Origin of the sequence: Pseudomonas sp. M2(2023) (assembly GCF_030263955.1) — a bacterium.
In the GTDB taxonomy this organism is placed as follows: domain Bacteria; phylum Pseudomonadota; class Gammaproteobacteria; order Pseudomonadales; family Pseudomonadaceae; genus Aquipseudomonas; species Aquipseudomonas asiatica.
The window spans coordinates 1041317-1096576 of sequence record NZ_CP127114.1; the positions used below are offsets into that span (position 1 = coordinate 1041317).

The window sequence follows — 55260 nt, forward strand, 5'->3', positions numbered from 1 at the left end:
GGCAACAACCTGGCGGATGTGCTCAAGGCCTGGGGCTTTGCGCCGACCGTGACCAGCCGCGACTTCCGCCTGGATGTAGATGGCCGCTGGCCGGGTTCGCCGGCCTCGGTGAGCCTCAAGCGCTTCTCCGGCAGCATGGACGCAGCCCTGCGCACCGGCCAGTTCGTGGAGGTCGAGGGCAGTGCCCAGGCGCTGCGGGTGTTCGGCCTGCTGAACTTCAACTCCATCGGCCGGCGCTTGCGCCTGGACTTCTCCGACCTGTTCGACAAGGGCCTGGCCTACGACCGCGTCAAAGGCTTGCTGGTAGCCAGTGACGGTGTCTATGTGACCCGCGAGCCAATCGCCGTGACTGGCCCGTCGAGCAACTTCGAGCTGGACGGCACCTTGGACCTGGTGCGCGACCGGGTCGATGCCAACCTGCAGGTAAGTCTGCCAGTGACCAATAACCTGCCGCTGGCAGCCCTGATTGTCGGCGCGCCAGCCGTGGGCGGGGCGCTATTCCTGGTGGACCGGCTGATCGGTGACCGGGTGTCACGCTTCGCCAGCGTGCACTACCGTGTCGAAGGTCCGGTGAAAGAGCCTAGAATCACATTTGTGAAACCTTTCGAGAAATCCCGTTAGGAGTGCCCATGAAGGCAGCGGTAATCCAGATGGTCAGCCAGGACGATGTGCTGGCCAACCTGCAGCGCGCCGGTGCCCTGTTGGAGCAGGCCGCCTTTGGCGGCGCACGGCTGGCGGTGCTGCCGGAAAACTTCGCTGCCATGGGCCGCAAGGACGCCGCTGCCATCGGCCGCGCCGAAGCGTTGGGCAAAGGGCCGATCCTGCCATGGTTGAAACGCACCGCCCGCGACCTCAAGTTATGGATTGTCGCCGGTACCTTGCCATTGCCACCGGTCGGCCAACCTGAAGCCAAGGCCCATGCCTGCTCGCTGCTGATCGACGAACACGGTGAGGTAGCGGCACGCTATGACAAGCTGCACCTGTTCGATGTGGACGTTGCCGACAATCGTGGCCGTTACCGCGAGTCCGACGACTATGCCCACGGCGCCCAAGTGGTAGTGGCCGATACGCCAGTAGGGCGGCTGGGGCTGAGCGTGTGCTACGACCTGCGCTTCCCCGAACTGTACAGCGCACTGCGCGCCGCCGGCGCGGAACTGATCACTGCGCCAGCCGCCTTCACTGCGGTAACGGGCGCGGCACATTGGGAAGTGCTTGTGCGCGCCCGTGCCATCGAGACCCAGTGCTACCTGCTGGCTGCGGCACAGGGCGGCACCCACCCGGGGCCACGGGAAACCCATGGCCATGCGGCGATCGTCGACCCCTGGGGGCGCATCGTCGCTGAACAGGCGCAAGGTGAAGCAGTATTGCTCGCCGAACGCGACATTGACGAACAAGCGTCCATCCGGGCGCGCATGCCGGTGGTATCGCACCGGCGCTTTTTCTCGCAGGGCGCGTTGCGGCCTGCGCACACCTCGGAGTGACTATGAGCCAGATGTTATCCACCGTCAGCGAGCAGCTCCTGGCCCCAGGCGGCTTGACCCTGGACAGCCTGCAGAGCGTGCTGGGTGAGTTGGCCGGCCCCGGCATCGACGCCGCCGACCTGTATTTCCAGGGGCAGATCTCGGAAACCTGGGCGCTGGAAGACGGCATCGTCAAAGAGGGCAGTTTCAACCTCGACCAGGGCGTGGGCGTGCGTGCCCAATCCGGTGAAAAGACCGGCTTTGCCTACAGCAACGCAATCAACCTCGAAGCGCTGACCTCGGCCGCCCGTGCCGCCCGTTCGATCTCGCGTGCCGGGCAGAACGGCAAGGTGCAGGCCTTCCGCAGCCAGGACGTGACCGCGCTTTACCCGGCGGACAACCCGCTGGATGTGCTCAGCCGTGCCGAAAAGGTCGAACTGCTCAAGCGTGTCGACGCCGCCACCCGCGCCCTTGACCCGCGTATCCAGCAGGTCAGTGTGAGCATGGCCGGGGTCTGGGAGCGCATCCTGATCGCTGCGGCCGATGGCAGCCTGGCCGCCGACGTGCGCCCGCTGGTGCGCTTCAACGTCAGCGTCATCGTCGAGCAGAATGGCCGCCGCGAGCGTGGCGGGCAGGGCGGTGGCGGGCGTACCGACTACCGCTTCTTCACCGAAGAGCGGGTCATGGGCTATGCCCGCGAAGCGCTGCGCCAGGCCCTGGTGAACCTGGAGGCGATCCCGGCACCGGCTGGTACCCTGCCGGTGGTGCTGGGTTCGGGCTGGTCGGGCGTGCTGCTGCACGAGGCTGTCGGCCATGGCCTGGAAGGTGACTTCAACCGCAAGGGCAGTTCGGCGTTCAGCGGCCGCATTGGCGAGAAAGTGGCGTCGAGCCTGTGCACCATTGTCGACGACGGCACCCTCGAAGGCCGCCGTGGCTCGCTGAGCGTGGATGACGAAGGCACCCCGACCGAGTGCACCACATTGATCGAGAACGGTGTGCTCAAGGGCTACATGCAGGACAAGCTGAATGCGCGCCTGATGGGCATGGCGGTGACCGGCAACGGCCGCCGCGAATCCTACGCGCACCTGCCGATGCCGCGCATGACCAACACCTACATGCGTGCGGGCGAAAGCGACCCGCAGGAAATCATCGCTTCGGTGAAGAAGGGTATCTACTGCGCCAACCTCGGCGGTGGCCAGGTGGACATTACCAGCGGCAAGTTCGTGTTCTCGACCAGTGAGGCCTACCTGATCGAAGACGGCAAGATTACCGCGCCGGTGAAGGGGGCGACCCTGATCGGCAATGGCCCGGAAGCGATGAGCCGGGTGTCGATGGTCGGTAACGACCTGGCGCTGGACAGCGGGGTAGGGACTTGCGGCAAGGACGGGCAGTCGGTGCCGGTGGGGGTCGGGCAGCCAACCTTGAAGCTGGATGCGATCACCGTGGGCGGTACAGGGGCGTGATGGCTTCGGGTGTGGGAGCGGGCTTGCCCGCTCCCACAGGGCCCCAGCCTGTCAGCGCAACCCGCGCTGCAGCTCGTCGAGATCGCGGATGTACTTGAACACCTTGCGCGCGGCGGCAGGCGGCTTGTTCCGCGCCTTCTCGTGCTGGGCATGGCGTACCAGCGAGCGCAGCTGCTGGCGGTCGGTGTCGGGGTATTCGTTGACGAAGCGTTCGAGGTCTTCGTCATTACCGTCGATCAACCGGTCGCGCCAGCGCTCCAGGCTGTGGAAGCGCTCGTTGTACTGGCGGGTCGAGCTGTCCATCTGTTCGAGCAGGGCGTGGATGGCATCCAGATCCTGCACGCGCATCAGCTTGCCGACAAACGACATGTGGCGTTTGCGGGCACCGTGAGCGGTGTGCTTGCTGGCTTCGGCCAGGGCCTTGCGCAGCTCGTCGGTCAACGGCAGGCGAGCCAGGGTATCGGCCTTGAGCGTGGTAAGGCGCTCGCCGAGTTCGACCAGCGCATGCAGCTCGCGCTTGATCTGGGTTTTGCTTTTTTCGCCGTCGAAGGCGTCGTCGTTTGAATCAACCATGGTGGCAGTCCGCTAGAAATCGCCGCCATGATAACCAGTCGGGGGCCGCTTGTCCGGCCCGGTCGTAGAATGACCCTCGCCGAACGCAGAATTTGAGTGGAGAGAACCATGAGTGCAGTCCAGAGCGTAGGTCCGAAGGACCTGCCAGCATTGCAGGAGCAGGTCGAGGCGATCATTGCCGAGGCGCGCCGCCAGGGGGCCAGTGCCTGCGAAGTGGCGGTGTCGCTGGAGCAGGGCCTGTCCACCACGGTACGTCAGCGAGAGGTCGAGACGGTCGAATTCAATCGCGACCAGGGCTTTGGCATCACCCTCTATGTGGGCCAGCGCAAAGGCTCGGCAAGCACCTCGGCCAGTGGTCCGGAAGCGATCCGCGAAACCGTCGCCGCGGCCTTGGCGATTGCCAGGCATACCTCCGAGGACGAATGTTCCGGCTTGGCCGACGCAGCGTTGATGGCCCGCGAGATCCCTGACCTGGACCTGTATCACGACTGGAACCTCGAGCCAGAGAAGGCCATCGAGATGGCCCTGGCCTGCGAGGCGGCGGCGTTCGACGCCGACCCGCGCATCCTCAATGCCGACGGCACCACCCTCAATACCCACCAGGGTTGCCGCGTGTATGGCAACAGCCATGGTTTCATCGGTGGCTACGCCTCGACCCGGCACAGCCTGAGCTGCGTGATGATCGCCGAAGGCGACGGCCAGATGCAGCGTGACTACTGGTACGACGTGAACCGCCAGGGCAACCTGCTGGCAGACCCGCGTAGCATCGGCGTGCGCGCTGCCCAGCGTGCCGCCAGCCGCCTGGGTGCGTGTCCGGTGCCGACCTGCGAGGTGCCGGTGCTGTTCTCGGCCGAGCTGGCAGGTGGCTTGTTCGGCAGCTTCCTGTCGGCCATCTCCGGCGGCAACCTGTACCGCAAGTCGTCGTTCCTGGAGGGGACCATCGGCCAGCGCCTGTTCCCCACCTGGCTGACCCTCGACGAGCGTCCGCACATTCCGCGGGCACTGGGCAGTGCCGCATTCGACGGTGACGGCCTTGCTACCTATGCCAAGCCGTTCGTCGACAAGGGTGAGCTGGTGTCGTACCTGCTGGGTACCTATTCCGGGCGCAAGCTGGGTTTGCCAAGCACTGCCAACGCTGGTGGTGTGCACAATCTGTTCGTCAGCCATGGTGTCGAAGACCAGGCGGCGCTGATCCGGCGTATGGGCCGTGGGCTGCTGGTGACCGAGTTGATGGGGCATGGCCTGAACATGGTGACGGGGGATTATTCCCGTGGCGCGGCAGGCTTCTGGGTCGAGAATGGCGAGATTCAGCACGCAGTGCAGGAAGTGACCATTGCCGGGAACATGAAAGACATGTTCCAGCAGATTGTCGCGATCGGCAGCGATCTTGAGACCCGAAGCAACATTCACACCGGGTCGGTGCTGATCGAGCGGATGACTGTGGCGGGTAGCTGATTCATAGCCTGTAGCGGCCTCTTCGCGGGTAAACCCGCTCCTACAGGAATCGCATAAGGCTCCAGTCTAATGCGATTCCTGTAGGAGCGGGTTTACCCGCGAAGAGGCCGTTGCAGGCACTACAGAATTTTCAATGAAACCGAAGACCCGGCCCCCATGCCGGGTTTTTTGTTTCATCATCTATCTTGAAGTGATTCTATTTATCACTTAATAATGAATATCATTAACCAGTAGCTCGGCGATGATGTTCATGAAACCCGTCCTCCGCGAACTGCCCTACCTGGAAAACTGGCGCTGGCTCAGCCGACGCATCCGCTGTGCGCTCGAGCCCGACGAACCGCGCCTGATCGAGCACTACTTGGCTGAAGGCCGCTACCTGGTGTGCTGTACCGAGACCTCTTCATGGACGGTGGCGCTGACTTCCTTCCGCCTGCTGCTGGATACCGCCTGCGACCGCATGCTGCCCTGGCATTGGCGCTGCTTGTGCCTGGACCAGGCCTGGCGCCCTCTGCTGGACCTGCGCAACCTCGACCGCGAGGCACAGAACCAGCGCTGGCAGCCCTACGCCATGCAGTTGGCCAATTGCCGCCTGCTGCCGTCGATTTCTCCCGATGAACTGATGCAAGGATTTGATGATGAGTGATACCCGTATCGAGCGTGACAGCATGGGCGAACTCCAGGTGCCGGCCCAGGCCCTGTACGGCGCCCAGACCCAACGCGCGGTCGACAATTTCCCGATCAGCGGCCAGCGCATGCCGGCCCAGTTCATTCGTGCACTACTGCTGGCCAAGGCTGCCGCGGCCAAGGCCAACGTCGAACTGGAACAGTTGTCGACCGCGCAAGGCCAGGCCATCGTAACGGCAGTCGAGCAACTCCTGGCGAGTGACTTCATCCAGCATTTCCCGGTGGATGTGTTCCAGACAGGCTCCGGAACCAGCTCGAATATGAACGCCAACGAGGTGATCGCCACACTGGCCAGTCGCGTGCTGGGTGAGGTCGTCAACGCCAACGACCACATCAACTGCGGCCAGAGCAGCAACGACATCATCCCCACCACGATTCACGTCAGCGCCGCCCTGGCCTTGCATGAGCAGCTACTGCCCGCCCTGGCGCATCTGGTGCAGGTGATCGAGGCCAAGTCGGCACAGGTGCATCAGTACGTGAAGACCGGCCGCACCCACCTGATGGACGCCATGCCGGTGCGCATGAGCCAGGTGCTGGATGGCTGGGCGGCGCAGATCGATGGCGCCAAGGCACACATCGAAGCTACCCTGCCGAGCCTGCAGGCCCTGGCCCAGGGCGGCACGGCCGTGGGTACCGGCATCAACGCCCACCCGCAATTCGCTGCTGTTTTCGCCCGCCAGCTCAGCGGCCTGACCCAGGTCGAGTTCACCCCCGGGCAGAACCTGTTCGCCCTGATCGGCTCGCAGGACACCGCAGTGGCCCTGTCCGGCCAGCTCAAGACTACCGCCGTGGCGCTCATGAAGATTGCCAACGACCTGCGCTGGATGAACTCTGGCCCGCTGGCCGGGCTGGGCGAAATCGAGCTGCAAGGCCTGCAGCCGGGCTCTTCGATCATGCCGGGCAAGGTCAACCCGGTGATTCCAGAGGCCACCGCCATGGTCGCCGCCCAAGTGATCGGCAATGACGCCACCATCGCCATCGCTGGCCAGTCCGGCAACTTCGAGCTGAACGTGATGCTGCCGGTGATCACCCGCAACCTGCTGGAGAGCATCGAGCTGATGGCCAACGTTAGCCGCCTGCTGGCCGACAAGGCCATCGCCAGCTTCAAGGTCAACGAAAGCAAGCTCAAGGAAGCCCTGGCACGCAACCCGATTCTGGTCACGGCGCTGAACCCGATCATCGGCTACCTCAAGGCCGCCGAAATCGCCAAGACCGCTTACAAGCAAGGCCGTCCGATCATCGACGTGGCGCTGGAGCACACCGACCTGTCGCGTGACCAGCTGGAAACGCTACTGGACCCGGAAAAACTCACCGCCGGTGGTATCTGACACTGAGTCACGGCCCAAGCGCCAGCGGTGGCCGCATTGGTCATCGCCCAACCCATGCCTACGGAATTCACTGATATGCCCCATAAGTTGCCTGCACTGCCTTACGCTTACGCTGCGCTGGAACCGCACATCGACGCGCAGACCATGGAAATCCACCACACCAAGCACCACCAGACCTACGTCACTGGCCTCAACGCCGCCATCGAAGGCACCGAGTGGGCTGAGTGGCCGGTGGAAAAACTGCTCGGCGCGGTCGGGCAACTGCCGGAAAACCTGCGTGGTGCGGTGACCAACCATGGCGGCGGGCACGCCAACCACAGCCTGTTCTGGACCGTGATGTCGCCGCAGGGTGGGGGAGAGCCGCAGGGCGCTCTGGCGCAGGCCATAGATGCCCAACTGGGCGGCTTCGATGCCTTCAAGGAGGCTTTCACCAAGGCTGCGCTGACCCGCTTCGGCAGTGGCTGGGCCTGGCTCAGCGTGACCCCGCAGAAAACCCTGGTAGTGGAAAGCAGCGGCAACCAGGACAGCCCGCTGATGCACGGCAACACGCCAATCCTCGGCCTGGACGTGTGGGAGCATGCCTATTACCTGAAGTACCAGAACCGTCGTCCGGAATACATCGGTGCCTTTTACAACGTCATTGACTGGGCGGAAGTGGAGCGCCGCTACCTCGAAACCCTGAGGTGAGTCTCCCCGGTATGCGCTACCAGATGATGTCCGTCAGCCGTGTGCGCCTGTTTCGCCTGTTTCGCATGACGCTTGGGACTTTGCTGTTGCTCGCAGGCACTGCATTGCTATTGGCGCGCGGCTTCGCCTGGTTGGACCTGGCCTGGCCCGCTTGGGGCTGTGCATCGGTTTGCGCCGGATGATGGGGTGTTCACCGGTTTCGCTGTGGGGGCGGCACATAACTCATTGAATTAGCGGGGGCTCTGTGGGAGCGGCTTTAGCCGCGAACACCGGCGCAGCCGGTGCCATGTACCGCGTTGGATTCTTCGCGGCTAAAGCCGCTCCCACAGGGTACGCGTACCGCTTGCGAATGGGCCAGCGAATTTCATTCGCCTTCGTCGAAGAAGTTGTTGATCAGCTCGACCAGCGCATCCATGGCATCAACGTCCTGCTCGCCTTCGGTATGCAGGTGCACCTGGGTGCCTTTGCCGGCCGCCAGCATCATCACCGCCATGATGCTCTTGCCATCCACCAGCTTGTCCGGCGCACGGCCAACCCTCACCTGGCAGGGGAAGCGGCCGGCAACGCCGACGAACTTGGCTGCCGCCCGGGCATGCAGACCCAGCTTGTTGATGATGGTGATTTCACGGGCGGGCATCGTGGGGCGGATCCTTGGGCTAGAGGTCGCGGTGGCGGACCTGGACGTTTTTCAGGGATTGCTGCAACAACTGGCCAAGGCGTTCGGTGATGTACACCGAGCGGTGGTGGCCGCCGGTGCAGCCAATGGCAATGGTGACGTAGGCACGGTTGCTGGCGGCGAAGCGGGGCAGCCACTTGAGCAGGTAGCTGGAAATGTCGTTGAACATCTCTTCGACATCCGGCTGTGCGGCCAGGTAGTCGATCACCGGTTGGTCGAGGCCGGAGTGCTCACGCAGCTCGGGCTTCCAGTAGGGGTTGGGCAGGCAGCGCACATCGAACACCAGGTCGGCATCGACCGGCATTCCGCGCTTGAAACCGAACGACTCGACCAGGAACGCGGTGCCAGGCTCTGGCTGGTTGAGCAGGCGCAGCTTGATCGAATCACGCAGCTGGTACAGGTTCAGGCTGGTGGTGTCGATCTTCAGGTCGGCCAGGTCTGCAATCGGCCCCAACAATTCGCTTTCCACCCGGATCGCTTCCGCGAGCGAGCGGTTGGCGTTGGTCAGCGGGTGGCGTCGGCGGGTTTCCGAGAAGCGCTTGAGCAGTACGTCTTCGTCGGCATCCAGGTACAGCACGTCGCACTGGATATGCCGGGCGCGGGCTTCTTCGAGCAACTCGGGAAAACGCGTCAGGTGGCTGGGCAAGTTGCGCGCGTCGATCGACACGGCGACCTTGGGTTGCTGCAACTCGGTGTTGATCAGCGCATTTTCCGCCAGTTGCGGCAGCAGCCCGGCGGGCAGGTTGTCAATGCAGTAGAAACCGTTGTCTTCCAGGACATCGAGGGCGGTGCTCTTGCCGGAGCCGGACCGGCCGCTGACGATGATCAGGCGCATGTTCAGTGCTCGTTCTGTACGTCCAGGACAACCTGGAACAGGGCCTCGCTGCTGGTGGCCGCACGCAGGCGATCACGGACCTCCTTGCGATCGAGCATGCTGGCAATCTGGCGCAGCAATTCCAGATGGGCATCGGTGGCGGCTTCTGGCACCAACAGGACGAACAGCAGGTCCACCGGCGCGCCATCGATGGCGTCGTAGTCGATAGGCGCTTCCAGGTGCAGCAGGGCGCTGACCGGAGCGGAACATCCTTCAAGCCGGCAGTGCGGGATGGCGATGCCGTTGCCGAAACCGGTCGAACCGAGTTTTTCCCGGGCGACCAGTTTTTCGAAGACGTCCTGCATCTCCAGTTCGGGCACTTGTTCGGCGATGACGGTGGCGACCTTTTCCAGGGCGCGCTTCTTGCTGCCGCCCGGCACGTTCACGAGGGAACGGCCGGGGGTCAGGATGGTTTCAAGTCGGATCATGGATGAGGGGGATCAGCGGGCAGCTGCACCTTGCAGCAGGCTTTGCTGTTTTTCCTTGTGTTTTTTCAGTTGGCGGTCGAGCTTGTCGGCCAAGGCGTCGATCGCTGCATACATGTCTTCGTGTTCGGCGTTGGCAACCACTTCGCCGCCGGGAATCTGCAAGGTCGCCTCGACCTTCTGCTGCAGCTTCTCGACTTTCATGATGACCTGCACGTTGGTGATCTTGTCGAAGTGACTTTCCACGCGAGCGAGCTTTTCAAGCACATAATCGCGCAGTGGCTGGGTGACTTCTACATGCTGTCCACTGATATTGACTTGCATACAGCTTCTCCTTTGTTGCCCGTGCATAAAGAGGCAGGTCTTGCACCTGCCCCACAAACGCTGTGGCACATCTCAGGGGCTACATCAGTCGCTTGCGCTCGCTCGACGGTGCGATGCCGAGAGACTCGCGGTACTTGGCGACGGTGCGACGGGCTACCTGGATGCCTTGTGCCTCCAGTAAACCAGCGATCTTGCTGTCACTCAATGGCTTTTTCTGATTTTCCGCCGCAACCAGTTTCTTGATGATCGCGCGGATAGCCGTAGACGAGCATTCTCCGCCCTCGGAGGTGCTGACGTGGCTGGAGAAAAAGTATTTCAGTTCGTAGATGCCACGCGGGGTGTGCATGTATTTCTGCGTGGTTACCCGCGAAATGGTCGACTCGTGCATGCCCACCGCTTCGGCGATGTCATGCAGCACCAAGGGCTTCATCGCTTCGTCGCCGTGGTCGAGGAAGCCGCGTTGATGCTCGACGATCTGCGTGGCCACTTTCATCAGGGTTTCGTTGCGGCTTTGCAGGCTCTTGATGAACCAGCGCGCTTCCTGCAGCTGGTTGCGCATGAAGGTGTTGTCGGCACTGGTGTCGGCTCGGCGCACAAAGCCAGCGTACTGCGGGTTTACGCGCAGCCGCGGAATGGCCTCCTGGTTCAGCTCCACCAGCCAGCGGTCGCTGTCCTTGCGTACGATGACGTCGGGCACCACGTACTCAGGCTCGCTGGACTCGATCTGCGAGCCGGGGCGCGGGTTGAGGCTTTGTACCAGCTCGATGACCTGGCGCAGCTCGTCTTCCTTGATTTTCATGCGACGCATCAGCTGGCTGTAGTCACGGCTGCCGAGCAGGTCGATGAAGTCGGTGACCAGGCGCTTGGCTTCTGTCATCCACGGGGTGCTGGCAGGCAGCTGGCGCAATTGCAGCAACAGGCATTCGCCAAGGGTGCGTGCGGCAACGCCGGCTGGCTCGAATTGCTGGATGCGGTGCAGTACCGCTTCGACCTCGTCCAGCTCGATATCCAGCTCCGGGTCGAAACCTGCGCAGATCTCTTCGAGGGTATCTTCCAGGTAGCCCTGGCCGTTGATGCTGTCGATCAGTGTAACGGCGATCAGGCGGTCGGTGTCGGACATCGGAGCCAGGTTCAGCTGCCACAACAGGTGGCTTTGCAGGCTCTCACCGGCCGATGTGCGGGTGGTGAAGTCCCACTCGTCGTCGTCGTTGCTTGGCAGGCTGCTGGCACTGGTCTGGTAGATGTCTTCCCAGGCGGTGTCGACCGGCAGCTCGTTGGGGATGCGCTCGCTCCATTCACCGTCTTCCAGAGTGTCGGCACTGGTGGTGCTTTCCTGGAAGCTGTTGTCCTGGACTTCGGCGACCGGCTTGTTTTCGGCGTTGTCCGCCATCGGATCGCTGTTGTCGAAGTCGTCGCCGTCTTCCTGACGTTCGAGCATCGGGTTCGACTCCAGCGCTTCCTGGATTTCCTGTTGGAGGTCCAGGGTGGAGAGCTGGAGCAGGCGGATGGCCTGTTGCAACTGAGGTGTCATCGTCAGTTGCTGGCCCATTTTAAGGACGAGCGATGGTTTCATGGCTGGGGCTTAATACCTTGTTCGCCGGCGCGCATGCGCCATCCACTACACGAGGGCGCCGGGGCGCCAGATCAAGCAAGTTTTATGCCTTAAATTGTAGCGTTTGCCTAGAGTACCGTAACACTTTACCCCGGGTTTCAGGGCGATTTGCCAGTACTCCAGGCGCGTGCCAGGCTCAGAGTCGGAACTCGTGGCCCAGGTAAACTTCTTTGACCAGGTCGTTGGCCAGGATGGTTTCAGCGTCGCCTTCGGCGATCAGTCGGCCATCATTGACGATATAGGCGGTTTCGCAGATATCCAGGGTCTCACGCACATTGTGGTCGGTGATCAGTACACCGATGCCCTTGGCCTTGAGGTGGTGGATGATCTGCTTGATGTCACCGACCGAAATCGGGTCGACACCGGCAAACGGTTCGTCCAGCAGGATGAACTTGGGTGCGGTCGCCAGCGCGCGGGCAATTTCCACGCGGCGGCGCTCACCACCGGACAGGCTCATGCCGAGGTTGTCGCGAATGTGGCTGATGTGGAACTCCTGCAGCAGGCTTTCCAGCTCTTTGCGCCGGCCGTCGCGGTCGAGGTCCTTGCGGGTCTCGAGGATGGCCATGATGTTGTCGGCCACCGACAGCTTGCGGAAGATCGAGGCTTCTTGCGGAAGATAGCCGATGCCGGCGCGGGCGCGACCGTGCATGGGCTGGTGGCTGACATCGAGGTTGTCGATCAGCACGCGCCCCTGATCGGCCTGGACCAGGCCGACAATCATGTAGAAGCAGGTGGTCTTGCCGGCGCCGTTGGGGCCGAGCAGGCCGACGATCTGGCCGCTGTCGATCGACAGGCTGACGTCGCGTACGACTTGCCGCCCCTTGTAGCTCTTGGCCAGGTGCTGGGCTTTGAGGGTTGCCATTTACTCGGCCTTCTTCTTGGGCTGGATCACCATGTCGATACGCTGACGCGGCGAGGTCACGTTGCCACCACGACCGGCGGTCGCCACCTGGGTCTGGGTGTTGTAGACGATCTTCTCGCCTTCGGTGGTGTTGCCTTCGCTCTCGACCTTGGCGCGGTCGGTGAGGATGACCATGTCCTTCTGCGACTGGTACTGGATGGTCACCGCCCAGCCTTTCATCTTGTCTGGCTTGGCTGCGCTCTGCTGTTGCTCGAAGTAGGCCAGGTTGCCCACCGAGGTCACCACGTCGATGTCGCCGGAGGCGGAACGGGTGATGGTCACGGTGTTGCCTTTGATCATCATCGAACCCTGGGTGATGATCACGTCGCCGGTGTAGGTGGCCACGCCCTGCTTGTCGTCCAGGTGGGCGTTGTCGGCCTGGATGCGGATAGGCTGGTCACGGTCATTCGGCAGGGCGAGGGCGCTCGCGCTTCCCAGTGCTGCGCTCAGGCTGAGCAAAAGGGGGAGGGTTTTAACGAGCCTCATACTGTCCTCTTACGTTAGAGAGCAAGTCCATCTTGCCTTCTTTCAAATACGCTTTCATACCTTTGCCCGTAGTTGTGCCACCGGCGCCGTCGATTCTAACGGCTTGCTCGGTCTGCGCATATTGCTTCTGCGGGAACACGGTCATGCGTGTGCTGGTAATGATCATTTCACGCTGCTTTTCGTCGGTGCGGGCGACCCGTACGTTGTCGATCAGTTCGACTTCGCTGCCGTCCGGGTTGACCTCGGCGCGGGTGCTCTGTACGTGCCACGGGTATTCGGTACCGCGGTACAGGTGCAGGTCCGGCGTGGTCAGCAGGGTGATTTCGCTGGCTTTCAGGTGTTCGACCTTGTCAGCGGTCATTTCGTACTGCAGCTTGCCGTCGGGCAGGAACTGCACGCTGTGGGCGTTGACCGCGTAGTAGTCGATGGCGCTTTCGTCGACCTGGGCCACAGGTTTGTCGAGGAAGCTTTCCGGGCTGACATTCCAGTAGCCGATCGCCACCAGCAGGGCGGCGATCACTGCGAGCAGCGTAATGTTGCGGGCTTTCTTGCTGAACATGGGCAGCCTTACAGGTAGTTGGCGTTGGCAGCGTCCAGGGTGCCCTGGGCCTGCATGATCAGTTCGCAGAATTCACGGGCCGCGCCTTCGCCGCCACGTGCCTGGGTCACGCCATGTGCGTGCTGGCGAACGAACGGCGCGGCGTTGGCCACCGCCATGCCCAGGGCGACCCGGCGGATCACCGGCAGGTCGGGCAGGTCGTCGCCAAGGTAGGCCACTTCATCATAGCTCAGGCCCAGTTCGGCGAGCAGGCCGTCCAGCACCACCAGTTTGTCTTCGCGGCCCTGATACAGGTGCGGGATGCCGAGGTTCTTCGCCCGGCGCTCGACCACCGGGGTCTTGCGCCCGCTGATGATAGCGGTGGTCACGCCCGAGGCCATGAGCATCTTGATGCCCTGGCCGTCGAGGGTGTTGAAGGTCTTGAACTCGCTGCCGTCCTCGAGGAAGTACAGGCGCCCGTCGGTGAGCACGCCGTCCACGTCGAACACTGCCAGCTTGATGTGCTTGCCGCGTTGCATGAGGTTCTGGTTCATTCCATCGCTCTCTTACATCACGCCGGCGCGCAGCAGGTCGTGCATGTTCAGGGCGCCGGTGGGGCGGTCCTCGCGGTCCACCACCACCAGGGCGTTGATCTTGTGGTCTTCCATGATCTTCAGTGCCTCGGCCGCGAGCATTTCGGCGCGGGCCGTCTTGCCGTGCACGGTCATGACCTGGTCGATCAGGGTGGTGTGGATGTCGATGTTGCGGTCCAGGCTGCGGCGCAGGTCGCCGTCGGTGAAGATCCCGGCCAGCTTGCCGTCGGCTTCGACGATCACGGTCATGCCCAGGCTTTTTCGGGACATTTCAAGGAGCGCGTCCTTGAGCAGGGTACCGCGGGGCACCTGGGGCAGTTCGTCGCCAGCGTGCATCACGTTCTCCACCTTGAGTAGCAAGCGGCGGCCCAGTGCACCACCCGGGTGCGAGAAGGCAAAGTCCTCGGCGGTGAAACCGCGGGCTTCGAGCAGGGCAATGGCCAGCGCGTCGCCCAGCACCAGCGATGCGGTGGTGGAGGAGGTGGGGGCCAGGTTCAGCGGGCAGGCCTCTTGCTCGACGCGGGCGTCGAGGTTGACCTCGGCAGCCTGGGCCAGGGGCGAGTCCGGGTTGCCGGTCAGGCTGATCAGCTTGATGCCCAGGCGCTTGATCAGCGGCAGCAGGGTGACGATTTCGGCAGTGCTGCCGGAATTCGACAGGGCAAGGATGACATCATCGCGGGTGATCATGCCCATGTCGCCATGGCTGGCTTCGGCCGGGTGCACGAAAAACGCCGGTGTACCAGTGCTTGCCAGGGTGGCGGCGATCTTGTTGCCGATGTGCCCGGACTTGCCCATGCCGACCACGACGACCCGGCCCTTGCTGGCCAGGATCAGTTCGCAGGCCTTGACGAAATTTTCGTCGATGCGCGCCAGCAGGCCCTCTACGGCCTCGAGTTCCAGGCGCAGGGTGCGTTGTGCGGATTGGATCAGCTCGCTGGATTGGCTCATGTCGAAAAAGCAATGCCTGATGAAAAGGCGGCGATTATAGCTGCAATGAAAGAAACCCTCACGCTTTCGATTGCCGGGGTGAATGTCTCGCCAGCCTGTCGCAGGGCTGAACGACTCGCTAGCCGACCTTGGGGCGGCGCTGTCAGCGGTGCTATAGTTCGCCGCTATTCGGCCTGCCAGGGGCGCTTGTGCCTTCCAGATGGAGGCCGACGTCCATTAGGACGAGGCTGCACTAGCAAGGAGTCTAGATGAGTGTGGATAGCGCCTACGCGGTCGAGTTGAAGGGGGTTACCTTCAAACGTGGTTCGCGCAGCATTTTCAGCAACGTCGACATTCGCATCCCGCGCGGCAAGGTCACCGGCATCATGGGGCCATCGGGTTGCGGCAAGACCACGTTGCTCCGCCTGATGGGCGCGCAGTTGCGCCCCTCCAGCGGTGAGGTCTGGGTTGCCGGGCAGAACCTGCCGACGTTGTCGCGCAGCGACCTGTTCGACGCCCGCAAGCAAATGGGGGTGCTGTTCCAGAGCGGCGCGCTGTTCACCGATCTCGATGTGTTCGAGAACGTCGCGTTCCCGCTGCGCGTGCATACCCAGCTGTCGGATGAGATGATCCGCGATATCGTTCTGATGAAGCTGCAGGCCGTGGGGCTGCGCGGTGCCATCGACCTGATGCCCGACGAGCTGTCCGGTGGCATGAAGCGCCGTGTGGCCTTGGCCCGGGCGATTGCCCTCGACCCGCAGATCCTCATGTACGACGAGCCGTTCGTCGGCCAGGACCCGATCGCCATGGGTGTATTGGTGCGTCTGATCCGCCTGCTCAACGACGCCTTGGGTATCACCAGCATCGTCGTTTCCCACGACCTGGCGGAAACCGCCAGCATCGCCGACTACATCTATGTCGTAGGTGATGGCCAGGTGCTGGGCCAGGGGACGCCTGACGAGCTGATGGGCTCGGACAACCCGCGGATTCGCCAGTTCATGAAGGGCGACCCGGACGGCCCGGTGCCTTTCCATTTCCCTGCGCCTGACTACCGCGCCGACCTGCTGGGAGCGCGTTGATGCGCAGAAAATCCTTACTCGAACGTGTCCGCCTGCTGGGACGCTCGGCCATCGACGTGCTGGCGGTGCTGGGGCGCTCCTGCCTGTTCCTGTTCCATGCGCTGATCGGCCGTGGCGGCATCGGCGGCGGCTTCCAGCTGCTGACCAAGCAGCTGTATTCGGTGGGCGTGCTGTCGCTGGCGATCATCGTCGTGTCCGGGGTGTTCATCGGCATGGTGCTGGCGCTACAGGGCTTCAGCATCCTGACCAAGTACGGCTCGGAGCAGGCGGTGGGGCAGATGGTCGCCCTGACCCTGCTGCGTGAGCTCGGCCCGGTGGTGACGGCGTTGCTGTTCGCCGGCCGTGCCGGTTCGGCGCTGACCGCAGAAATCGGCAACATGAAGTCCACCGAGCAGTTGTCGAGCCTTGAAATGATCGGCGTCGACCCGCTCAAGTACATCGTCGCGCCGCGCCTGTGGGCCGGTTTCATCTCGCTGCCGTTGCTGGCGCTGATTTTCAGCGTGGTCGGCATCTGGGGTGGCTCGTGGGTGGCGGTGGACTGGCTGGGCGTCTACGAGGGCTCGTTCTGGGCCAACATGCAGAACAGTGTTTCGTTCACGGACGATGTGCTCAACGGGCTGATCAAGAGCCTGGTATTTGCCTTCGTCACGACCTGGATCGCCGTATTCCAGGGGTACGACTGTGAGCCCACCTCAGAAGGGATCAGCCGTGCCACCACCAAGACCGTGGTCTATGCCTCGTTGGCAGTGCTGGGTCTGGACTTTATTCTGACCGCCTTGATGTTTGGAGATTTCTGATGCAAAACCGCACCCTGGAAATCGGTGTCGGCCTGTTCCTTCTGGCCGGGATCCTGGCGCTGCTGCTGCTGGCCCTGCGTGTCAGCGGGCTGTCGGCCAGCCCGAGCAGCGATACCTATAAAGTTTATGCCTACTTCGACAATATCGCCGGTTTGACGGTCAGAGCTAAAGTGACCATGGCCGGTGTGACCATCGGCAAGGTTACCGCCATCGATCTGGACCGCGATTCCTACACCGGTCGGGTGACGCTGCAGCTGGACAAGTCGGTGGACAACCTGCCGACCGACTCCACTGCCTCGATCCTGACCGCCGGGTTGCTTGGCGAGAAGTACATCGGCATCAGCGTGGGCGGTGAGGACCAGGTGCTCAAGGACGGCGGGACCATCCACGACACCCAGTCGGCACTGGTGCTGGAAGATCTGATTGGCAAGTTCCTGCTCAACTCCGTTGGCAAGGAACCGAAAGAAGCGCAACCGGCTAATTAAGGAGTTTCCATGATTTCCATCCTGCGACGTGGCCTGCTGGTCCTGCTGGCGGCCTTCCCCCTGCTGACCGTGGCTGCGCAGACGCCACACGATGTGGTTCAGGGCACCACCACTGAACTGCTGGGCGACCTCAAGGCCAACAAGGAACAGTACAAGTCCAACCCCAATGCCTTCTATGATGCGCTGAACCGCATCCTCGGCCCGGTGGTGGACGCTGACGGTATTTCCAAGAGCATCATGACCGTCAAGTACTCGCGCAAGGCCACCCCCGAGCAGATGCAGCGCTTCCAGGAAAACTTCAAGCGCAGCCTGATGCAGTTCTATGGCAATGCCCTGCTCGAGTACAACAACCAGGGCATCACCGTCGACCCGGCCAAGGCTGATGACGGCAAGCGCGCCAGCGTTGGCATGAAGGTCACCGGCAACAACGGTGCCGTGTATCCAGTGCAGTACACCCTGGAGAACATCGGTGGCGAGTGGAAGGTGCGCAACGTGATCGTCAACGGCATCAACATCGGCAAGCTGTTCCGCGACCAGTTCGCCGACGCCATGCAGCGCAATGGCAACGACCTGGACAAGACCATCGACGGCTGGGCCGGCGAAGTGGCCAAGGCCAAGCAGGCCGCCGACAACTCGCCGGAGAAGACCGTCAAATGAGTGAGGCCGGTGTAAGCATGGCCGAGCCGGGCGTGTTGCGCCTGGCCGGCGTGCTGGACTACCGCAGCGGGCCGGTCCTGCGCAAGCAGGGCAAGGCGCTGATCGCGGCCTGCCGCGAGGCGCAGCTGGTGCTCGATTGTTCGGCAGTGCAGCGTTCCACCAGTGTCGGCCTGTCGTTGCTGCTGGCCTTCATGCGCGATGCCCAGGCCGCAGGCAAGGGTTGCCAGGTGCGCAGCATGCCGGACGACATGCGGGAAATTGCCGAGGTCTATGATCTCGATGAAGTGCTGGCAACCTGATGGCCCGGCACGGATGATGGCCCCTCGGTCAGTGAAGCCCTCGTTGGGCTTCGCAGGCGAGGGGCTTTTTTGTATGATGGCCGACCCGTGCGCATCGGGCGCCGATTGAGGTTGAGCATGCAGGCCGTAGAAGTTAAAAGCTTCCTTGAAGAGAAATTGCCGGGTTCCCGGGTCGAAGTTGAAGGCGAAGGCTGCAACTTCCAGTTGAACGTGATCAGCGACGAGTTGGCTGGCCTGAGCCCGGTCAAACGCCAGCAGGCGATCTATGCTCACCTGAATCCGTGGATCGCCAATGGCAGCATCCATGCGGTAACCATGAAATTTTTCAGCAGCGCAGCCTGGGCTGAGCGCACCTGAGCCAACGTGGCGGCGAGATTCCAATGGACAAACTGATTATTACTGGCGGCGCTTGCCTTGATGGCGAGATCCGCATTTCGGGCGCGAAGAACGCAGCCCTGCCGATTCTGGCGGCGACCCTGCTGGCCGACGGCCCGGTCACCGTGGGCAACCTGCCGCACCTGCACGACATCACCACCATGATCGAGCTCTTCGGCCGCATGGGCATCGAGCCGGTGATCGACGAAAAGCTGGCTGTCGAGATCGACCCTCGCACCATCAAGACACTGGTTGCACCTTACGAGCTGGTCAAGACCATGCGCGCCTCGATTCTGGTGCTGGGCCCGATGGTTGCCCGTTTCGGCGAGGCCGAAGTGGCCCTGCCTGGCGGTTGCGCCATTGGTTCGCGCCCGGTCGACCTGCACATCCGTGGCCTCGAGGCCATGGGCGCGAAGATCGAAGTCGAAGGCGGCTACATCAAGGCCAAGGCACCTGAGGGTGGCCTGCGCGGTGCGCACTTCTTCTTCGACACCGTCAGCGTGACCGGTACCGAGAACATCATGATGGCCGCTGCCCTGGCCAAGGGCCGCAGCGTGCTGCAGAACGCCGCGCGCGAGCCGGAAGTGGTCGACCTGGCCAACTTCATCAACGCCATGGGCGGCAAGGTCCAGGGCGCTGGTACCGACACCATCGTCATCGATGGCGTCGAGCGCCTGCACTCGGCCAACTACCGCGTGATGCCGGACCGTATCGAGACCGGTACCTACCTGGTTGCCGCTGCCGTGACCGGCGGCCGCGTCAAGGTCAAGGACACCGACCCGACCATCCTTGAAGCCGTACTGGAAAAACTCAAGGAAGCCGGCGCCGACATCAACACTGGCGAAGACTGGATCGAGCTGGACATGCACGGCAAGCGGCCGAAAGCCGTCAACCTGCGTACCGCCCCTTACCCGGCGTTCCCGACCGACATGCAGGCGCAGTTCATCTCGCTCAACGCCATTGCCGAAGGCACCGGTGCAGTGATCGAGACGATCTTCGAAAACCGCTTCATGCACGTCTACGAAATGCACCGCATGGGCGCGCAGATTCAGGTCGAAGGCAACACTGCCATCGTCACTGGCGTCAAGGCGCTGAAGGGTGCCCCGGTAATGGCCACCGACCTGCGTGCTTCCGCCAGCCTGGTGCTGTCGGCGCTGGTAGCCGAAGGCGATACCCTGATCGATCGCATCTACCACATCGACCGTGGTTACGAGTGCATCGAAGAAAAACTGCAGATGCTGGGCGCGAAGATCCGTCGCGTACCGGGCTAGTCGTCTGCCTGGTGCATCCTGTGGGGGGGGGATTTGCCCGCTTTCGCAGGATGTGCCTAACGAATTGAATGCGGTCGGGCTCGACGCCCGGCCGGCAGTAGCCGCTTAAGGACCGACGTTCCAATGTTGACCATCGCGCTTTCCAAAGGCCGTATTCTCGACGATACCCTGCCGTTGCTGGCCGAGGCCGGTATCGTGCCGACCGAGAACCCGGACAAGAGCCGCAAACTGATCATCCCCACCACGCAGGACGATGTGCGCCTGCTGATCGTGCGTGCGACCGACGTGCCGACCTATGTCGAGCATGGTGCCGCCGACCTGGGTGTGGCCGGCAAGGATGTGCTGATGGAGTACGGCGGCCAGGGCCTTTACGAGCCCCTGGACCTGCAGATTGCCCGTTGCAAGCTGATGACCGCTGGCGTGGTCGGCGCACCCGAGCCCAAGGGCCGTCTGCGCGTGGCTACCAAGTTCGTCAACGTAGCCAAGCGCTACTACGCCGAACAGGGCCGCCAGGTCGACATCATCAAGCTGTACGGCTCGATGGAACTGGCACCGCTGATCAACCTCGCCGACAAGATCATCGACGTGGTCGATACCGGCAACACCCTGCGTGCCAACGGCCTGGAGCCCCAGGAACTGATCGCCACGATCAGCTCGCGCCTGGTGGTCAACAAGGCCTCCATGAAAATGCAGCACGCCCGTATCCAGAGCCTGATCGACACGCTGCGCGGAGCGGTCGAATCGCGACACCGCGGCTGACTCTCTACCGACTGCGCGCGGCCTTCGCTGCCGCGCCCGTCTATCCGCGTCATAGCCATTTTTCTCGGGTGCCCGCGCGGATGGACTGGTAGCCTAGGGCGCCTGAGCATTCGCCAATAATCGAGGCCCTCGCCATGACCGTGTCCACTGCAATTGCCCGTCTCAACGCTGCTGATCCGGATTTCGCCCGACATCTGGATCATCTGCTGAGCTGGGAAAGTGTGTCCGATGACGCGGTCAACCAGCGCGTGCTCGACATCATCAAGGCCGTGCGCGAGCGCGGCGATGCGGCACTGGTGGAATTCACCCAGCGTTTCGATGGTGTCGATGCCAAGTCCATCGATGACCTGATCCTCGGTCGCGAGCGCCTGGAACTGGCGCTGACCCGCATTACCCCGGCCCAGCGCGAAGCCCTGGAAAAGGCTGCCAACCGTGTGCGCATGTACCACGAGCGGCAGAAGCAGGACTCCTGGCAGTACACTGAGGCCGACGGCACCGTGCTCGGCCAGAAGGTCACCCCGCTGGACCGCGCCGGCCTGTACGTGCCGGGTGGCAAGGCGTCGTACCCATCGTCGGTGCTGATGAACGCCATCCCGGCCAAGGTCGCCGGCGTGGCCGAAGTGGTGATGGTGGTGCCGACCCCGCGTGGCGAGGTCAACGAACTGGTGCTGGCGGCTGCCTGCATCGCCGGTGTCGACCGTGTGTTCACCGTCGGCGGCGCCCAGGCTGTCGCCGCGCTGGCCTACGGTACCGAAAGCGTGCCGCAGGTGGACAAGATCGTCGGCCCGGGCAACATCTACGTCGCCACCGCCAAGCGCCATGTGTTCGGCCAGGTGGGTATCGACATGATCGCCGGTCCGTCGGAAATCCTCGTGGTATGCGACGGCCAGACCGACCCGGACTGGATCGCCATGGACCTGTTCTCCCAGGCCGAGCACGATGAAGATGCCCAGGCCATCCTGGTCAGCCCGGACGCCGCCTTCCTCGACCGCGTTGCCGCCAGCATCGACAAGCTGCTGCCAACCATGGAACGTGCCGAGATCATCGAGAAGTCGATCAATGGCCGTGGCGCGCTGATTCAGGTGCGTGACATGCAGCAGGCCATGGAAGTGGCCAACCGCATTGCCCCGGAGCACCTGGAACTGTCGGTCGCCGACCCGCAGGCCTGGCTGCCGCACATCCGCCACGCTGGCGCGATCTTCATGGGCCGCCACACCAGCGAAGCGCTGGGCGACTACTGCGCAGGGCCCAACCACGTGCTGCCGACCTCCGGTACCGCGCGTTTCTCGTCGCCGCTGGGGGTGTATGACTTCCAGAAGCGTTCGTCGATCATTTTCTGCTCCGAGCAGGGCGCGTCCGAGCTGGGCCACACCGCCTCGGTCCTGGCCCGTGGCGAGTCGCTGACCGCCCACGCCCGCAGCGCCGAATACCGCATTCTGACCCAAGAGAAGGGGAACTGAGCATGAGTCGATTCTGGAGCCCCTTCGTCAAGGACTTGGTGCCTTACGTGCCGGGCGAGCAGCCCAAGCTGGCCCGCCTGGTCAAGCTGAACACCAACGAAAACCCCTACGGCCCGTCGCCCAAGGCGCTGGAGGCCATGCGCGGCGAGCTGAACGACAACCTGCGCCTGTACCCGGACCCGAACGGTGACCGGCTGAAGCAGGCGGTGGCCGAGTACTACGGCGTCACGCCGGCACAAGTGTTCGTCGGCAACGGCTCGGACGAGGTGCTGGCGCACATCTTCCACGGCCTGTTCCAGCACGACGCACCGCTGCTGTTCCCGGACATCAGCTACAGCTTCTACCCGGTCTACTGCGGTCTTTACGGTATTGCCTTCGAGCAGGTGGCGTTGGACGAGCAGTTCCAGATCCGCATCGAGGACTACAACAAGCCCAACGCCGGCATCATCTTCCCCAACCCCAACGCGCCGACCGGCTGCCTGATGCCGCTGCAGGCGGTGGAGCAGTTGCTGCAGGCCAACCGTGATTCGGTGGTGGTGGTCGATGAAGCCTACATCGACTTCGGTGGCGAAACGGCAATCAGCCTGGTGGACCGCTACGACAACTTGCTGGTCACCCAGACCCTGTCGAAGTCGCGCTCGCTGGCCGGGCTGCGGGTTGGCCTGGCGGTTGGCCACCCGGACCTGATCGAAGCGCTGGAGCGGATCAAGAACAGCTTCAACTCCTACCCGCTGGACCGTGCCGCGATCGTCGGCGCAGCGGTGGCGTTCGAGGACCGCGAGTACTTCGAAGAAACCTGCCGCAAGGTGATCGACAGCCGCGAGGTATTGGTCGGGCAACTGCGGGCCAAGGGCTTCGAAGTGCTGCCGTCGGCGGCCAACTTCATCTTCGCCCGCCATCCGCAGCACGATGCCGGTGAGCTGGCTGCACGCCTGCGCGAGCAGGGCGTGATCGTGCGCCACTTCAAGCAGCCGCGCATTGCCCAGTTCCTGCGCATCACCATCGGTACGCCAGAGATGAACCAGGCGCTGCTCGATGCGTTGAACTGACGGTATTGCAAGCTGCCGTGACGCGGCCCTTGTGGGAGCGGGCGTGCCCGCTCCCACAGGGACTTCCAATATCGCCAGAAACCATCGGTATTTGCTGTATTGCCGGTATACATTATGCTGACCAAATTCATCGGATGATTGGTTGAGTTTCATGAGTACCGAATTGACCAAGCGCTCCCTGGTCGAACTGGCCGTCGAGCGCATGCGAGAACGCATCCTGCTGGGCGACTGGCAGGTTGGCCAGCGTTTGCCGACCGAGCCGGAACTGGCCCTGCAGTTGGGCATAAGCCGCAACACCGTACGCGAGGCCATGCGTGTGCTGGCGTTCAGTGGCCTGGTGGAGATTCGCCAGGGGGATGGCAGCTACCTGCGCACGGCCCAGGACCCGCTACAGGCGGTGCAGGCGATGTCGCGCTGCACGCCCGAGCAGGCCCGTGAAACCCGGCACATCCTAGAAGCCGAGGCCATCGGCCTGGCCGCGCTGCGCCGAACCGACGCCGATCTTCAGGCGCTTCGTGATGCCCTGGCCAACAGTGCCGGGCATTTTCACGGTGATATCGATGCTTATGTGGCCTGCGACCTGGTGTTTCACCAGCGGCTGGTCGATGCCGCCCACAACCCGGCCTTGAGTGAGTTGTACCGATACTTTTCCGGGGTGGTTGCTGCCGCGCTGCAGCACAACATGGCAACCGTGCCGCGCTGCCAGGCCACGTTCGACCTGCATGGGCAGATCCTCGCCGCAATCGAGCAACGCGATGCGGAGCAGGCCAAGCGCCTGAGCCGTACCCTTATCGAATCCTGACTCCGAGAAGGCCATGGCTGATTCCATCACCCGTAACACCCCACCGAGCGAGCGGGACCTCGATGAGTTGCTGATCGACGCCGAGGCTGACGACGAGCAGGTCCAACAGCAGCCGGTACAAATACAGCGGCCTTGGCTGTTGTTGCTCGGCCTGGTGCTGGTGGCATTGAACCTGCGCCCGGCATTGTCGAGCATGGCGCCGGTGCTGGGCCAGGTGTCCGAAGGCTTGGGGCTGAATGCCTCACAGGCCGGTTTGCTGACTACCTTGCCAGTGCTGTGCCTGGGCCTGTTCGCCCCTTTGGCGCCGGTGCTGGCGCGGCGCTTTGGCAGCGAGCGGGTGATCCTCGGCATCCTCGCCACCCTGGCGCTTGGCATCGTCGTGCGCAGTAGTCTGGGGGCCACCGGGGTGTTCCTCGGCAGCCTGATGGCCGGGGCCAGTATCGGTATCATTGGCGTGCTGTTGCCGGGCATCGTCAAGCGCGATTTCCCGCAACACGCTGGCACCTTGACCGGCGTATACACCATGGCGCTGTGCCTGGGCGCCGCCATGGCTGCAGGCGCCACGGTGCCCCTGGCCCAGCACTTCAACGACAGCTGGGCGCTGGGGCTTGGCTTCTGGATGCTGCCGGCCCTGCTGGCCATGCTGGTATGGCTGCCGCAGGCCCGCCAGGGTCATGGCCTGCACAAGGTGGCTTATCGCGTGCGTGGGCTATGGCGGGACCCGCTGGCCTGGCAGGTGACCCTGTACATGGGCCTGCAGTCGTCACTGGCCTATATCGTCTTTGGCTGGTTGCCATCGATCCTGATCGGCCGCGGCCTGAGCCCGACCGAGGCAGGGCTGGTGCTGTCGGGGTCGGTGATCGTGCAACTGGTCAGTTCGCTCAGTGCGCCCTGGCTGGCCACTCGCGGCAAGGACCAGCGCCTGGCCATCCTGCTGGTCATGCTGATTACCCTGACCGGCCTGTTCGGTTGCCTGTATGCGCCGCTTTCCGGGCTGTGGGGCTGGGCGGTTGTGCTGGGCCTGGGGCAGGGCGGTACCTTTGCCCTGGCGCTGACCTTGATCGTGCTGCGCTCGAAGGATGCCCATGTCGCGGCGAACCTGTCGAGCATGGCGCAGGGGGTGGGTTATACCCTGGCGTCGATGGGGCCGTTTGCGGTGGGGCTGGTACATGATCTGACCGGGGGGTGGGCGGCAGTGGGGTGGATTTTTGCCGTGCTGGGGGTGGGTGCCATCGTGTTCGGCCTGGGGGCCGGGCGGGCTTTGCATGTGCAGGTGAGCAGCGAGAAAGTCTGAAGGGGCATATGGCATTGCCGGCCTCTTCGCGGGTAAACCCGCTCCCACAGGGATTGCACACATCTTGAAGTCATGTTGTACCTGTGGGAGCGGGTTTACCCGCGAAAGGGCCGGTACTGGCATAACCAACCGGGGAAGATTATCGTGCTGCTTTCGACTCCCAGGACGGATCAGCCCACATGAGCGACGCCAACCGCGACCTGATCACCCGCTTCTACCAGGCCTTCCAGCGCCTGGACGCCGAGGCCATGGTCGCCTGCTACAGCGACGATATCGTCTTCAGCGACCCGGTCTTCGGCACCTTGCGTGGCAAGGATGCAGGCGACATGTGGCGAATGCTCACCAGCCGGGCCAAGGACTTTACCCTGACCTTCGACAACGTCCGCGCCGATGAGCGCACGGGCGCCGCACATTGGGTGGCCACCTACCTGTTCAGCCAGACCGGCCGCATCGTGGTCAATGATATCCAGGCGCGTTTCGTGATCCGTGACGGTTTGATCTGCCAGCACGATGACCACTTCGACTTGTGGCATTGGTCGCGGCAGGCGCTGGGTGTACCTGGCATGCTGCTGGGCTGGTCGCCGCTGGTGCAGAACAAGGTACGCCAGCAGGCGTTCAAAGGATTGCGAGCATTCCAGCAGGCCCAGGGTGAGTGAGCCCGTCGAAATTGCCGCCAGCAAACCCTGGTATGTCTACTTGGTAAGGGCTGCCAATGGATCGCTGTATTGCGGTATCAGCGATGACCCGCAGCGGCGCTTTCTGGCGCACCAGAAAGGGCAGGGCGCGCGTTACTTCAAGACCAGCCCGGCCCAGGCGCTGGTGTATGTGGAGCAATGGCCGGACAAGGGCGAGGCGTTACGCCAGGAGCGGCTGGTGAAGCGGCTGCGCAAGTCGGCGAAGGAGGCGTTGGTGGCCTCCTATGGCGCAGTAGTGGCTGCTAATTAGGGCTGCGCAGCAGCCCTGGGGTCATCAGTCCTTGCGCCGCTTCAACTGATCCACCAAGGTGGTCGGAAGGCCCTTGATGATCAAGGTCCCTGCCGCTTCGTCATACTCGACCTTGTCCCCCAGCAGGTGCGCTTCGAAGCTGATCGACAACCCCTCGGCACGGCCGGTGAAGCGGCGGAACTGGTTGAGGGTGCGCTTGTCCGCAGGGATTTCCGGCGACAGACCGTAGTCCTTGTTGCGGATGTGGTCGTAGAACGCCTTGGGCCGATCCTCGTCGATCAGGCTGGACAGCTCCTCCAGCGTGACCGGTTCGCCCAGCTTGGTCTGGGTAGTGGCGTACTCGACCAGGGTCTGGGTTTTTTCGCGGGCGGACTCTTCCGGCAGGTCTTCGCTCTCGACGAAGTCGCTGAAGGCCTTGAGCAGGGTGCGGGTTTCGCCCGGGCCGTCGACGCCCTCCTGGCAGCCGATGAAGTCACGGAAGTAGTCCGAGACCTTCTTGCCGTTCTTGCCCTTGATGAACGAAATGTACTGTTTGGAGTTCTGGTTGTTCTTCCACTCCGACAGGTTGATGCGCGCCGCCAGGTGCAGTTGGCCAAGGTCGAGGTGCCGCGAAGGCGTCACATCAAGCTCGGCGTTCACTGCCACACCTTCGCTGTGGTGCAGAAGGGCGATCGCCAGGTATTCGGTCATGCCTTGCTGGTAGTGGGCAAAAAGGATGTGGCCGCCGGTGGACAGGTTGGACTCTTCCATCAGCTTTTGCAGGTGCTCCACGGCCACACGGCTGAAGGAGGTAAAGTCCTTTTCTTCGTCCAGGTACTGCTTCAGCCAGCCGCTCAGCGGGTAGGCGCCGGACTCGCCGTGGAAAAAGCCCCAGGCCTTGCCTTGCTTGGCGTTGTAGCTGTCATTGAGGTCGGCCAGCAGGTTTTCGATGGCGTCGGAGGCAGCCAGTTCGGAATCGCGGGCATGCAGCACGGCGGGGCTGCCATCGGGCTTTTTGTCGATCAGGTGAACGATGCAATGACGGATTGGCATGGAATTCTCGGCGAGCTGCAAAAGTCGTCCAGTTTACCCTAGACACCAGGTGATGCAGTGGCCGGATGTTGGCAGAAATGCCGGTTGTTCGTTTTTTGTTCAATTTTTTGCGTTTTGGGCTAAAACCCCCGAAAAACCTGCATTAAATCGAAGCGTGCAGCGGATATTTATCTGCTCCTGTGGTAGTTTTGCGCGGTCTTGCGCCCCTTGTGTGGCGCATTGCTGGCAGCGTGCTGTCGTCGTGTCGAACCAAACGTCGATTTGCGTATCTACATACGCGATTGGCGCGGCCCTCCACTTTCAGGGGCTGGCCCGATAACGTCGTAGTCCGCTGCATAACCATCGAATTTGATAGGGAAGGAACACCACCATGGCATTGACCAAAGACCAACTGATTGCCGACATCGCCGAATCGATCGCCGCGCCAAAAGCCACCGCCAAGAATGCTCTGGAGCAACTGGGCCAGATCGTTGCCGACCAGCTGGAAAACGGCGCTGAAATCACTCTGCCAGGTATCGGCAAACTGAAAGTCGCTGAGCGTCCTGCCCGTACCGGCCGCAACCCTTCGACTGGCGCTGCCATCGAAATCGCTGCCAAGAAAGTCGTCAAGTTCGTTCCGGCCAAAGTGCTGACCGACGCCATCAACAAGTAATTGTTGAAGCTTTGACGAAACCGCGCCCGGCTTGCCCGGACGCGGTTTTTTCATGCCTGGGTTTTACGCGCGGCGTGCCAGGCCTGGCGCGCCTCGTCGTCGTGGAAGCTCCAGGCGACCATGCGGCTTTGCTTCTGCCCCTGGCCCATTTCACTGATGCGCACGGCCTTGGCGCCCGCTTTCCTGAGCGCAGCCTCGATCCCCGGCAAGTTGCTGGCCTTGGACACCAGGCTGGTGAACCACAGTACCCGTTCGGCGTACTGCACGCTTTCACTGACCAGTTGGCTGACAAAGCGGATCTCGCCGCCTTCGCACCACAGTTCGTTGTTCTGGCCACCGAAGTTGAGCACCGGCAGCTTGCGCTTGGGGTCCTGCTTGCCGAGGTTCTTCCACTTGCGCTGGCTGCCACGGGTGGCTTCGTCGCGTGAGGCATGGAAGGGCGGGTTGCACAGGGTCAGGTCGAAGCGTTCGCCCTCCTGCAGCAGGCCGCTGAGGATGTGCGCACGGTTGGCCTGTTGGCGCAGGGTGATGGCCTTGCCCAGGCCGTTGGCCTGGACGATGGCCTTGGCCGAAGCCAGGGCCACGGGGTCGATGTCCGAGCCGAGGAAGCGCCAGCGGTAGTCGCTGTGGCCCAGCAGCGGGTAGATGCAGTTGGCCCCCACGCCGATGTCCAGCGCACGCACCTGGGCGCCCTTGGGGATCTCGCCTGCATTGTCGTCGGCCAGCAGGTCGGCGGCCACGTGAATATAGTCGGCGCGGCCGGGAATCGGCGGGCACAGGTAGTCGGCGGGGATATCCCAGTGCTGGATGCCGTACTGGGCCTTCAGCAGCGCACGGTTGAACACCCGCACGGCCTCGGGGTTGGCGAAGTCGATGCTGGGTTTGCCGTGGGGGTTGGTGATGGTGAAGCGCGCCAGGTCAGGGTGGGCCTTGATCAGGCTGGGGAAGTCGTAGCGGCCCTGGTGGCGGTTGCGCGGGTGCAGGGTGGGTTTTTCGGTCATGGTGGGGTCCTGAAAAGCATCGCCGGCAAGCCAGCTCCCACAGGTACAGCGCTTTCCTGTGGGAGCTGGCTTGCCGGCGATGGGCTGCGAAGCAGCCCGCTATGGCTTCACTTTTGGTTACAGCGCTGCAATCCGCGCATGCTGCTCGGTGAAGTTGGCCAGGGCCTGTTCGGACTCGGCCAGCTTGGCGCGTTCCTTCTCGATCACGGCAGGTGGTGCCTTGTCGACGAAGGCGGCGTTGGACAGCTTGCCACCCACGCGTGCCACTTCACCCTGCAGGCGCTGGATTTCCTTGTTCAGGCGCGCCAGCTCGGCATCCTTGTCGATCAGGCCGGCCATTGGCACTAGCACTTGCAGGTCACCGACCAGGGCGGTGGCCGACAGCGGCGCTTCGTCGGCATCGCCCAGTACGGTGAACGATTCGACCTTGGCCAGCTTCTTCAGCAGGGCTTCGTTTTCCTGCAGGCGACGCTGGTCGTCGGCGTTGGCGTTCTTAAGGAACAGCGGCAGCGGCTTGCCCGGGCCGATGTTCATTTCAGCGCGGATGTTGCGCAGGCCGACCATCAGCTCCTTGAGCCACTCGATGTCGCCTTCGGCGGCAGCATCGATGCGGCTTTCATTGGCCACCGGCCATGGCTGCAGCATGATGGTCTTGCCTTCGATGCCGGCCAGCGGCGCGATGCGCTGCCAGATTTCTTCGGTGATGAACGGCATGAACGGATGCGCCAGGCGCAGCGCCACTTCCAGCACGCGCACCAGGGTGCGGCGGGTGCCACGGGCGCGCTCGACCGGGGCGTTCTCGTCCCACAGCACCGGCTTGGACAGCTCCAGGTACCAGTCGCAGTACTGGTTCCAGATGAACTCGTACAGCGCCTGGCTGGCCAGGTCGAAGCGGAACTGCTCCAGCTGGCGGGTCACTTCGGCTTCGGTACGCTGCAGCTGCGAGATGATCCAGCGGTCGGCCAGCGACAGCTCGTAGGCCTCGCCGTTCTGGCCGCAGTCTTCGCCCTTGTCCAGCACGTAGCGGGCGGCGTTCCAGATCTTGTTGCAGAAGTTGCGGTAGCCTTCGACGCGGCCCATGTCGAACTTGATGTCGCGGCCGGTGGAGGCCAACGAGCAGAAGGTGAAGCGCAGGGCGTCGGTACCGTAGCTGGCGATACCTTCGGGGAACTCGGCCTTGGTCTGCTTGGCGATTTTCTCGGCAAGCTTGGGCTGCATCATGCCGCTGGTGCGTTTTTCCAGCAGGGCGTCGAGGGTGATGCCGTCGACGATGTCCAGCGGGTCCAGCACGTTGCCCTTGGACTTGGACATCTTCTGGCCCTGGCCGTCACGCACCAGGCCGTGCACGTACACGGTCTTGAACGGTACCTGCGGGGTGCCATCCTCGTTCTTGATCAGGTGCATGGTCAGCATGATCATGCGCGCAACCCAGAAGAAGATGATGTCGAAGCCGGTTACCAGCACGTCGGTGGAGTGGAATTTCTTGAGGAACTCGGTCTGTTCCGGCCAGCCCAGGGTGGAGAAGGTCCACAGGCCCGAGCTGAACCAGGTGTCGAGTACGTCGTCGTCCTGGCGCAGGACCACGTCGGCGCCCAGGTTGTGCTTGGCGCGCACTTCTTCCTCGTTGCGGCCGACATAGACCTGGCCGGCCTCGTCGTACCATGCCGGGATGCGGTGGCCCCACCACAGCTGTCGGCTGATGCACCAGTCCTGGATGTCACGCATCCAGGAGAAGTACATGTTCTCGTACTGCTTGGGCACGAACTGGATGCGGCCATCTTCCACGGCGGCGATGGCAGGTTCTGCCAGCGGCTTGGTGGAAACGTACCACTGGTCGGTCAGCCACGGCTCGATGACGGTGCCCGAACGGTCGCCCTTCGGCACTTTCAGCGCGTGGTCGTCGATGCTCACCAGCAGGCCCTGGGCATCCAGGTCGGCGACGATCTGCTTGCGTGCGACGAAGCGGTCGAGGTTGGCGTATTGGGCCGGCAGGCGGGTGTCCACCTGCTCGTTGACGCTGCCGTCGAGGTTGAAGGCCTGCGCGCTGGCCAGCACGAAGGCGTTCTTGTCGAAGATGTTCAGCAGCGGCAGGTTGTGGCGCTTGCCGACTTCGTAGTCGTTGAAGTCGTGGGCCGGGGTGATCTTCACGCAGCCGGTACCGAACTCGGGGTCGCAGTAGTCGTCGGCGATGATCGGGATGCGGCGGCCGACCAGCGGCAGTTCGACGAACTTGCCGATCAGTGCCTGGTAGCGCTCGTCGTTCGGGTTGACCGCCACGGCGGCGTCACCCAGCAGGGTTTCCGGACGGGTGGTGGCGACTACCAGGTAGTCCTTGCCTTCGGCGGTCTTGGCGCCGTCGGCCAGCGGGTAGCGCAGGTTCCACAGGTGGCCCTTCTCGTCGTGGTTTTCCACTTCGAGGTCGGAGATGGCCGTGTGCAGCTTGGTGTCCCAGTTGACCAGGCGCTTGCCACGGTAGATCAGGCCGTCTTCATGCAGGCGCACGAATGCTTCCTTGACCGCTTCGGACAGGCCGTCGTCCATGGTGAAGCGCTCGCGGCTCCAGTCGACCGACGAGCCCAGGCGGCGGATCTGACGGCTGATGTTGCCGCCGGACTGGTCCTTCCATTCCCAGACCTTCTCCAGGAACTTTTCGCGGCCCAGATCATGACGGTTCTGGCCCTTGGCCTCTAGCTGGCGCTCGACCAGCATCTGGGTGGCGATACCGGCGTGGTCGGTGCCTGGCTGCCACAGGGTGTCGCGGCCTTGCATGCGGCGGAAACGGATCAGGGCGTCCATGATCGCGTTGTTGAACCCGTGGCCCATGTGCAGGCTGCCGGTCACGTTCGGCGGCGGGATCATGATGGTGTAGGACTCGCCTGCACCTTGTGGAGCGAAATAGTTCTCGGACTCCCAGGTGTTGTACCAGGAAGTTTCGATGGCGTGCGGCTGGTAGGTCTTATCCATGCGCGGCGGGACCCTGTGCATTTATTCGGGAAAGCCGGGAAGTATAACCAAGCTGGGGGCCGCAGGCGACAAGCTGCTGCTATCTGGCAGGCAGGGACGGCCTATTCGCGGGTAAACCCGCTCCCACAGGAGCTGCGCAAGCTTTCAGACTTGCGCCGGTCCTGTGGGAGCGGGTTTACCCGCGAAGAAGGCACCGCCGAATTTCGGTTTTACTCGGAACGCTTGATCAACCGCTCGATCCGCGCATCCAGCCGGCGCTTGATCTCGTTCTCGATGTGCGGGGTGAAGTCGTTGATCACGTCCTGCATGATCATCTGCGCCGCCGCACGCAGTTCGCTTTCCAGGTGCAGCAGGGTGTCCTGGCGACGGGTTTGCGGGTCGTCTTCGGGTTCGGCAGCTACCGGTTCGGCCGCAGGCACATGGTTGCCGGGCGCTTCTTCCAGCAGCAACGGGATCTGCTCCACCGTCTCGGTCAGCAGCGGTGGTTGCAGGTCGGCGTCGCCAAGCAACTGGCGTATCGACTCGAGGTCATCGAGAAGATGGGCGGAATCGGGCAGGGGGGAGGGCTTGTCCATCGTCGTCAAAGTCGCTGTAAGCGGTGGTCTTGCAGAGCATAGCCCTGTTCACGGTAGAAACGGAATCGTTCACGGGCCGATTGGCGGATGCCAGGCTCTTCGACGACGATTTCGGCCACACGCACGAACTGGCCGACGAAGGCTGGTACGCCGGCGCCCAGGTTGATCAACAGGTCGTGGTGGTCGCCCGCACTGTCGGCGGCCAGGCCCAATGCCACGCTGGCATCGGCATGTACCTCCGCGAGGTCGTGGGGCACGAAGGCCTCGCCCTTGAAGCGCCACAGGCGTTGGTCCAGCTCGGTGCGTTGCTCGGCGTCCTGGCAATGCAGGTAGACCCCGTGGCCAAGGCGCCAGGCCTTTTCGCACAGCTTGCAGGCGAAATCGAGCCGCGCCGACAGCGAGTCGGTGGGCAGGATGTAGAAATCGACTTTGCTCATGGTGGTATCGCCGGCCGGTGGCGCGCGCGGCGCCACCGGCTCAATGGCGTCAGGCGCCGGCGCGGTCCAGCAGGTACTGGGTCAGCAGGGGTACAGGGCGGCCAGTGGCGCCCTTGTCCTTGCCGCCGCTGACCCAGGCAGTGCCGGCGATGTCCATGTGCGCCCAGTCGTAGGCCTTGGCAAAGCGCGACAGGAAGCAGCCGGCGGTGATGGTGCCGGCCTTCGGTCCGCCGATGTTGCCCATGTCGGCGAACGGGCTGTCCAGCTGCTCCTGGTACTCATCGAACAGCGGCAGCTGCCAGGCACGGTCGTCGGCGCGCTTGCCGGCGTCGAGCAACTGGCCGACCAGGTCGTCGTTGTTGCCCATCAGGCCGGTGGTGTGGCTGCCCAGGGCGACGATGCAGGCACCGGTCAGGGTGGCGATGTCGATGACTGCCTGCGGCTTGAAGCGCTCGGCGTAGGTCAGGGTGTCGCACAGCACCAGGCGGCCTTCGGCGTCGGTGTTGAGGATTTCCACGGTCTGCCCGCTCATGGTGGTGACGATGTCACCCGGGCGGGTGGCGCCGCCGCTCGGCATGTTCTCGGCGCAGGCCAGCAGGCACACCAGGTTGACCGGCAGCTGCAGCTCGAGCACCGCACGCAGGGTGCCGAGCACGCTGGCGGCACCGCACATGTCGTACTTCATTTCGTCCATGCCGGCACCAGGCTTGAGGCTGATGCCGCCGGTGTCGAAGGTAATGCCCTTGCCCACCAGCACGAACGGCTTGTCCGCCTTCTTGCCGCCCTGGTAGTTGAGCACGATCAGGCGTGGCGGCTGGTCGCTGCCCTGGCCGACGGCATAGAACGCGCCCATGCCGAGGTCCTTGATCTTCTTCTCGTCCAGCACTTCGACTTTCAGCGCCTTGTGCGCCTTGCCCAGGTCCTTGGCCTGTTCGGCCAGGAAGCTTGGGTGGCACAGGTTGGGCGGCAGGTTGCCCAGGTCGCGCGTGAAGGCCATGCCGGTGGCGATGGCACTGGCATGCTTGACGGCACGTTCGACCTCGGCCTGGCCGGTCTTTTCGGTCAGCAGGGTGACCTTCTTCAGGGCGCGCGGCTCTGCCTTCTGGCTCTTGAAACGATCGAACACGTACTCGCCGTCGAGCAGGGTTTCGGCCAGCAGGCGGTACTTGCCGTAGTGGGCGTCACGGTTGCTGACCGCGATGTCGTCCAGGGCCAGCACGGCGTCAGCGCCGTTCAGACCCTTGAGCACGCCGGCGACGCTGGCGACCAGTTTGCGCCAGGCGCGGTCGCCCAGGGCTTCGTCCTTGCCACTGCCCACCAGCAGCACGCGCTCGGCCTTCAGGCCCGCGAGATTCTGCAGAAGCAGGGTCTGGCCCGGTTTGCCGGCCAGGTCGCCACGCTTGAGCACGGCACTGATGGCACCTTCGCTGGCCTGGTCGACGGCCTTGGCCACAGCGCCGAGCTTGCGGTTTTCACCTACCGGGAGGACCAAGGTGGCGGTTTTTACAGATGCAGCAGCTACGCTTTTTACAACCAGTTCCATGTCAGGATCCCCGAATGATCGATACAGTCGGCGCTGTGTATTCCAGCGCTCTGGACGGGCCTGGCCGCGTCGTCGCGCGCCAGCGGAAAAGCTGCCAGTTTGAGCCTGCGGCAAGCGTGCTGACAACCCCGTTATGCGCCTTCATGCGCGGCGAAGTGACAGGGGCGGTCAATCACAGGATAATGCGCGCACTTTACATGGAGGTTCGCCTTTGGCGAACCGGCATTGGTCTTGGCTGTACTAAGTCATTGTTTGGCGCCATTGATTGGCAGTCCGCCCTGACAACCCAGGAGTGTCTGGTTTGATCGTCTTTCGTTATCTGTCCCGCGAGGTCCTGGTGACCTTGAGCGCCGTCAGCGCCGTGCTGCTGGTGATCATCATGAGCGGGCGCTTCATCAAGTACCTGGCCCAGGCTGCCCAGGGTGTGCTCGACCCGAGCGTACTGTTCCTGATCATGGGCTTCCGTCTGCCGGGCTTCCTGCAGCTTATCCTGCCTTTGGGGCTGTTCCTCGGCATTCTCCTGGCGTACGGGCGCCTGTACCTGGAAAGCGAGATGACCGTGCTGTCGGCCACCGGTATGAGCCAGCAGCGCCTGCTGGGCTTGACCATGGCGCCGGCCGCCGTGGTCGCCCTGCTGGTGGCCTGGCTGAGCCTGAGCCTGGCGCCGCTTGGTGTTGCCCAGGTGCAGCAGATCATCAGCCAGCAGGATGCCCTGACAGAGTTCGACACCCTGGTGCCGGGCCGCTTCCAGACCCTGCGCGACGGCTCTCGGGTGACCTACACCGAAGAACTGTCGGATGACCGCATCAACCTGGCCGGGGTGTTCATTTCCGAGAAGCGCTTCAACCAGGACAAGACGAAGGACCGCGCCCCGTCGGTGCTGGTTGCCGAAAAAGGCCATCAGGAAATCCAGGCCGACGGCAACCGCTACCTGGTGCTGGAAAACGGTTACCGTTACGACGGCAACCCGGGCCAGGCCGATTACCGTGCTATCAAGTACGACACCTACGGCGTGCTGCTGCCCAAGCCGGAAGTCGCCGAGGAAGTGACCGATCGCGAAGCCATCCCCACTTCCGAGCTGATCGGCAAGAAGGACCTGCGTGAGCGCGCTGAGCTGCAATGGCGGCTGTCGCTGCCGATCCTGGTGTTCATCGTCACCATGCTGGCGGTGCCGCTGTCCCGGGTCAACCCGCGCCAGGGTCGCTTCCTCAAGCTGCTGCCGGCAATTCTTCTGTACATGGCTTACCTGACAATGCTGATTTCCGTACGTGGCGCCCTAGAGAAGGGCAAACTGCCGATCGCCCTGGGCATGTGGTGGGTCCACGGCCTGTTCCTGCTGATCGGTCTGGGCCTGATGTACTGGGAGCCGCTGCGCCTCAAGCGCGCTGCCCGTCGTGCGGAGGTGGCCCATGGGTAAGCTCGACCGCTACATCGGCCAGAGCGTTCTGCTGGCCATTCTCGCCGTGTTGGGGATCATCCTCGGCCTGGCTTCGCTGTTTGCCTTCATCGACGAGATGAACGACCTGAGTGACACCTACACGGTGATGGAGGCGGGCAACTTCGTCCTGCTGACCGCACCACGGCGCCTGTACGAAATGCTGCCGATGGCCGCCTTGATCGGCTGCCTGATTGGCCTGGGCAGCCTGGCCAGCAGCAGCGAACTGACCATCATGCGTGCTGCCGGGGTTTCCATCGGGCGCATCGTCTGGGCGGTGATGAAGCCGATGCTGGTACTGATGCTGGTCGGCCTGCTGATTGGCGAGTACGTGGCGCCGGTGACCGAGAACAAGGCCCAGGCCGACCGTTCCCTGGCCCAGGGCGGTGGTGAGGCGCAAAGCTCCAAGCGCGGCATGTGGCACCGCCAGGGCGAGGAGTACGTGCACATCAACGCCGTGCAGCCTAACGGCCTGCTGCTGGGTGTGACCCGTTACCGCTTCGACAGCGAGCGCAAGATCGTCACCTCCAGCTTCGCCCGCCGTGCACAGTACCAGGACGACCACTGGATGCTCAGCGACGTGCGCACCACCTTCTTCCGTGGCGACCACACTGAAGTGGTGACCGCGCCGCAGGAGCGCTGGGACGTTTCGCTCACCCCACAACTGCTCAATACCGTGATCCTGGCGCCGGAGTCGCTGTCCATCACTGGGCTGTGGGGCTACATCCACTACCTGTCCGACCAGGGCCTGAACAATGCCCGTTACTGGCTGGCGTTCTGGACCAAGGTATTGCAGCCGATGGTGACCGCGGCGCTGGTGCTGATGGCCATTTCCTTCATCTTCGGCCCGCTGCGTTCGGTAACCCTTGGCCAGCGCGTGTTCACCGGTGTACTGGTGGGCTTCGTGTTCCGCATCGCCCAGGACCTGTTGGGGCCTTCGAGCCAGGTGTTCGGCTTCCCGCCGCTGCTGGCGGTGGTGATCCCGGCAGGCATCTGTGCGCTGGCCGGTGTGTGGTTGTTGCGCCGGGCAGGTTGATGGCCTGAGCTGTACAAAAAAGCCGACCTCGGGGTCGGCTTTTTCATGGGTGTTCACCTGTGCGGGCCCCTTCGCGGGTAAACCCGCTCCCACAGGAATCGCACCGGTCGTGATGCCTGTGCTGCACCTGTGGGAGCGGGTTTACCCGCGAAGAGGCCAGCACAGGCAATACAGGTCTCAGCTCATTTCTTCGGCTTCGGCACCCGCACCAGCTGGCTTTCCGAATAGATGTCATGCCAGCCCCTCTGGCGCTTGTCGATCAACGCCCAGAAAAAACCCAGCCCCAGGCACAGCCACGAGGCAATCGACACCACGAAGCGCAGCAGCGCCTGCCACAGGCTGATGGCCGTGCCATCGGCGTTCTGCACCCGCACGCCCCACACCTGCATGCCCAGGGTCTGCCCGCCATGGGTCCAGAACTTGGCAAAGAAACCGAACAGGACGAACAGCAGCACCGTCGACAGCAGAGGGTCGCCGTCCAGTGCGCCAGCCTCGGTCAATTCACGCATGCGGGCTTCGCCGATGATCGCCATCTGGATCATCTTGTAGGCGCCGGCGGTCACGATCAGCAGCGCCGTGCACAGCAGGAAGTCGTAGAACATCGCCGCCAGGCGCCGGCCCAGGCCGACCGGCGGAAAATCACCCTGAGGTGTGAGCTGAGGCTTGGACATGCAAAACGGCTCCAGAAGACGAAGCCGCTATTCTACGGGCAAAAAAAGCCCCTGCACATGGCAGGGGCTTTTCTCGAAGTCGGGTTCGGCTTAGCCGGCGACCTGAACTTTGTCAGCCTGCATGCCTTTCTGGCCCTGGACTGCTTCGAAGGTGACCTTCTGGCCTTCTTTCAGGCTCTTGAAGCCGTTACCTTCGATAGCGCGGAAGTGCACGAACAGATCCGGACCGCTCTCTGGGGTGATGAAGCCGTAACCTTTTTCGTCATTGAACCACTTGACGGTACCGTTCTGACGCTCAGCCATTGTCTTATTTCCTATGAAGCTTGAATTTTGATGACAGTTTCTTTTGCAATAAAGGAAGCAAAAGATTACTGGGCTGGGTTGCAGGAAAGTAAGAGACGTCGAACGGGTTGTAGCAGATTGCGGCTACTGGCCCAGGTCACGAACTGTTGCGACCCATGCAAACACAGTGCAGTGACTCTACGCCAACTCCCGAGCGAAAAACAAGCCCTTGGTCGTATGGAAAATCGGCCGTTTGCCGATAACCGACCGATTTGTCGGAAACGGCATGGCGCCTGGCCTGGCGCCATGTTCAAAAGTTATTGGACAGGTTCGAAAACGAATATGTCGAACCTGCCCGCAACCTTCACAAAGCGGCTTCAGCCCCGGTAGTAACGTTGTGCCACAAAAGGCATTTTGCTGACTTTCAAGGCAACCTTCTTGCCACGCACCACGGCAAACAGTGGGGTGTCGATAGCGGTATGTTCACTATCGATATAACCCATTGCTACAGGTGCACCGAGTGTCGGGCCAAAGCCGCCGCTGCACACTTTGCCTACAGGTTTATCGTTTGCATCGACAATATCCGCGCCTTCACGTACTGGGGTACGCTCCTGCGGCAACAGGCCCACACGTTTGCGCGCCACACCATCACGCTGATGGGCGAAGATGGCTTCGGCACCCGGGAAGCCGGCGGCACGCGCGCCATCGGCACGGCGAACCTTGGAAATAGCCCACAGCAGGCTGGCTTCCACCGGCGTGGTTTCGGTATTCATGTCGTGGCCATACAGGCACAGGCCGGCTTCCAGGCGCAGCGAGTCACGCGCACCCAGGCCGATCGGTTGTACTTCGGGCTCTGCCAGCAGGCGGCGGGCCAGGGCTTCGGCGGCAAGTGCCGGTACCGAGATTTCGTAGCCGTCTTCGCCGGTGTAGCCTGAGCGGCTGACAAAGCAGTCTTCGCCCAGCAGTTTCACCGGGCGGAACTGCATGAAGGTCATGCCGGCCACTTCCGGGGCCAGGCGCTCCAGCACCTTGACCGCTGCCGGGCCTTGCAGGGCCAGCAGTGCGCGTTGCTCGAACAGCGGCTGCACCTCGCAACGGCTGCCGATGTGCGCTTGCAGGTGGGCCAGGTCCTGGTCCTTGCAGGCGGCGTTGACCACAAGGAACAGCGTGTCGTCGCCCAGGTTGGCAACCATCAGGTCGTCGAGGATGCCGCCTTGCTCATTGGTGAACATGGCATAGCGCTGCATGCCCACCGGCAGGTCGATGATATCCACCGGCACCAGGCTTTCCAGGGCCTTGGCGGCATCGGTGCCGCGCAGGGTGATCTGGCCCATGTGCGAGACATCGAACAGGCCGGCCTGCTCGCGCGTGTGCAGGTGTTCCTTGAGCACGCCCAACGGGTACTGCACCGGCATGTCATAGCCGGCGAACGGCACCATGCGCGCACCCAGTTCCAGGTGCAGGGCGTGCAGTGGGGTCTTGAGCAGTGTTTCGGACATCGGTGACTCCTTGCTGTTGTTGTCGGGTCAACATTCGATGATGTTGACGGCCAGGCCGCCACGGGCGGTCTCTTTGTATTTGCTTTTCATGTCGGCGCCGGTCTGGCGCATGGTGCGGATGACCTTGTCGAGCGACACGTAGTGCTGCCCGTCGCCGCGCAAGGCCATGCGCACCGCGTTGATCGCCTTCACCGAGCCCATGGCGTTGCGCTCGATGCAAGGCACCTGGACCAGCCCGCCAATCGGGTCGCAGGTCAGGCCCAGGTTGTGTTCCATGCCGATTTCGGCAGCGTTTTCCACCTGTTGCACGCTGCCACCCATCACCTCGCACAGCGCCCCGGCGGCCATCGAACAGGCCACGCCGACCTCGCCCTGGCAGCCTACTTCGGCACCGGAGATGGAGGCGTTTTCCTTGTACAGGATGCCGATGGCCGCGGCGGTGAGCAGAAACCGCACCACCCCGTCCTCGTTGGCTCCCGGTACGAAGCGCATGTAGTAGTGCAGCACCGCCGGGACAATGCCCGCCGCGCCGTTGGTCGGCGCGGTGACCACGCGCCCGCCGTAGGCGTTTTCCTCGTTCACTGCCAGTGCATAGAGGTTGACCCAGTCGAGCACCGACAGGGCATCGCGCAAGCTGGCTTCCGGGTTGCGGCTCAGTTGGCGGTACAACGCCGGCGCCCGGCGCTTGACCTTCAGCCCGCCCGGCAGGATGCCTTCATGCTGGCAACCGGCTTCGACGCAGTCCTGCATCACCTGCCAGATGCGCAGCAGCCTGGCACGGGTTTCCGCCTCGGGGCGCCAAGCCGCCTCGTTGGCCAGCATTACCTGGCTGATCGACAGGTTTTGCCCGGTGCAATGGCCGAGCAGCTCCTTGGCGGTCTTGAACGGGTAGGTCAGCGGTGTGCTGTCCTCGACGATGCGGTCGTGGCCGGCAGCGTCCTGGTCGACCACGAAACCGCCGCCCACCGAGTAATACTCGCGGCTGCGGATTTGCAGGCCGGCCTCGTCGAAGGCGCGGAAGATCATGCCGTTGGGGTGGTAGTCCAGCGGCTTGCGGATCATCGCCAGGTGCTGCTTTTCGATGAACGCGATGCTGTGCTCGCCGAGCAGGTTCAGCCGACCGCTGTCGCGGATGGCCTGCAGGCGGGCAGGGATGGTGTCGGTGTCGATGACATCGGGGTGTTCGCCTTCAAGGCCCAGCAGCACGGCCTTGTCGCTGCCGTGGCCCTTGCCGGTGGCGCCGAGCGAGCCGTACAGCTCGGCCTTGACGCTAACCGTGCGGGCGAGCAGGCCATCACGACGCAGCCCTTCGGCGAAACGCGCGGCGGCGCGCATCGGGCCGACCGTGTGCGAGCTGGAGGGGCCGATGCCGATCTTGAACAGGTCGAAGACGCTCAAAGACATGGTGACCTCCTGCCAGGTTGATTGGGCGGACGGTGAACCCTGTGGGAGCGGGTTTACCCGCGAATGCGGCGGTAGAGCCACCATCTCATTCGCGGGTAAACCCGCTCCCACAGGCCGCCACCCAAGCCAGGTGGCGGGGGAAGGGCTATCAGGCGTCCTGATAGCTCTCGATCGACGGGCAGGCGCACACCAGGTTGCGGTCGCCGAACACGTTGTCGACCCGACCGACCGGCGGCCAGTACTTGCCTTCCACCAGGCTTGGCAGCGGGTACACCGCCTGCTCGCGGCTGTAGCCATGGGCCCATTCGCCAACCAGCTCGGCCGCAGTGTGCGGGGCGTTCTTCAGCGGGTTGTCGTCCTTGTCCAGGCTGCCGTTCTCGACCGCGCGAATTTCTTCGCGGATCTGGATCATCGCGTCGCAGAAGCGGTCCAGTTCTTCCTTGGACTCGCTTTCGGTCGGTTCGATCATCAGCGTGCCCGCCACCGGGAAGGACATGGTCGGGGCGTGGAAGCCGAAGTCGATCAGGCGCTTGGCCACGTCGTCGACGCTGATGCCGCTGGTGTCCTTCAGCGGGCGCAGGTCGAGGATGCACTCGTGGGCCACCAGGCCATTGCCGCCGGTATACAGAACAGGATAGTGCTCTTCCAGGCGACGGGCGATGTAGTTGGCGTTGAGGATCGCCATCTGCGAGGCACGCTTGAGACCGGCACCGCCCATCATGCGGATATACATCCAGGTGATCGGCAGGATGCTGGCGCTGCCGAACGGCGCGGCACAAACCGCGCCCTCGGTGTTTTCCAGCTGCGCGTGGCCGGGCAGGAACGGCGCCAGGTGCGACTTGACACCGATCGGGCCGACGCCCGGGCCGCCACCGCCGTGCGGGATGCAGAAGGTCTTGTGCAGGTTCAGGTGGGAAACGTCGCCGCCGAACTTGCCCGGGGCGCACAGGCCGACCATGGCGTTCATGTTGGCGCCGTCGATGTACACCTGGCCACCGTTGTCGTGGATGATCGCGCAGATTTCGCCGATCGCTTCCTCGAATACGCCGTGGGTCGACGGGTAGGTGATCATGATCGCGGCCAGGCGCTCGCGGTGCTCGATGGCCTTGGCGCGCAGGTCCTCGACATCGACGTTGCCGCGGGCATCACAGGCGGTGACCACCACGCGCATGCCGGCCATGTGCGCGGTTGCCGGGTTGGTGCCGTGGGCCGACGACGGGATCAGGCAGATGTCGCGGTGGCCTTCGCCACGGCTACGGTGGTAGGCGCGGATGGCCAGCAGGCCTGCGTACTCGCCCTGGGAACCGGCGTTGGGCTGCAGCGACACGGCGTCGTAGCCGGTGGCGGCGCAGAGCATGGCTTCCAGCTCGGTGGTCATCTGCAGGTAGCCCTGGCTCTGCTCGGCCGGGGCGAACGGGTGCAGGTTGCCGAACTCGGCCCAGGTGACCGGGATCATTTCGCTGGCGGCGTTCAGCTTCATGGTGCACGAGCCCAGCGGGATCATGCTGCGATCCAGCGCCAGGTCCTTGTCGGCAAGGCGGCGCAGGTAGCGCATCAGCTCGGTTTCGCTGTGGTAGCGGTTGAATACCGGGTGCGAGAGGATGGCCGACTGGCGCAGCAGGGCGGCAGGCAGCAGCGAGCCGGTGCTGGCGGCCAGCGCGTTGAAGTCCGGCTGGGCCTGGTCGCCACCGATCAGTTGCCACAGGCTCTCGACATCGGCCTGGCTAGTGGTTTCGTCCAGCGACAGGCCCACGTGGGCAGCGTCGATCTGGCGCAGGTTGATGCCCTGGGCGCGGGCCTTGTCATGCAGGCTGGCAGTGGCGCTGCCGGTGGCCAGGGTCAGGGTGTCGAAGGCGCTGGCGCCCACTACCTGCACGCCCAGCGTCTTCAGGCCGGCGGCCAGGATCGCGGTCAGGGCATGGGTACGTTCGGCGATGCGCTTGAGGCCGGCCGGGCCGTGGTACACGGCGAACATGCTGGCGATGTTGGCCAGCAGCACCTGGGCGGTGCAGATGTTGCTGGTGGCCTTTTCGCGGCGGATGTGCTGTTCGCGGGTCTGCATGGCCAGGCGCAGGGCGGTCTTGCCGAAGCGGTCGATCGACACGCCGACCAGGCGGCCTGGCATGTCGCGCTTGAATGCGTCACGGGTGGAGAAGTAGGCCGCGTGCGGGCCACCAAAGCCCAGCGGCACACCGAAGCGCTGGGCGCTGCCGATGGCCACGTCGGCGCCAAACTCGCCCGGCGGGGTCAGCAGGGTCAGGGCCAGCAGGTCGGCGGCCACGGCGACCAGGGCGTTGGCGGCGTGGAAGCGCTCGACCACTTCGCGGTAGTCGAACACTTCACCGTTGCTGGCCGGGTATTGCAGCAGGGCGCCGAAGAAGGCGCTGACATCGCCCAGCTCGCGTTCGTCGCCGACCACTATCTCGATACCCAGCGGCTCGGCACGGGTGCGCAGCACGTCGAGGGTTTGCGGGTGGCAGTGCACGGAGGCGAAGAAGGCGTGGCTGGCCTTGTTCTTCGACAGGCGCTTGCAGAAGGTCATGGCCTCGGCCGCAGCGGTGGCTTCGTCGAGCAGGGAGGCGTTGGCGATCGGCAGGCCGGTCAGGTCGCTGATCAGGGTCTGGAAGTTCAGCAGCGCTTCCAGGCGGCCCTGGGAAATTTCTGGCTGGTACGGGGTATAGGCGGTGTACCAGGCCGGGTTTTCCAGCAGGTTGCGCAGGATCGGCGCCGGAGTGTGGGTGTTGTAGTAGCCCTGGCCGATGTAGCTCTTGAACAGCTGGTTTTTGCCGGCGATGGCCTTGAGCGCGGCAAGGGCGTCGGCTTCGCTTTGGCCGTCGTGCGAGCCGAGCACGCTGGTGCCTTTGATGCTGTCGGGAATGACGGCGGCGGTCATGGCTTCCAGCGAGTCGAAGCCGAGGGCGGCCAGCATGGCTTGCTCGTCAGCGGCGCGCGGGCCGATGTGGCGGGCGATGAATTCGTTGGCGGTGCCGAGGTTGATAGTCATGGCGGGGTTCCTCAGGCGTCGTCGTTGGCTTTGATCAGGCGGTCGTAGGCGTCCTGGTCGAGCAGGGCGGCCACGGCGCTGGCATCGGCGGGAATGAAGCGGAAGAACCAGCCTTCGCCCATCGGGTCTTCGTTGACCAGTTCCGGGCTGTCTTCGAGTTGGTCGTTGATCTGGACCACTTCGCCGGTCAGGGGCATGTACACACCGCTGGCGGCCTTGACCGACTCGACGGTGGACGCTTCGCTGCCTTTCTCATACTGCTGCAACTCTGGCAGTTGCACGAAAACCACATCGCCAAGGGCATTCTGGGCGTAGGCGGTGATGCCCACGGTAACGCTGCCATCGGCTTCGACGCGCAGCCATTCGTGATCTTCAGTGAAACGCAACTCGCTCATGGGGAATCCTCGGGAAGCAGGGCGTTAGGCGCGGTGGCTCCGCGCTCTTGGGGTTGGGATTCCCTTAGCAAAAATGCGGCCAATCGTTAAAAAACGTTATAAATCAATATGTTAATTATTTTACGTATTCAGTTTGTCATACTTGTGGAATGAAAACGCTACAGCGGGAGGGGGATGAAAAAGGGTTTGGGGATCAAACCCTTGCACCGCCGTATCGGAATGGGTGTGTATCGATTTGAATACGGTGTATTTAAATCGATACGGCGTTGCCTGCGGGGTGCCAGTCTTTGCGGCTAAAAACATCCGCGCTCCAATAACGGCTGCCGTTCTGGTTTTGGCGAGTCCAGCCCTTTGCAATGAGCTCCTTGGCAATCATCCGGTTCATGAAACCGTGACCTAGCAGCAGTACCGGCCCTTCGCTTGCAAGTGATAACAGCCGTTGTGCTGCCATGCTGGCGCGAAGCCTGGCACCGCTGACCGTTTCGACATTGCGCGAGTAACCACACAACCACAGGAGGCGAAGGATGAATGCCCAGGTAAACGGTGAAAGTCGAGGCAACTTCCATTGGCCATACGGCAGGTGCGCTTCACAAAAAAGCGCATCGACGTGGCTGGGCTCAAGACCGAGCGCCTGCAGCGAGCTCAATGCACGTGGCGCTGTGCTCGAGACAATCACCCTCGCCGTTGCGGCGAGCTGCAGGCTGGCGGTCGGGACGGGCTGGTCGGTAATTTCGGCGCGGTTGTAGCCTTCGAACCAGTCCTTCATATCCAGCGCTGACACTTTGTTGCTTGTAACCAGTGCTGGCTGGCCGTGGCGCATCAAGATTATTTCCGCGGTCATGGTGTAACTACTTCCTTGTCCTGGTGGGCGCGCCCTGTTGTTCAAACCAGCCGTGATCACGATACCACGCCACGGTATCGGCGATTGTCAGCTCCAGCGCCCGAAAGCTCAGGCCAAGCGCGTGTTCACTTTTGCTGTGGTTGAAACGCGTACGATCCTTTTCCCGTACCAGCAGGCGCAGTGTGGCCAAGCTTAGCAGGATGGGCTTGCCGGTAAGCCGCGCATACATTTCCTGCACTGCGGCCAGGCAGAACAACAACGGCAACGGTAAATGCCGGGCTGGCGTTCGTACGCCTGCCAGACGGCCCACTATTGGTACCAGTTCAGCCATGGTCATATGCCGCCCGGCGGCCAGGTAGCGTTCGCCACTTCGTCCTTGCGTGGCTGCTGCAATGTGCGCCAAAGCCACATCGCGGGCATCGACCACCGAGAAACTGCCCGGGATCAAGCCAGGCAGTTTGCCGTGCACGACATCGTTGACCAGTTGCCCGGACGACGTAGGGCCGATGTCGCCAGGGCCCCACATCCAGCCGGGGAGCACCATGCAGGCGTGCATGTCGGGGCAGGCATCGAGAAACTCAGTCACGACGCGGTCGGCGAGGATCTTGCTGCGGTAGTAGTCATCTGCATCTGCTTCGGCCCGCAGGCATGTCTCATCGATCGACGTGCCTGGTGCCCCGTCGAGCACTGCAATGGACGAGGTATGGATAAACCGCCGGATGCCGGCCAGGTAGGCCTGTTCCAGCAGGCGGCGGGTACCGGTCACATTGATCTGCTCGAGTGCTTGCCAATGGCTGCCGCCTTTGTAGTTGTCACGAAAGAACGCCGCAGTATGGAACACCGTGTCGCAGCCGCGCAGCGATGCCGCGAAGGCGTCGACATCGGCCATGTCGCCTTCGACCAGCTCCACTTCGGGCACATCACCGAACTGCTGTTCCCCCTTTGCTCTTGACCGCACCAGCCCTTTGACCGTGTAGCCATGAGCGACCAGTTCACGGACCAGGTTGTTGCCCAGCAAGCCGGTTGCTCCGGTAACGAACACATTGCGCATGGCTCAACCCTCGCTCTGTTCGGCAGATGGCTTCAACATGGCACTGTCGAAAAACACCGCTTCACGGATGGCCAGGCCATTTCTGAAGGTGAAGTGCGCCGCATAGTGCACGCAAATCCGACGCCCATGGGCCGGAACGATCACGCCTGCTGGCAGCAGCAGTGGGGCAGTGAAGGTGCCGGTCAGGACGGCGGTCATTGCCAGCCGATCGTCCGAGACCATGAATGGGGTCAGGGCCACCTGGGCATCAGGGAGTGCGCTGAACAGCGCCATCTCCCGCGCGCGCATGGCTTCGCGCCCGGTTTGGGTCGTCATGCCGTCCAGGTACACGAAGTCTTCGTCGACTAGTGCCAGCAGCCCTTGCACATCACGCTGGTTAAAGGCATTGGCGGCGCGTTGGGCATAGTCCTTGGGGCTCGTCATCATGCAATCCATTCCATTTGTTCAGAGGGGCCCAAGGTATACTCCCGCGCTTGCTGTCGAAAAACAGCGCCTACTGCATAGTGGGTTTGCGAATTTGCAGACCAGGGAGAGGCCGGCACATATGGCATTGCAGGAAAACTGGGACGATCTTCGGCTGCTATTGGCCGTATCGCGGCGTGGCAGCTTTCTTCGCGCTGGCGAGTTGCTGGGTATTGCACCATCGACCGTTTCGCGTCGCCTGACCCAGCTTGAGGCTGCATTGGGCGAGCCGCTTGTCGAGCGGGGCGTAGAGGGATGCAGGCTGACCTCGCGCGGTCAATCGCTGGTCGAAGTGGCCCAGGCAGCAGAAGCTGGGCTACGGCGCCAGACGCCTGCTGGCGCAGCCGAGCTGCCTTGCGAACTCTCTGGCACTGTGCAGGTGAGCGCAGGGGAAGGCTTCTCGACTTGCGTACTGGAGGCGGCCAATCGCTTCACCGGACTACACCCGGGTTGCTCGGTGGAGTTGACCGTGACCGCCGACTTCCACAAGATCGTCCGGGGTGTGGCGGACATTGCCGTGCGCACGGCCCATCTGGGTGAGCCCTCACTGATTTATCGGCCGATAGGCCGGCTTGGCTATGGTGTGTTCGCCGCTGCTGGTTACCTGCACCGTTTTCCGGGGGTTACCCCTGCGACGGCGGTCAATATCGGCCTGCTTCCGCCGCTGGACGTGTTGCCGCAAGTACGTGCGGCAAAGGCGGGGGGGCTGGAACGTGCGCCGATCCGCGTGACCTCGTTCAGCGCACAGCTCGAATCGGTGAGACGAGGCATGGGGGTGGCGGTACTGCCCCGGATTCTGGCCAAGGATTTGATCGAGTTGTTCGTCGACCTTCCCCTTCCAGATTTGGAGGTCTACATGGTGACCCGGCCACAGGCATTGAAGCAGCCTCACATAAAGTGCTTTTTCTCGATCCTGGAGGAAATGCTGCACCAGGCCCTGTCTACGGATTCTGGGCAGGACCTGGCGCAGCAACATACCGGCTGAGCGTTCAGCGTCTGGCTCAAAAGAACGGCAACGCCAGATACAGCTTGATGACGATGACATTGATGATGTCGATGAAGAATGCCCCCACCATCGGCACCACCAGGAAGGCAATGCGCGAGGCTCCGTAGCGCTGGGTCACCGCTTGCATGTTGGCGATTGCCGTTGGCGTTGCACCCAGGCCGAAACCACAGTGCCCGGCAGCCAGTACCGCTGCATCATAGTTGCGGCCCATGACCCGGAACGTGACGAATATCGCGAACAGTGCCATGACCAATGTCTGTGCGGCGAGCAATGCAAAGAATGGTAATGCCAGCGCTGAAAGGTCCCACAACTTGAGCGACATCAAGGCAATGGCCAGGAATAACGACAAACTCACATTGCCCAATACCGAGACTTCCCGTTCGAATACTTGATAAAAGCCGAGCGCCGAAAGGCCGTTTCGCAACACCACGCCCACAAACAACACGCAAACGAACGTTGGCAGTTCAAACGCAGTGCCTTTCAGCAAACCGTTAAGTAACGAGCCTGCGAGCAAACTGACAGCGATCAGCGCCAGTGTTTCGATAAATGAAAACGGTGTAATCAGGCGCTCTTTGTCTGGTTGTTCGAAACCCTTGGGCAGTTGTGGTGCTGGTTCTTCGATACCAGGTGTCGTTACCCGTCTGATCAGCAACCGGGCGACCGGGCCACCAATAAGGCCACCCAGTACCAGGCCGAAGGTAGCTGATGCCATTGCCAGTTCGGAGGCCGACGCCAGACCGAACTTTTCGGTGAAAGTGGCCCCCCACGCGGCGCCTGTACCGTGGCCGCCGGACAAGGTAATAGAGCCGGCCAGCAGGCCCATCAGCGGGTCGAGCCCCAGTGCCGTTGCCAGGCCGATGCCCATGGCGTTCTGGACCAGCAGCAAGCCGGTTACCACCAGCAGGAACACGGTAACCACGCGGCCACCTTTTTTCAGGCTGGCGAAGTCTGCACTCAAACCGATGGTGGCGAAGAATGCCAGCATCAGAGGAGTTTGCAGTGAAGTATCGAATTGCACGTGGATATCGAAACTGCGCAACCCCAGGAACGCCAAGGCCACTACCAGGCCGCCAGCGACAGGTTCCGGAATATTGTAAGTGCGCAGGAAACCAATACGCGCGACCAGGCCGCGCCCCAATAACAGTACCAAAGAGGCGGCTACAAGCGTCCCGTAAAAATCGAGTTCAAACATCAGGTGCTCTCGTTATATCCAGTAGCGGACCACTTCCCGCTATGGGGCGGAAAAGTGGGGTGACAGGTGGGAATACACTGTCACCATTCTACGAGGCATACGTGGGAGAGTGTCTTTCACTGGCGTAGGAAAAGCCTGAATAACAACCGTGTTATTACAATAACTATCAGGGGCCGCTTTGCGGCCCATCGCAGGCAAGCCAGCTTCCACAGGTATCAGGCTTTGCCCGGTATTCCATATTTGCGCAGGCGCTGCGCAATGGCGGTATGTGAAGTTTGCAAGCGCCCGGCCAGTTGCCGCGTCGATGGGTAGCTGGCGTACAGACGTTGCAGCAGCTCGCGCTCGAAATCGCCCACGGCCTGTTCCAGGCTGGCCACTTCGCCGTCCTGACCACGGGCCACCGAGGTGCCGGCGATGTCCAGGTCACCAATATCCACCAGGTTGCCCTCGCAGATGGCTGCGGCGCGGAATATCACGTTCTGCAACTGGCGCACATTGCCCGGCCAAGGGTTGGCCAGCAGTGCCGAATGGGTAGCCGGGGTCAGCCTGCAGGGTGGGCGCTGGATCTGCGTGCAGGCCTGCTGCATGAAGAAATGCGCCAGCATCAGGATGTCCTGGCCGCGGTCGCGCAGCGGTGGCACTTGCAGATTGAGCACGTTCAGGCGGTAGAACAGGTCTTCGCGGAAGCTGCCTTCGGCGACCATGCGCTCCAGGTCACGGTGGGTGGCGCTGATGATGCGTACATCCACCTTCACTTCGCGGTCACCACCCACCCGGCGGAAGCTGCCATCGCTGAGAAAGCGCAGCAGCTTGGCCTGCAGGTATGGCGACATCTCGCCGATTTCATCGAGGAACACCGTGCCCTGGTTGGCCAGCTCCATCAACCCGGGCTTGCCGCCCCGTTGCGCACCGGTGAAGGCCCCGGGGGCGTAGCCGAACAGTTCGCTTTCGGCCAGGCTCTCGGGCAGCGCGGCACAGTTCAGGGCCAGGAATGGCGCCGCATGGCGGCTGCTGATGGCGTGGCAGGCGCGGGCTACCAGTTCTTTGCCGGTGCCGGTTTCGCCATGCACCAGCAGCGGTGCATCGAGCGCCGCCACGCGCAGGGCGCGGGCCTTGAGGGTGCGGATGGCCGGTGACTCGCCGAGCAAGGCATCGAAGCCTTCGGCATGGTCGTGGTGCAGGGCCGACAGGCGTTCGCCCATGCGCGTAGGCGGATACAGTGTCAGCAGGCCACCGGCGTTGGTGATCGGCATGGCGTCCAGCAACAGGCTCTGGCCGTTGAGCTGCATCTCGCGCATGGGCAGGTGGAAGTTGTTGTCCAGCAGGGCCTGCAGCAGCGCCGGGTCGCCGAACAGCTCACCCACCGAGCGCCCGGCCGATTCGCGGCCGCACAGTTCGATCAGCGCCGGGTTGGCCAGCAGCACCTTGCCGGCACTGTCCACGGCCAGCACCGGGTCGCTCATCGCCGCCAGCAGGGCATCGAGCTGCAGGTGCCGGCGTTGGCCAGGGAGGATGTCGACCACGTCCACCGATTGCACGCCATGTACCTCGAACAGCGCGTCGTGCAGTTCTTCGAGCACGGCGGGGCTGAGGGTAGGGGCGTCGATGTAGACGTTCGGCGGGACCATCTCCACGGCGTCCAGGTTGAGGTTGCGGGCACCGAGCAGGGCGAGGACTTCCTGGGTGATGCCGACGCGGTCGATGAAGCTGACGTGGATGCGCATGGGGAGGGTGCGGTTGTGGCTGGGGGAGGGCGGTAGTATGCCTCAACATTGTCGGGGCCGCTTTGCGGCCCCGGTTCTTGAAATCACTCCAGATGTTCAGGCTTGATCGGGTCGCCCGATTTCACATCCAGCTTTTCGCGAATGTCCGCGAACATATGGTCATAAAGCTTGTGCGGCGAGCTCAGGCTCTCGAATTTCTTCGGTGGCTTCAGGTACGACTGCGCCCTTCGGCTCAGTTGCATGAGGAAGCTGGGCAATACCTGGTCCTTGGCCAGGAAGAACTTTTCTTCCACTGGCTTGCCTTCGATGCTGCCATGCATCTTGAACTGGATGCCTCTACCTTCCTTGGGGTCCGACACTGCCTCGTATTCGATGTTCAGGTCATAGCTGTGGTCATTCTGGTTCAGCGCGGTGCGCTCGATGTGTACATGACCGGGTTGGTACTGGGCCATGGCAAGCTCCTTTGGAAGGTCGAAAATGGCGGACGCTGGCGCCCGCCTACTGCATTCAACGGTAGCTGATCCCCGGCTTCGCGGTGGAAACGCGCGTGCCGGCGGTGCCTTTGACGATGTCTTCGATGTTCTCCAGCGAACTGATCACTGCCACTTTGCCGGTGTTGCGGGCAAAGTCGCAGGCGGCCTGCACCTTCGGCCCCATGGAGCCAGCGGCGAAGCCAAGGCGTTCGAGTTCGTCGGGGTGGGCCTGGGCAATGGCCTTTTGTGTGGGCTTGCCCCAGTCAACATAGGCCGCATCGACGTCGGTGGCAATGATCAGTAGGTCGGCGTCCAGCTGCTCTGCCAGCAGGGCCGAGCACAGGTCCTTGTCGATCACCGCCTCGATGCCCTTGAGCTTGCGGTTCTCATCGTACATGGTGGGGATGCCGCCGCCGCCGGCGCAAATCACGATGCTGCTCTTTTCCAGCAGCCACTTGATCGGGCGGATCTCGAAGATGCGTTTGGGTTTCGGGCTGGCCACCACTCGGCGGTACTTGTCGCCGTCGGCCTTGACCACCCAACCCTTTTCCTTGGCCAGGCGCTCGGCCTCTTCCTTGCCATAGACCGGGCCGATGAACTTGGTCGGGTCCTTGAAGGCGGGGTCGTTGGCGTCCACTTCGACCTGGGTCAGCAGGGTGGCGAACGGCACTTCGAAGGCCAGCAAGTTGCCCAGTTCCTGTTCGATCATGTAGCCGATCATGCCCTCGGTCTCGGCCCCCAGCACGTCCAGCGGGTAGGCCTCGTCGGGCTTGTAGGACAGGCCCTGCAGCGATAGCAGGCCAACTTGCGGGCCGTTGCCGTGGGCTATGACAAGCTCGTTGCCTGGGTGGATCTTGGCGATCTGTTCGGTGGCGGTGCGAATATTGGCCCGCTGGTTATCAGCGGTCATGGGCTCGCCGCGACGCAGCAGGGCGTTGCCGCCCAATGCAACAACGATACGCATGGGGAATGTCCTTTAACGAAAAGAAGGGAGCGCTGCTCTCGTCCGGTATCGCCGCCCCTTGTGGGAGCGGGTTTACCCGCGAAAGCGTCAGCCCATGCAACGCGGCTGGTGCTACTGACGCATTCGCGGGTAAACCCGCTCCCACACGGGGTTCGGGTTGCCCGGCTTGCCGAGTCAGCCTTTACAGGTCAGCCAGTGTCGACACCAGGATCGCCTTGATCGTGTGCATGCGGTTTTCCGCCTGCTCGAAGGCGATGCAGGCCGGCGACTCGAAGACGTCGTCGGTCACTTCGATACCGTTGGCCAGGTCCGGGTACTGTTCGGCGATCTGCTTGCCTACCTTGGTTTCGGAGTTGTGGAACGCCGGCAGGCAGTGCATGAACTTGGTCCGCGGGTTGCCGGTGGACTTCATCAGCTGTGCATTCACCTGATACGGCTTGAGCAGCTTGATGCGCTCACCCCAGGCTTCGATCGGCTCACCCATCGATACCCACACGTCGGTGTGCACGAAGTCCACACCCTTGACCGCGGCAACCGGGTCTTCGGTGAGGGTGATGCGTGCGCCGCTTTCCTCGGCGTACTTGTGGCAACGTTCGACCAGGTCGTCATGCGGCCACAGCGCCTTGGGCGCGGCGATGCGTACGTCCATGCCAAGCTTGGCGCCGATCAGCAGCAGCGAGTTGCCCATGTTGTTGCGGGCGTCGCCCAGGTAGGCGTAGCTGATGTCGTGCAGGGGCTTGTCGCTGTGCTCACGCATGGTCAGCACGTCGGCGATCATCTGGGTTGGGTGGTATTCGTCGGTCAGGCCGTTGAACACCGGAACGCCGGCGAACTTGGCCAGCTCTTCGACGATTTCCTGCTTGAAGCCCCGGTACTCGATGGCGTCGTACATGCGCCCGAGCACGCGGGCAGTATCCTTCATGCTTTCCTTGTGGCCGATCTGCGAGGAGGTCGGGTCGATGTAGGTGACATTGGCGCCCTGGTCATAGGCGGCCACTTCGAAGGCGCAGCGGGTACGGGTAGAGGTTTTTTCGAAGATCAGCGCGATGTTGTTGCCCTTCAGGTGCTGCTGCTCGGTGCCGGTGTACTTGGCACGCTTGAGGTCGCGGGACAGGTCCAGCAGGTAGCGCAGCTCACGGGTGGTGTGGTGTTCCAGGCTGAGCAGGTTGCGGTTGTGAATATTGAACGCCATGACTTTTCTCCTTGAGTTTGGTGAACGCACCGGCCGCCGCTTTATGAGGGCGGCCGGGGGTAATGGTCGTTAGTAGTCGATCGGGTCGCGCACGATCGGGCAGGTCATGCAGTGGCCGCCACCCCGGCCCCGGCCCAGTTCGCCGGCACTGATGGTGATGACCTCGATCCCGGCTTTGCGTAGCAGGGTATTGGTGTAGGTGTTGCGGTCGTAGCCAATGACCACGCCCGGTTCCATGGCCACCACGTTGTTGCCGTCATCCCACTGTTCGCGCTCGGCGGCAAAGCTGTTGCCACCGGTTTCGACCACGCGCAGCTTGACCCCAAGCTGCTCGCCCACCACCTCGATGAACGACTTGTTCTCGCGGCGCACGTCCATGCCGTAAGGCTTGCTTTCGTCCGGGCGGATGATGAACGGCACGATCTCTTTCACCACTTCCGGGAAGACCGTTACCAGGTCGCGGTCGCAGAAGCTGAACACGGTGTCCAGGTGCATGGCAGCGCGGGATTTTGGCAGGCCGGCGACGATGACTTTTTCCACCGCGCCCTTGGCGAACAGGTTTTGCGCCAACTGGCCGATGGCCTGGCGCGAGGTGCGCTCGCCCATGCCGATCAGCACGATGCCTTTGCCGATCGGCATCACGTCACCGCCTTCGAGGGTAGCGTTGCCGTGGTCCTTGTCCGGGTCGCCGTACCACACCTGGAAGTCGGCGCCGGTGAACTCCTTGTGGAACTTGTAGATGGCGGTGGTCAACAGGGTTTCCTGGCGGCGCGCCGGCCAGTACATCGGGTTGAGCGTGACGCCGCCATAGATCCAGCAGGTGGTGTCACGGGTGAACTGGGTGTTGGGCAACGGTGGCAGGATGAAGCTGGAGTGGCCCAGGTAGTCGTTGTACATCTTGACCACGCTGGCGCCTTCGCTTTCCGGCAAGTCCTGGCCTGCCACGCCGCCGATCAGAAACTCGGCCAGATGGCGTGGCTCGAGGCCTTCGAGCCAGCTTCGCACTTCATTGGTCAGGCCGACACCGACGGTGTCGGAGGTGATCTTGCGATCGAGGATCCACTTCAGTGCTTCGGGTTGCTGGACGATGTCGGTCAGCAGGTTGTGCATCTCCAGCACATCCACGCCACGCTCGCGCATCTTGGTGACAAAGTCGAAATGGTCACGCTTGGCCTGGTCGACCCAGATCACGTCGTCGAACAGCAGCTCGTCACAGTTGCTCGGCGTCAGGCGCTTGTGCGCCAGGCCCGGCGAGCAAACCATCACTTTGCGCAGTTTGCCGGCTTCGGAGTGGACACCGTACTTCTGTTTTTCAGCGGACATGATTTCATTCCTCCAGTTGAACGAAGACGTGGGTCAAAGGGTCAGGAAGCCGTCGTACAGGCCAAAGGCTGCCACCAGGGCACCGATGACCACGGCTGCGAAGATCAGTTTTTCCACGTTGGTGAAGACAGGTTGGCCAACCTCACGCTTGGCCTTGGCGAACAGGATTGCGCCAGGTGCGTAGAGCAGGGCCGAGAGCAGCAGGTATTTCACGCCACCGGCGTACAGCAGCCAGACGGCGTACAACAGGGCGATACCACCGATCACCAGGTCCTTCTGCCGTTCGGCCAGGGCCTGCTCGTAGGTTTCGCTACGCAGAGCCAGCAGGAAGGCATAGGCGGCCGACCACAGGTAGGGCACCAGGATCATCGAGGTGGCCAGGTAGATCAGCGACAGGTAGGTACTGCTGGAGAACAGTGTGATCACCAGGAAGATCTGCACCATGGCGTTGGTCAGCCACAGGGCGTTGGCCGGTACCTGGTTGGCGTTCTCGCGGCGCAGGAACTCCGGCATGGTATGGTCCTTGGCGGCGGCGAACATGATCTCGGCGCACAGCAGCACCCACGAAAGCAGGGCCCCGAGCAGCGAGATGATCAGGCCGACGCTGATCAGTACCGCGCCCCAGTGGCCGACCACATGCTCCAGTACGGCAGCCATCGACGGGTTCTGCAGCTTGGCCAGTTCTGGTTGGGTCATGATGCCCAGCGACAGCACGTTGACCAGCACCAGGAACAGCAGCACGGTGACGAAGCCGATGACCGTGGCCTTGCCCACGTCAGAGCGTTTTTCCGCCCGCGACGAGAAGATGCTCGCACCCTCGATGC

Annotated in this window: 59 protein-coding genes (2 of these 59 only partly in view); 26 read left to right on the forward strand and 33 right to left on the reverse strand. The window is 62.9% G+C overall.

What is annotated here, in order from left to right:
* The 3 genes in view from QN085_RS04810 to tldD are tightly spaced (at most 8 nt apart) and all read left to right on the forward strand, a layout consistent with a single transcriptional unit that may run on beyond the window.
* Positions 1 to 621, forward strand: partial view of a YhdP family protein gene (locus tag QN085_RS04810; RefSeq protein ID WP_041506246.1) — the 3' end only. 3213 nt of this gene lie to the left of the window's left edge; only the last 621 of its 3834 coding nucleotides appear in the window; the start codon falls outside the window, past its left edge; the stop codon is at positions 619 to 621.
* A gap of 8 nt (positions 622 to 629) precedes the next feature.
* On the forward strand, positions 630 to 1481 hold the full coding sequence (locus tag QN085_RS04815) for a carbon-nitrogen hydrolase family protein (protein WP_013971069.1): 852 nt from the start codon (positions 630 to 632) through the stop codon (positions 1479 to 1481).
* Positions 1482 to 1483: 2 nt separating this feature from the next.
* Complete coding sequence (gene tldD / locus QN085_RS04820) at positions 1484 to 2923, forward strand: metalloprotease TldD (RefSeq protein ID WP_024086333.1); 1440 nt, start codon at positions 1484 to 1486, stop codon at positions 2921 to 2923.
* Positions 2924 to 2974: 51 nt separating this feature from the next.
* On the opposite strand, the gene yjgA is transcribed toward tldD, so the two are convergent.
* Entirely contained in the window at positions 2975 to 3496 is a 522-nt protein-coding gene (gene yjgA, locus QN085_RS04825) for a ribosome biogenesis factor YjgA (RefSeq protein WP_003255152.1), read from the reverse strand.
* 108 nt (positions 3497 to 3604) lie between these two features.
* On the opposite strand from yjgA, the gene pmbA reads away from it, so the two are divergent.
* From pmbA to QN085_RS04845, 4 genes are all read left to right on the forward strand, one after another.
* A complete protein-coding gene (gene pmbA / locus QN085_RS04830) occupies positions 3605 to 4951 on the forward strand; it encodes a metalloprotease PmbA (protein WP_013971071.1) in 1347 nt (448 codons plus the stop codon).
* Positions 4952 to 5192: 241 nt separating this feature from the next.
* Positions 5193 to 5594: a hypothetical protein gene (locus tag QN085_RS04835; protein WP_013971072.1), complete on the forward strand. Its 402-nt coding sequence runs from the start codon at positions 5193 to 5195 to the stop codon at positions 5592 to 5594.
* Positions 5587 to 6963: a class II fumarate hydratase gene (locus QN085_RS04840; protein ID WP_041506245.1), complete on the forward strand. Its 1377-nt coding sequence runs from the start codon at positions 5587 to 5589 to the stop codon at positions 6961 to 6963. The genes QN085_RS04835 and QN085_RS04840 overlap by 8 nt, the downstream gene beginning before the upstream one ends.
* A 75-nt stretch (positions 6964 to 7038) precedes the next feature.
* The gene (locus tag QN085_RS04845; RefSeq protein ID WP_031324295.1) at positions 7039 to 7650 is read left to right on the forward strand and encodes a superoxide dismutase; all 612 of its coding nucleotides are present in this window, start codon (positions 7039 to 7041) and stop codon (positions 7648 to 7650) included.
* Positions 7651 to 8014: 364 nt separating this feature from the next.
* On the opposite strand, the gene QN085_RS04850 is transcribed toward QN085_RS04845, so the two are convergent.
* The 10 genes from QN085_RS04850 to QN085_RS04895 all read right to left on the reverse strand — a co-directional run bounded on the left by QN085_RS04850 (position 8015) and on the right by QN085_RS04895 (position 15027).
* Positions 8015 to 8287: an HPr family phosphocarrier protein gene (locus QN085_RS04850; RefSeq protein ID WP_023660775.1), complete on the reverse strand. Its 273-nt coding sequence runs from the start codon at positions 8285 to 8287 to the stop codon at positions 8015 to 8017.
* A gap of 19 nt (positions 8288 to 8306) precedes the next feature.
* Positions 8307 to 9161 carry an RNase adapter RapZ gene (gene rapZ, locus QN085_RS04855; protein ID WP_013971076.1) on the reverse strand — a complete coding sequence of 285 codons (855 nt, stop codon included), beginning with the start codon at positions 9159 to 9161 and terminating at the stop codon, positions 8307 to 8309.
* A 2-nt stretch (positions 9162 to 9163) separates the two neighbouring features.
* Complete coding sequence (gene ptsN, locus QN085_RS04860; protein ID WP_015269060.1) at positions 9164 to 9628, reverse strand: PTS IIA-like nitrogen regulatory protein PtsN; 465 nt, start codon at positions 9626 to 9628, stop codon at positions 9164 to 9166.
* A 12-nt stretch (positions 9629 to 9640) separates the two neighbouring features.
* Positions 9641 to 9949 carry a ribosome hibernation-promoting factor, HPF/YfiA family gene (gene hpf, locus QN085_RS04865; protein WP_003255135.1) on the reverse strand — a complete coding sequence of 103 codons (309 nt, stop codon included), beginning with the start codon at positions 9947 to 9949 and terminating at the stop codon, positions 9641 to 9643.
* A gap of 79 nt (positions 9950 to 10028) precedes the next feature.
* Entirely contained in the window at positions 10029 to 11522 is a 1494-nt protein-coding gene (locus QN085_RS04870) for an RNA polymerase factor sigma-54 (RefSeq protein ID WP_023660774.1), read from the reverse strand.
* 175 nt (positions 11523 to 11697) lie between these two features.
* Positions 11698 to 12423 carry an LPS export ABC transporter ATP-binding protein gene (gene lptB / locus QN085_RS04875; RefSeq protein ID WP_003257916.1) on the reverse strand — a complete coding sequence of 242 codons (726 nt, stop codon included), beginning with the start codon at positions 12421 to 12423 and terminating at the stop codon, positions 11698 to 11700.
* A complete protein-coding gene (lptA, locus tag QN085_RS04880) occupies positions 12424 to 12948 on the reverse strand; it encodes a lipopolysaccharide transport periplasmic protein LptA (RefSeq protein ID WP_023660773.1) in 525 nt (174 codons plus the stop codon). It abuts the gene before it with no gap.
* Positions 12935 to 13507: an LPS export ABC transporter periplasmic protein LptC gene (gene lptC / locus QN085_RS04885; RefSeq protein ID WP_013971080.1), complete on the reverse strand. Its 573-nt coding sequence runs from the start codon at positions 13505 to 13507 to the stop codon at positions 12935 to 12937. Before lptC ends, lptA begins: the two co-directional genes overlap by 14 nt.
* A gap of 8 nt (positions 13508 to 13515) precedes the next feature.
* Positions 13516 to 14040 carry a KdsC family phosphatase gene (locus QN085_RS04890; RefSeq protein ID WP_013971081.1) on the reverse strand — a complete coding sequence of 175 codons (525 nt, stop codon included), beginning with the start codon at positions 14038 to 14040 and terminating at the stop codon, positions 13516 to 13518.
* A 12-nt stretch (positions 14041 to 14052) separates the two neighbouring features.
* A complete protein-coding gene (locus QN085_RS04895) occupies positions 14053 to 15027 on the reverse strand; it encodes a KpsF/GutQ family sugar-phosphate isomerase (protein ID WP_013971082.1) in 975 nt (324 codons plus the stop codon).
* A gap of 248 nt (positions 15028 to 15275) precedes the next feature.
* On the opposite strand from QN085_RS04895, the gene QN085_RS04900 reads away from it, so the two are divergent.
* From QN085_RS04900 to QN085_RS04965, 14 genes are all read left to right on the forward strand, one after another.
* The gene (locus tag QN085_RS04900) at positions 15276 to 16085 is read left to right on the forward strand and encodes an ATP-binding cassette domain-containing protein (RefSeq protein ID WP_012270662.1); all 810 of its coding nucleotides are present in this window, start codon (positions 15276 to 15278) and stop codon (positions 16083 to 16085) included.
* Positions 16085 to 16882 carry a lipid asymmetry maintenance ABC transporter permease subunit MlaE gene (gene mlaE, locus QN085_RS04905; RefSeq protein ID WP_013971083.1) on the forward strand — a complete coding sequence of 266 codons (798 nt, stop codon included), beginning with the start codon at positions 16085 to 16087 and terminating at the stop codon, positions 16880 to 16882. Before QN085_RS04900 ends, mlaE begins: the two co-directional genes overlap by 1 nt.
* Positions 16882 to 17367, forward strand: coding sequence for an outer membrane lipid asymmetry maintenance protein MlaD (gene mlaD, locus QN085_RS04910; RefSeq protein WP_003257921.1), 486 nt, complete (start codon positions 16882 to 16884; stop codon positions 17365 to 17367). The genes mlaE and mlaD overlap by 1 nt, the downstream gene beginning before the upstream one ends.
* 9 nt (positions 17368 to 17376) lie before the next feature.
* A complete protein-coding gene (locus QN085_RS04915) occupies positions 17377 to 18024 on the forward strand; it encodes an MlaC/ttg2D family ABC transporter substrate-binding protein (RefSeq protein WP_003257922.1) in 648 nt (215 codons plus the stop codon).
* Complete coding sequence (locus QN085_RS04920; protein WP_015269065.1) at positions 18021 to 18323, forward strand: STAS domain-containing protein; 303 nt, start codon at positions 18021 to 18023, stop codon at positions 18321 to 18323. The genes QN085_RS04915 and QN085_RS04920 overlap by 4 nt, the downstream gene beginning before the upstream one ends.
* Positions 18324 to 18440: 117 nt before the next feature.
* Complete coding sequence (locus QN085_RS04925; RefSeq protein ID WP_003255121.1) at positions 18441 to 18680, forward strand: BolA family protein; 240 nt, start codon at positions 18441 to 18443, stop codon at positions 18678 to 18680.
* A gap of 23 nt (positions 18681 to 18703) precedes the next feature.
* Complete coding sequence (murA, locus tag QN085_RS04930) at positions 18704 to 19969, forward strand: UDP-N-acetylglucosamine 1-carboxyvinyltransferase (RefSeq protein ID WP_013971085.1); 1266 nt, start codon at positions 18704 to 18706, stop codon at positions 19967 to 19969.
* A 123-nt stretch (positions 19970 to 20092) separates the two neighbouring features.
* Positions 20093 to 20728: an ATP phosphoribosyltransferase gene (hisG, locus tag QN085_RS04935; protein ID WP_003257924.1), complete on the forward strand. Its 636-nt coding sequence runs from the start codon at positions 20093 to 20095 to the stop codon at positions 20726 to 20728.
* A 134-nt stretch (positions 20729 to 20862) separates the two neighbouring features.
* Positions 20863 to 22188, forward strand: coding sequence for a histidinol dehydrogenase (gene hisD, locus QN085_RS04940; protein ID WP_013971086.1), 1326 nt, complete (start codon positions 20863 to 20865; stop codon positions 22186 to 22188).
* 2 nt (positions 22189 to 22190) lie between these two features.
* A complete protein-coding gene (hisC, locus tag QN085_RS04945; RefSeq protein WP_013971087.1) occupies positions 22191 to 23237 on the forward strand; it encodes a histidinol-phosphate transaminase in 1047 nt (348 codons plus the stop codon).
* 151 nt (positions 23238 to 23388) lie between these two features.
* On the forward strand, positions 23389 to 24039 hold the full coding sequence (locus QN085_RS04950; RefSeq protein WP_013971088.1) for a FadR/GntR family transcriptional regulator: 651 nt from the start codon (positions 23389 to 23391) through the stop codon (positions 24037 to 24039).
* A gap of 13 nt (positions 24040 to 24052) precedes the next feature.
* Positions 24053 to 25333, forward strand: a complete 1281-nt coding sequence (locus QN085_RS04955; protein ID WP_023660771.1) for a CynX/NimT family MFS transporter — start codon at positions 24053 to 24055, stop codon at positions 25331 to 25333.
* Positions 25334 to 25512: 179 nt separating this feature from the next.
* Complete coding sequence (locus QN085_RS04960) at positions 25513 to 25989, forward strand: nuclear transport factor 2 family protein (RefSeq protein WP_023660979.1); 477 nt, start codon at positions 25513 to 25515, stop codon at positions 25987 to 25989.
* Positions 25982 to 26278 carry a GIY-YIG nuclease family protein gene (locus tag QN085_RS04965; RefSeq protein ID WP_013971092.1) on the forward strand — a complete coding sequence of 99 codons (297 nt, stop codon included), beginning with the start codon at positions 25982 to 25984 and terminating at the stop codon, positions 26276 to 26278. The genes QN085_RS04960 and QN085_RS04965 overlap by 8 nt, the downstream gene beginning before the upstream one ends.
* A 24-nt stretch (positions 26279 to 26302) precedes the next feature.
* Here QN085_RS04965 and yejK read toward each other — a convergent pair whose 3' ends face one another.
* Positions 26303 to 27310: a nucleoid-associated protein YejK gene (gene yejK / locus QN085_RS04970; RefSeq protein ID WP_013971093.1), complete on the reverse strand. Its 1008-nt coding sequence runs from the start codon at positions 27308 to 27310 to the stop codon at positions 26303 to 26305.
* 370 nt (positions 27311 to 27680) lie between these two features.
* On the opposite strand from yejK, the gene QN085_RS04975 reads away from it, so the two are divergent.
* Positions 27681 to 27962: an HU family DNA-binding protein gene (locus tag QN085_RS04975; RefSeq protein WP_003257928.1), complete on the forward strand. Its 282-nt coding sequence runs from the start codon at positions 27681 to 27683 to the stop codon at positions 27960 to 27962.
* 50 nt (positions 27963 to 28012) lie between these two features.
* Here the strand turns inward: QN085_RS04975 and rlmF are convergent, their stop codons facing one another.
* The 5 genes from rlmF to QN085_RS05000 all read right to left on the reverse strand — a co-directional run bounded on the left by rlmF (position 28013) and on the right by QN085_RS05000 (position 34482).
* Complete coding sequence (gene rlmF, locus QN085_RS04980; RefSeq protein ID WP_013971094.1) at positions 28013 to 28963, reverse strand: 23S rRNA (adenine(1618)-N(6))-methyltransferase RlmF; 951 nt, start codon at positions 28961 to 28963, stop codon at positions 28013 to 28015.
* Positions 28964 to 29080: 117 nt separating this feature from the next.
* Positions 29081 to 31927: a valine--tRNA ligase gene (locus tag QN085_RS04985; protein ID WP_013971095.1), complete on the reverse strand. Its 2847-nt coding sequence runs from the start codon at positions 31925 to 31927 to the stop codon at positions 29081 to 29083.
* 209 nt (positions 31928 to 32136) lie between these two features.
* A complete protein-coding gene (locus QN085_RS04990) occupies positions 32137 to 32502 on the reverse strand; it encodes a hypothetical protein (RefSeq protein WP_013971096.1) in 366 nt (121 codons plus the stop codon).
* A gap of 5 nt (positions 32503 to 32507) precedes the next feature.
* Positions 32508 to 32939: a DNA polymerase III subunit chi gene (locus QN085_RS04995; protein WP_031325201.1), complete on the reverse strand. Its 432-nt coding sequence runs from the start codon at positions 32937 to 32939 to the stop codon at positions 32508 to 32510.
* Between the two features lie 49 nt (positions 32940 to 32988).
* Positions 32989 to 34482 carry a leucyl aminopeptidase gene (locus QN085_RS05000; RefSeq protein WP_013971098.1) on the reverse strand — a complete coding sequence of 498 codons (1494 nt, stop codon included), beginning with the start codon at positions 34480 to 34482 and terminating at the stop codon, positions 32989 to 32991.
* A 14-nt stretch (positions 34483 to 34496) separates the two neighbouring features.
* Between QN085_RS05000 and QN085_RS05005 the strand changes: the two genes are divergently transcribed.
* From QN085_RS05005 to lptG, 3 genes are read left to right on the forward strand one after another with little or no spacing between them, the layout of a single operon-like run.
* Positions 34497 to 34787, forward strand: coding sequence for a hypothetical protein (locus QN085_RS05005; protein WP_023661648.1), 291 nt, complete (start codon positions 34497 to 34499; stop codon positions 34785 to 34787).
* Positions 34784 to 35899 carry an LPS export ABC transporter permease LptF gene (gene lptF, locus QN085_RS05010; RefSeq protein ID WP_013971099.1) on the forward strand — a complete coding sequence of 372 codons (1116 nt, stop codon included), beginning with the start codon at positions 34784 to 34786 and terminating at the stop codon, positions 35897 to 35899. Before QN085_RS05005 ends, lptF begins: the two co-directional genes overlap by 4 nt.
* A complete protein-coding gene (gene lptG / locus QN085_RS05015) occupies positions 35892 to 36953 on the forward strand; it encodes an LPS export ABC transporter permease LptG (protein WP_013971100.1) in 1062 nt (353 codons plus the stop codon). Before lptF ends, lptG begins: the two co-directional genes overlap by 8 nt.
* A gap of 182 nt (positions 36954 to 37135) precedes the next feature.
* Here lptG and QN085_RS05020 read toward each other — a convergent pair whose 3' ends face one another.
* The 9 genes from QN085_RS05020 to QN085_RS05060 form a co-directional block, all read right to left on the reverse strand.
* Positions 37136 to 37624, reverse strand: coding sequence for an RDD family protein (locus QN085_RS05020; RefSeq protein WP_041506243.1), 489 nt, complete (start codon positions 37622 to 37624; stop codon positions 37136 to 37138).
* A gap of 90 nt (positions 37625 to 37714) precedes the next feature.
* Positions 37715 to 37927: a cold-shock protein gene (locus tag QN085_RS05025; protein WP_003257941.1), complete on the reverse strand. Its 213-nt coding sequence runs from the start codon at positions 37925 to 37927 to the stop codon at positions 37715 to 37717.
* Positions 37928 to 38283: 356 nt separating this feature from the next.
* Positions 38284 to 39405 (reverse strand): glycine cleavage system aminomethyltransferase GcvT, encoded by a 1122-nt coding sequence (gene gcvT / locus QN085_RS05030; protein ID WP_023661647.1) that lies wholly within the window; start codon positions 39403 to 39405, stop codon positions 38284 to 38286.
* A gap of 27 nt (positions 39406 to 39432) precedes the next feature.
* Entirely contained in the window at positions 39433 to 40809 is a 1377-nt protein-coding gene (locus tag QN085_RS05035; RefSeq protein WP_023661646.1) for an L-serine ammonia-lyase, read from the reverse strand.
* 148 nt (positions 40810 to 40957) lie between these two features.
* A complete protein-coding gene (gene gcvP / locus QN085_RS05040; RefSeq protein ID WP_041506242.1) occupies positions 40958 to 43813 on the reverse strand; it encodes an aminomethyl-transferring glycine dehydrogenase in 2856 nt (951 codons plus the stop codon).
* An 11-nt stretch (positions 43814 to 43824) separates the two neighbouring features.
* Positions 43825 to 44208, reverse strand: a complete 384-nt coding sequence (gene gcvH, locus QN085_RS05045; protein ID WP_003257943.1) for a glycine cleavage system protein GcvH — start codon at positions 44206 to 44208, stop codon at positions 43825 to 43827.
* 250 nt (positions 44209 to 44458) lie between these two features.
* Positions 44459 to 45049 carry a histidine phosphatase family protein gene (locus tag QN085_RS05050; protein ID WP_023661117.1) on the reverse strand — a complete coding sequence of 197 codons (591 nt, stop codon included), beginning with the start codon at positions 45047 to 45049 and terminating at the stop codon, positions 44459 to 44461.
* 7 nt (positions 45050 to 45056) lie between these two features.
* Complete coding sequence (locus tag QN085_RS05055; protein WP_023661116.1) at positions 45057 to 46100, reverse strand: SDR family oxidoreductase; 1044 nt, start codon at positions 46098 to 46100, stop codon at positions 45057 to 45059.
* A gap of 3 nt (positions 46101 to 46103) precedes the next feature.
* A complete protein-coding gene (locus QN085_RS05060) occupies positions 46104 to 46526 on the reverse strand; it encodes an ester cyclase (protein ID WP_015269083.1) in 423 nt (140 codons plus the stop codon).
* A 118-nt stretch (positions 46527 to 46644) separates the two neighbouring features.
* Here QN085_RS05060 and QN085_RS05065 point away from each other — a divergent pair, with 118 nt between their 5' ends.
* Positions 46645 to 47547, forward strand: a complete 903-nt coding sequence (locus tag QN085_RS05065) for a LysR family transcriptional regulator (protein ID WP_023661115.1) — start codon at positions 46645 to 46647, stop codon at positions 47545 to 47547.
* Positions 47548 to 47563: 16 nt separating this feature from the next.
* Here the strand turns inward: QN085_RS05065 and gltS are convergent, their stop codons facing one another.
* From gltS to arcD, 7 genes are all read right to left on the reverse strand, one after another.
* Entirely contained in the window at positions 47564 to 48760 is a 1197-nt protein-coding gene (gene gltS / locus QN085_RS05070) for a sodium/glutamate symporter (protein WP_023661114.1), read from the reverse strand.
* A 215-nt stretch (positions 48761 to 48975) separates the two neighbouring features.
* The gene (gene gcsR, locus QN085_RS05075) at positions 48976 to 50484 is read right to left on the reverse strand and encodes a transcriptional regulator GcsR (RefSeq protein WP_013971110.1); all 1509 of its coding nucleotides are present in this window, start codon (positions 50482 to 50484) and stop codon (positions 48976 to 48978) included.
* An 83-nt stretch (positions 50485 to 50567) separates the two neighbouring features.
* A complete protein-coding gene (locus QN085_RS05080) occupies positions 50568 to 50936 on the reverse strand; it encodes a DUF5064 family protein (protein WP_013971111.1) in 369 nt (122 codons plus the stop codon).
* Between the two features lie 55 nt (positions 50937 to 50991).
* Positions 50992 to 51921 (reverse strand): carbamate kinase, encoded by a 930-nt coding sequence (arcC, locus tag QN085_RS05085; protein ID WP_003257953.1) that lies wholly within the window; start codon positions 51919 to 51921, stop codon positions 50992 to 50994.
* 181 nt (positions 51922 to 52102) lie between these two features.
* Entirely contained in the window at positions 52103 to 53113 is a 1011-nt protein-coding gene (locus QN085_RS05090; protein ID WP_013971112.1) for an ornithine carbamoyltransferase, read from the reverse strand.
* 69 nt (positions 53114 to 53182) lie between these two features.
* Positions 53183 to 54436 (reverse strand): arginine deiminase, encoded by a 1254-nt coding sequence (gene arcA / locus QN085_RS05095; protein ID WP_003257954.1) that lies wholly within the window; start codon positions 54434 to 54436, stop codon positions 53183 to 53185.
* Between the two features lie 33 nt (positions 54437 to 54469).
* On the reverse strand, positions 54470 to 55260 hold the 3' portion of the coding sequence (gene arcD / locus QN085_RS05100) for an arginine-ornithine antiporter (RefSeq protein ID WP_015269087.1). 637 nt of this gene lie beyond the right edge of the window; only the last 791 of its 1428 coding nucleotides appear in the window; the start codon falls outside the window, past its right edge; it ends in the stop codon at positions 54470 to 54472.

Coding starts and splice junctions, on each gene's coding strand:
- QN085_RS05035 (WP_023661646.1), bottom strand. CDS start 40,809: ATGTCTTTGAGCGTCTTCGACCTGTTCAAGATCGGCATCGGCCCCTCC.
- tldD (WP_024086333.1), top strand. CDS start 1,484: ATGAGCCAGATGTTATCCACCGTCAGCGAGCAGCTCCTGGCCCCAGGC.
- lptC (WP_013971080.1), bottom strand. CDS start 13,507: ATGTTCAGCAAGAAAGCCCGCAACATTACGCTGCTCGCAGTGATCGCC.
- QN085_RS05005 (WP_023661648.1), top strand. CDS start 34,497: ATGATCGATACAGTCGGCGCTGTGTATTCCAGCGCTCTGGACGGGCCT.
- QN085_RS05060 (WP_015269083.1), bottom strand. CDS start 46,526: ATGATGACGAGCCCCAAGGACTATGCCCAACGCGCCGCCAATGCCTTT.
- QN085_RS04835 (WP_013971072.1), top strand. CDS start 5,193: ATGATGTTCATGAAACCCGTCCTCCGCGAACTGCCCTACCTGGAAAAC.
- yejK (WP_013971093.1), bottom strand. CDS start 27,310: ATGCCAATCCGTCATTGCATCGTTCACCTGATCGACAAAAAGCCCGAT.
- QN085_RS05050 (WP_023661117.1), bottom strand. CDS start 45,049: ATGACCGCGGAAATAATCTTGATGCGCCACGGCCAGCCAGCACTGGTT.
- QN085_RS05025 (WP_003257941.1), bottom strand. CDS start 37,927: ATGGCTGAGCGTCAGAACGGTACCGTCAAGTGGTTCAATGACGAAAAA.
- hisD (WP_013971086.1), top strand. CDS start 20,863: ATGACCGTGTCCACTGCAATTGCCCGTCTCAACGCTGCTGATCCGGAT.
- lptA (WP_023660773.1), bottom strand. CDS start 12,948: ATGAGGCTCGTTAAAACCCTCCCCCTTTTGCTCAGCCTGAGCGCAGCA.
- mlaD (WP_003257921.1), top strand. CDS start 16,882: ATGCAAAACCGCACCCTGGAAATCGGTGTCGGCCTGTTCCTTCTGGCC.
- QN085_RS04920 (WP_015269065.1), top strand. CDS start 18,021: ATGAGTGAGGCCGGTGTAAGCATGGCCGAGCCGGGCGTGTTGCGCCTG.
- gltS (WP_023661114.1), bottom strand. CDS start 48,760: ATGTTTGAACTCGATTTTTACGGGACGCTTGTAGCCGCCTCTTTGGTA.
- QN085_RS04895 (WP_013971082.1), bottom strand. CDS start 15,027: ATGAGCCAATCCAGCGAGCTGATCCAATCCGCACAACGCACCCTGCGC.
- QN085_RS04845 (WP_031324295.1), top strand. CDS start 7,039: ATGCCCCATAAGTTGCCTGCACTGCCTTACGCTTACGCTGCGCTGGAA.
- yjgA (WP_003255152.1), bottom strand. CDS start 3,496: ATGGTTGATTCAAACGACGACGCCTTCGACGGCGAAAAAAGCAAAACC.
- QN085_RS04960 (WP_023660979.1), top strand. CDS start 25,513: ATGAGCGACGCCAACCGCGACCTGATCACCCGCTTCTACCAGGCCTTC.
- QN085_RS04925 (WP_003255121.1), top strand. CDS start 18,441: ATGCAGGCCGTAGAAGTTAAAAGCTTCCTTGAAGAGAAATTGCCGGGT.
- QN085_RS04900 (WP_012270662.1), top strand. CDS start 15,276: ATGAGTGTGGATAGCGCCTACGCGGTCGAGTTGAAGGGGGTTACCTTC.
- QN085_RS04995 (WP_031325201.1), bottom strand. CDS start 32,939: ATGAGCAAAGTCGATTTCTACATCCTGCCCACCGACTCGCTGTCGGCG.
- rapZ (WP_013971076.1), bottom strand. CDS start 9,161: ATGCGCCTGATCATCGTCAGCGGCCGGTCCGGCTCCGGCAAGAGCACC.
- arcC (WP_003257953.1), bottom strand. CDS start 51,921: ATGCGTATCGTTGTTGCATTGGGCGGCAACGCCCTGCTGCGTCGCGGC.
- ptsN (WP_015269060.1), bottom strand. CDS start 9,628: ATGATCCGACTTGAAACCATCCTGACCCCCGGCCGTTCCCTCGTGAAC.
- rlmF (WP_013971094.1), bottom strand. CDS start 28,963: ATGACCGAAAAACCCACCCTGCACCCGCGCAACCGCCACCAGGGCCGC.
- QN085_RS04950 (WP_013971088.1), top strand. CDS start 23,389: ATGAGTACCGAATTGACCAAGCGCTCCCTGGTCGAACTGGCCGTCGAG.
- QN085_RS04955 (WP_023660771.1), top strand. CDS start 24,053: ATGGCTGATTCCATCACCCGTAACACCCCACCGAGCGAGCGGGACCTC.
- gcsR (WP_013971110.1), bottom strand. CDS start 50,484: ATGCGCATCCACGTCAGCTTCATCGACCGCGTCGGCATCACCCAGGAA.
- QN085_RS04815 (WP_013971069.1), top strand. CDS start 630: ATGAAGGCAGCGGTAATCCAGATGGTCAGCCAGGACGATGTGCTGGCC.
- QN085_RS04840 (WP_041506245.1), top strand. CDS start 5,587: ATGAGTGATACCCGTATCGAGCGTGACAGCATGGGCGAACTCCAGGTG.
- gcvH (WP_003257943.1), bottom strand. CDS start 44,208: ATGAGCGAGTTGCGTTTCACTGAAGATCACGAATGGCTGCGCGTCGAA.
- QN085_RS04915 (WP_003257922.1), top strand. CDS start 17,377: ATGATTTCCATCCTGCGACGTGGCCTGCTGGTCCTGCTGGCGGCCTTC.
- QN085_RS04890 (WP_013971081.1), bottom strand. CDS start 14,040: ATGAACCAGAACCTCATGCAACGCGGCAAGCACATCAAGCTGGCAGTG.
- pmbA (WP_013971071.1), top strand. CDS start 3,605: ATGAGTGCAGTCCAGAGCGTAGGTCCGAAGGACCTGCCAGCATTGCAG.
- QN085_RS04985 (WP_013971095.1), bottom strand. CDS start 31,927: ATGGATAAGACCTACCAGCCGCACGCCATCGAAACTTCCTGGTACAAC.
- QN085_RS05090 (WP_013971112.1), bottom strand. CDS start 53,113: ATGGCGTTCAATATTCACAACCGCAACCTGCTCAGCCTGGAACACCAC.
- lptB (WP_003257916.1), bottom strand. CDS start 12,423: ATGGCAACCCTCAAAGCCCAGCACCTGGCCAAGAGCTACAAGGGGCGG.
- arcA (WP_003257954.1), bottom strand. CDS start 54,436: ATGTCCGCTGAAAAACAGAAGTACGGTGTCCACTCCGAAGCCGGCAAA.
- gcvT (WP_023661647.1), bottom strand. CDS start 39,405: ATGTCCGAAACACTGCTCAAGACCCCACTGCACGCCCTGCACCTGGAA.
- QN085_RS04990 (WP_013971096.1), bottom strand. CDS start 32,502: ATGGACAAGCCCTCCCCCCTGCCCGATTCCGCCCATCTTCTCGATGAC.
- QN085_RS04850 (WP_023660775.1), bottom strand. CDS start 8,287: ATGCCCGCCCGTGAAATCACCATCATCAACAAGCTGGGTCTGCATGCC.
- QN085_RS05055 (WP_023661116.1), bottom strand. CDS start 46,100: ATGCGCAATGTGTTCGTTACCGGAGCAACCGGCTTGCTGGGCAACAAC.
- lptG (WP_013971100.1), top strand. CDS start 35,892: ATGGGTAAGCTCGACCGCTACATCGGCCAGAGCGTTCTGCTGGCCATT.
- hisC (WP_013971087.1), top strand. CDS start 22,191: ATGAGTCGATTCTGGAGCCCCTTCGTCAAGGACTTGGTGCCTTACGTG.
- hpf (WP_003255135.1), bottom strand. CDS start 9,949: ATGCAAGTCAATATCAGTGGACAGCATGTAGAAGTCACCCAGCCACTG.
- QN085_RS04870 (WP_023660774.1), bottom strand. CDS start 11,522: ATGAAACCATCGCTCGTCCTTAAAATGGGCCAGCAACTGACGATGACA.
- gcvP (WP_041506242.1), bottom strand. CDS start 43,813: ATGACTATCAACCTCGGCACCGCCAACGAATTCATCGCCCGCCACATC.
- QN085_RS05080 (WP_013971111.1), bottom strand. CDS start 50,936: ATGGCCCAGTACCAACCCGGTCATGTACACATCGAGCGCACCGCGCTG.
- QN085_RS04975 (WP_003257928.1), top strand. CDS start 27,681: ATGGCATTGACCAAAGACCAACTGATTGCCGACATCGCCGAATCGATC.
- mlaE (WP_013971083.1), top strand. CDS start 16,085: ATGCGCAGAAAATCCTTACTCGAACGTGTCCGCCTGCTGGGACGCTCG.
- QN085_RS05065 (WP_023661115.1), top strand. CDS start 46,645: ATGGCATTGCAGGAAAACTGGGACGATCTTCGGCTGCTATTGGCCGTA.
- QN085_RS05020 (WP_041506243.1), bottom strand. CDS start 37,624: ATGTCCAAGCCTCAGCTCACACCTCAGGGTGATTTTCCGCCGGTCGGC.
- hisG (WP_003257924.1), top strand. CDS start 20,093: ATGTTGACCATCGCGCTTTCCAAAGGCCGTATTCTCGACGATACCCTG.
- QN085_RS05000 (WP_013971098.1), bottom strand. CDS start 34,482: ATGGAACTGGTTGTAAAAAGCGTAGCTGCTGCATCTGTAAAAACCGCC.
- murA (WP_013971085.1), top strand. CDS start 18,704: ATGGACAAACTGATTATTACTGGCGGCGCTTGCCTTGATGGCGAGATC.